At 69.2% G+C, this 46,804-nt stretch carries 51 protein-coding genes and 2 tRNA genes; 34 read left to right on the top strand and 19 right to left on the bottom strand.

The window, feature by feature from the left end; translation table 11 throughout:
* Nucleotides 1-187: 187 nt before the first annotated feature.
* From thrS to B128_RS0105015, 9 genes are all read left to right on the top strand, one after another.
* Complete coding sequence (thrS, locus tag B128_RS0104975; protein WP_018111175.1) at nt 188-2,167, top strand: threonine--tRNA ligase; 1,980 nt, start codon at nt 188-190, stop codon at nt 2,165-2,167.
* Entirely contained in the window at nt 2,167-2,955 is a 789-nt protein-coding gene (locus B128_RS0104980) for a PaaX family transcriptional regulator C-terminal domain-containing protein (protein WP_018111176.1), read from the top strand. The genes thrS and B128_RS0104980 overlap by 1 nt, the downstream gene beginning before the upstream one ends.
* A complete protein-coding gene (locus B128_RS0104985; protein ID WP_018111177.1) occupies nt 2,952-4,142 on the top strand; it encodes an ABC transporter substrate-binding protein in 1,191 nt (396 codons plus the stop codon). The genes B128_RS0104980 and B128_RS0104985 overlap by 4 nt, the downstream gene beginning before the upstream one ends.
* A gap of 48 nt (nt 4,143-4,190) precedes the next feature.
* Nucleotides 4,191-5,408, top strand: coding sequence for an ABC transporter substrate-binding protein (locus B128_RS0104990; RefSeq protein ID WP_018111178.1), 1,218 nt, complete (start codon nt 4,191-4,193; stop codon nt 5,406-5,408).
* A gap of 10 nt (nt 5,409-5,418) precedes the next feature.
* Entirely contained in the window at nt 5,419-6,186 is a 768-nt protein-coding gene (locus tag B128_RS0104995; RefSeq protein WP_026175039.1) for a sugar phosphate isomerase/epimerase family protein, read from the top strand.
* Nucleotides 6,187-6,273: 87 nt separating this feature from the next.
* Entirely contained in the window at nt 6,274-7,002 is a 729-nt protein-coding gene (locus B128_RS0105000) for a c-type cytochrome (protein ID WP_018111180.1), read from the top strand.
* A 9-nt stretch (nt 7,003-7,011) separates the two neighbouring features.
* Complete coding sequence (locus B128_RS0105005; RefSeq protein ID WP_018111181.1) at nt 7,012-7,494, top strand: DUF1129 domain-containing protein; 483 nt, start codon at nt 7,012-7,014, stop codon at nt 7,492-7,494.
* Nucleotides 7,495-7,504: 10 nt separating this feature from the next.
* Nucleotides 7,505-8,134, top strand: a complete 630-nt coding sequence (locus tag B128_RS0105010) for a QcrA and Rieske domain-containing protein (protein WP_018111182.1) — start codon at nt 7,505-7,507, stop codon at nt 8,132-8,134.
* 9 nt (nt 8,135-8,143) lie between these two features.
* Entirely contained in the window at nt 8,144-9,406 is a 1,263-nt protein-coding gene (locus B128_RS0105015) for a cytochrome b (protein ID WP_018111183.1), read from the top strand.
* 49 nt (nt 9,407-9,455) lie between these two features.
* Here B128_RS0105015 and B128_RS0105020 read toward each other — a convergent pair whose 3' ends face one another.
* A complete protein-coding gene (locus B128_RS0105020; protein ID WP_018111184.1) occupies nt 9,456-11,051 on the bottom strand; it encodes a 30S ribosomal protein S1 in 1,596 nt (531 codons plus the stop codon).
* A gap of 201 nt (nt 11,052-11,252) precedes the next feature.
* Here B128_RS0105020 and B128_RS0105025 point away from each other — a divergent pair, with 201 nt between their 5' ends.
* The 5 genes from B128_RS0105025 to B128_RS0105045 are packed head-to-tail and all read left to right on the top strand — an operon-like array spanning nt 11,253 to nt 13,817.
* A complete protein-coding gene (locus B128_RS0105025; protein WP_018111185.1) occupies nt 11,253-12,368 on the top strand; it encodes a M20 family metallopeptidase in 1,116 nt (371 codons plus the stop codon).
* Nucleotides 12,365-12,841, top strand: a complete 477-nt coding sequence (locus tag B128_RS0105030; RefSeq protein ID WP_018111186.1) for a YbaK/EbsC family protein — start codon at nt 12,365-12,367, stop codon at nt 12,839-12,841. The genes B128_RS0105025 and B128_RS0105030 overlap by 4 nt, the downstream gene beginning before the upstream one ends.
* A 1-nt stretch (nt 12,842) precedes the next feature.
* Entirely contained in the window at nt 12,843-13,121 is a 279-nt protein-coding gene (locus B128_RS0105035; protein ID WP_018111187.1) for a hypothetical protein, read from the top strand.
* A gap of 9 nt (nt 13,122-13,130) precedes the next feature.
* A complete protein-coding gene (locus tag B128_RS0105040) occupies nt 13,131-13,415 on the top strand; it encodes a hypothetical protein (RefSeq protein WP_018111188.1) in 285 nt (94 codons plus the stop codon).
* A gap of 3 nt (nt 13,416-13,418) precedes the next feature.
* Entirely contained in the window at nt 13,419-13,817 is a 399-nt protein-coding gene (locus tag B128_RS0105045) for a hypothetical protein (protein WP_018111189.1), read from the top strand.
* 6 nt (nt 13,818-13,823) lie between these two features.
* Here the strand turns inward: B128_RS0105045 and B128_RS0105050 are convergent, their stop codons facing one another.
* Entirely contained in the window at nt 13,824-15,179 is a 1,356-nt protein-coding gene (locus tag B128_RS0105050) for an alanine/glycine:cation symporter family protein (protein ID WP_018111190.1), read from the bottom strand.
* Between the two features lie 2 nt (nt 15,180-15,181).
* Entirely contained in the window at nt 15,182-15,964 is a 783-nt protein-coding gene (locus B128_RS0105055; protein WP_018111191.1) for a DUF4388 domain-containing protein, read from the bottom strand.
* Between the two features lie 55 nt (nt 15,965-16,019).
* On the opposite strand from B128_RS0105055, the gene B128_RS0105060 reads away from it, so the two are divergent.
* Nucleotides 16,020-16,712, top strand: a complete 693-nt coding sequence (locus B128_RS0105060) for an alpha/beta hydrolase (RefSeq protein ID WP_018111192.1) — start codon at nt 16,020-16,022, stop codon at nt 16,710-16,712.
* A gap of 10 nt (nt 16,713-16,722) precedes the next feature.
* Nucleotides 16,723-17,469, top strand: coding sequence for a ZIP family metal transporter (locus tag B128_RS0105065; RefSeq protein WP_018111193.1), 747 nt, complete (start codon nt 16,723-16,725; stop codon nt 17,467-17,469).
* Here B128_RS0105065 and B128_RS0105070 read toward each other — a convergent pair.
* From B128_RS0105070 to B128_RS0105085, 4 genes are all read right to left on the bottom strand, one after another.
* Complete coding sequence (locus B128_RS0105070) at nt 17,435-18,133, bottom strand: DNA/RNA nuclease SfsA (RefSeq protein ID WP_018111194.1); 699 nt, start codon at nt 18,131-18,133, stop codon at nt 17,435-17,437. The genes B128_RS0105065 and B128_RS0105070 overlap by 35 nt on opposite strands.
* 34 nt (nt 18,134-18,167) lie before the next feature.
* Nucleotides 18,168-18,260: transfer RNA gene (locus B128_RS0105075), tRNA-Ser, on the bottom strand.
* 8 nt (nt 18,261-18,268) lie between these two features.
* Nucleotides 18,269-18,359: transfer RNA gene (locus tag B128_RS0105080), tRNA-Ser, on the bottom strand.
* Between the two features lie 71 nt (nt 18,360-18,430).
* Nucleotides 18,431-19,849, bottom strand: a complete 1,419-nt coding sequence (locus B128_RS0105085) for an SWIM zinc finger family protein (RefSeq protein WP_018111195.1) — start codon at nt 19,847-19,849, stop codon at nt 18,431-18,433.
* Between the two features lie 63 nt (nt 19,850-19,912).
* Between B128_RS0105085 and amrS the strand changes: the two genes are divergently transcribed.
* Together amrS and amrB are read left to right on the top strand one after the other, a co-directional pair.
* Complete coding sequence (gene amrS / locus B128_RS0105090) at nt 19,913-20,992, top strand: AmmeMemoRadiSam system radical SAM enzyme (RefSeq protein ID WP_018111196.1); 1,080 nt, start codon at nt 19,913-19,915, stop codon at nt 20,990-20,992.
* Nucleotides 20,980-21,771, top strand: coding sequence for an AmmeMemoRadiSam system protein B (gene amrB, locus B128_RS0105095; RefSeq protein ID WP_018111197.1), 792 nt, complete (start codon nt 20,980-20,982; stop codon nt 21,769-21,771). The genes amrS and amrB overlap by 13 nt, the downstream gene beginning before the upstream one ends.
* Here amrB and B128_RS0105100 read toward each other — a convergent pair.
* The 5 genes from B128_RS0105100 to B128_RS0105120 are packed head-to-tail and all read right to left on the bottom strand — an operon-like array spanning nt 21,760 to nt 24,273.
* Nucleotides 21,760-22,149, bottom strand: coding sequence for a hypothetical protein (locus tag B128_RS0105100; RefSeq protein WP_018111198.1), 390 nt, complete (start codon nt 22,147-22,149; stop codon nt 21,760-21,762). The genes amrB and B128_RS0105100 overlap by 12 nt on opposite strands.
* Before the next feature lie 56 nt (nt 22,150-22,205).
* Nucleotides 22,206-22,955, bottom strand: a complete 750-nt coding sequence (locus tag B128_RS0105105; protein WP_018111199.1) for an HAD family hydrolase — start codon at nt 22,953-22,955, stop codon at nt 22,206-22,208.
* Nucleotides 22,952-23,320, bottom strand: coding sequence for a hypothetical protein (locus tag B128_RS0105110; RefSeq protein WP_018111200.1), 369 nt, complete (start codon nt 23,318-23,320; stop codon nt 22,952-22,954). The genes B128_RS0105105 and B128_RS0105110 overlap by 4 nt, the downstream gene beginning before the upstream one ends.
* The gene (locus tag B128_RS0105115) at nt 23,317-23,832 is read right to left on the bottom strand and encodes an LOG family protein (protein WP_018111201.1); all 516 of its coding nucleotides are present in this window, start codon (nt 23,830-23,832) and stop codon (nt 23,317-23,319) included. Before B128_RS0105115 ends, B128_RS0105110 begins: the two co-directional genes overlap by 4 nt.
* 6 nt (nt 23,833-23,838) lie before the next feature.
* Nucleotides 23,839-24,273: a universal stress protein gene (locus B128_RS0105120; RefSeq protein WP_018111202.1), complete on the bottom strand. Its 435-nt coding sequence runs from the start codon at nt 24,271-24,273 to the stop codon at nt 23,839-23,841.
* A 58-nt stretch (nt 24,274-24,331) separates the two neighbouring features.
* Between B128_RS0105120 and rlmB the strand changes: the two genes are divergently transcribed.
* From rlmB to B128_RS0105145, 5 genes are read left to right on the top strand one after another with little or no spacing between them, the layout of a single operon-like run.
* Nucleotides 24,332-25,048, top strand: coding sequence for a 23S rRNA (guanosine(2251)-2'-O)-methyltransferase RlmB (rlmB, locus tag B128_RS0105125; protein ID WP_018111203.1), 717 nt, complete (start codon nt 24,332-24,334; stop codon nt 25,046-25,048).
* A 4-nt stretch (nt 25,049-25,052) separates the two neighbouring features.
* Nucleotides 25,053-26,126, top strand: a complete 1,074-nt coding sequence (locus B128_RS0105130) for a M20 family metallopeptidase (protein WP_018111204.1) — start codon at nt 25,053-25,055, stop codon at nt 26,124-26,126.
* Complete coding sequence (locus B128_RS0105135; RefSeq protein ID WP_018111205.1) at nt 26,108-26,344, top strand: putative signal transducing protein; 237 nt, start codon at nt 26,108-26,110, stop codon at nt 26,342-26,344. Before B128_RS0105130 ends, B128_RS0105135 begins: the two co-directional genes overlap by 19 nt.
* Entirely contained in the window at nt 26,341-27,249 is a 909-nt protein-coding gene (locus B128_RS0105140; protein WP_018111206.1) for a glucokinase, read from the top strand. The genes B128_RS0105135 and B128_RS0105140 overlap by 4 nt, the downstream gene beginning before the upstream one ends.
* Nucleotides 27,236-27,448 carry a DUF2905 family protein gene (locus B128_RS0105145; protein WP_018111207.1) on the top strand — a complete coding sequence of 71 codons (213 nt, stop codon included), beginning with the start codon at nt 27,236-27,238 and terminating at the stop codon, nt 27,446-27,448. Before B128_RS0105140 ends, B128_RS0105145 begins: the two co-directional genes overlap by 14 nt.
* Here the strand turns inward: B128_RS0105145 and B128_RS0105150 are convergent.
* On the bottom strand, nt 27,422-28,960 hold the full coding sequence (locus B128_RS0105150; protein ID WP_245537223.1) for a DEAD/DEAH box helicase: 1,539 nt from the start codon (nt 28,958-28,960) through the stop codon (nt 27,422-27,424). The genes B128_RS0105145 and B128_RS0105150 overlap by 27 nt on opposite strands.
* A gap of 232 nt (nt 28,961-29,192) precedes the next feature.
* Here B128_RS0105150 and B128_RS0105155 point away from each other — a divergent pair, with 232 nt between their 5' ends.
* From B128_RS0105155 to B128_RS0105180, 6 genes are read left to right on the top strand one after another with little or no spacing between them, the layout of a single operon-like run.
* Nucleotides 29,193-30,026: a hypothetical protein gene (locus B128_RS0105155; RefSeq protein ID WP_018111209.1), complete on the top strand. Its 834-nt coding sequence runs from the start codon at nt 29,193-29,195 to the stop codon at nt 30,024-30,026.
* Nucleotides 30,027-30,077: 51 nt separating this feature from the next.
* Nucleotides 30,078-30,914, top strand: coding sequence for a hypothetical protein (locus tag B128_RS0105160; protein WP_018111210.1), 837 nt, complete (start codon nt 30,078-30,080; stop codon nt 30,912-30,914).
* Entirely contained in the window at nt 30,911-31,399 is a 489-nt protein-coding gene (locus tag B128_RS0105165; RefSeq protein ID WP_018111211.1) for a hypothetical protein, read from the top strand. Before B128_RS0105160 ends, B128_RS0105165 begins: the two co-directional genes overlap by 4 nt.
* Nucleotide 31,400: 1 nt before the next feature.
* Complete coding sequence (locus B128_RS0105170; protein ID WP_018111212.1) at nt 31,401-34,508, top strand: COG1470 family protein; 3,108 nt, start codon at nt 31,401-31,403, stop codon at nt 34,506-34,508.
* 24 nt (nt 34,509-34,532) lie between these two features.
* On the top strand, nt 34,533-35,699 hold the full coding sequence (locus tag B128_RS0105175) for a hypothetical protein (protein ID WP_018111213.1): 1,167 nt from the start codon (nt 34,533-34,535) through the stop codon (nt 35,697-35,699).
* 10 nt (nt 35,700-35,709) lie between these two features.
* Nucleotides 35,710-36,129, top strand: a complete 420-nt coding sequence (locus B128_RS0105180) for a hypothetical protein (protein ID WP_018111214.1) — start codon at nt 35,710-35,712, stop codon at nt 36,127-36,129.
* 41 nt (nt 36,130-36,170) lie between these two features.
* Here B128_RS0105180 and folE read toward each other — a convergent pair whose 3' ends face one another.
* The 4 genes from folE to B128_RS0105200 are packed head-to-tail and all read right to left on the bottom strand — an operon-like array spanning nt 36,171 to nt 38,725.
* Nucleotides 36,171-36,779 (bottom strand): GTP cyclohydrolase I FolE, encoded by a 609-nt coding sequence (gene folE / locus B128_RS0105185; protein ID WP_018111215.1) that lies wholly within the window; start codon nt 36,777-36,779, stop codon nt 36,171-36,173.
* Nucleotides 36,780-36,817: 38 nt separating this feature from the next.
* Nucleotides 36,818-37,510, bottom strand: coding sequence for a gamma carbonic anhydrase family protein (locus tag B128_RS0105190; protein WP_018111216.1), 693 nt, complete (start codon nt 37,508-37,510; stop codon nt 36,818-36,820).
* A complete protein-coding gene (locus tag B128_RS0105195; protein ID WP_018111217.1) occupies nt 37,491-37,871 on the bottom strand; it encodes an NUDIX hydrolase in 381 nt (126 codons plus the stop codon). Before B128_RS0105195 ends, B128_RS0105190 begins: the two co-directional genes overlap by 20 nt.
* Nucleotides 37,862-38,725 carry a DUF1028 domain-containing protein gene (locus tag B128_RS0105200; RefSeq protein WP_018111218.1) on the bottom strand — a complete coding sequence of 288 codons (864 nt, stop codon included), beginning with the start codon at nt 38,723-38,725 and terminating at the stop codon, nt 37,862-37,864. The genes B128_RS0105195 and B128_RS0105200 overlap by 10 nt, the downstream gene beginning before the upstream one ends.
* A 50-nt stretch (nt 38,726-38,775) precedes the next feature.
* Between B128_RS0105200 and typA the strand changes: the two genes are divergently transcribed.
* Genes typA through phnE form a run of 4 tightly spaced genes read left to right on the top strand, consistent with a single transcriptional unit; the run spans nt 38,776 to nt 43,881 of the window.
* Nucleotides 38,776-40,539, top strand: a complete 1,764-nt coding sequence (typA, locus tag B128_RS0105205) for a translational GTPase TypA (protein WP_018111219.1) — start codon at nt 38,776-38,778, stop codon at nt 40,537-40,539.
* A gap of 41 nt (nt 40,540-40,580) precedes the next feature.
* The gene (locus B128_RS0105210; protein WP_026175041.1) at nt 40,581-41,456 is read left to right on the top strand and encodes a phosphate/phosphite/phosphonate ABC transporter substrate-binding protein; all 876 of its coding nucleotides are present in this window, start codon (nt 40,581-40,583) and stop codon (nt 41,454-41,456) included.
* Nucleotides 41,457-41,509: 53 nt separating this feature from the next.
* On the top strand, nt 41,510-42,259 hold the full coding sequence (gene phnC / locus B128_RS0105215) for a phosphonate ABC transporter ATP-binding protein (protein WP_018111221.1): 750 nt from the start codon (nt 41,510-41,512) through the stop codon (nt 42,257-42,259).
* Nucleotides 42,256-43,881: a phosphonate ABC transporter, permease protein PhnE gene (phnE, locus tag B128_RS0105220; protein WP_018111222.1), complete on the top strand. Its 1,626-nt coding sequence runs from the start codon at nt 42,256-42,258 to the stop codon at nt 43,879-43,881. Before phnC ends, phnE begins: the two co-directional genes overlap by 4 nt.
* Before the next feature lie 234 nt (nt 43,882-44,115).
* On the opposite strand, the gene B128_RS0105230 is transcribed toward phnE, so the two are convergent.
* Entirely contained in the window at nt 44,116-44,799 is a 684-nt protein-coding gene (locus B128_RS0105230) for a hypothetical protein (RefSeq protein ID WP_018111224.1), read from the bottom strand.
* A 44-nt stretch (nt 44,800-44,843) separates the two neighbouring features.
* Between B128_RS0105230 and B128_RS0105235 the strand changes: the two genes are divergently transcribed.
* Nucleotides 44,844-46,109 carry a replication-associated recombination protein A gene (locus B128_RS0105235; protein ID WP_026175042.1) on the top strand — a complete coding sequence of 422 codons (1,266 nt, stop codon included), beginning with the start codon at nt 44,844-44,846 and terminating at the stop codon, nt 46,107-46,109.
* Here the strand turns inward: B128_RS0105235 and B128_RS0105240 are convergent.
* On the bottom strand, nt 46,069-46,626 hold the full coding sequence (locus B128_RS0105240) for a hypothetical protein (protein WP_018111226.1): 558 nt from the start codon (nt 46,624-46,626) through the stop codon (nt 46,069-46,071). The genes B128_RS0105235 and B128_RS0105240 overlap by 41 nt on opposite strands.
* Nucleotides 46,627-46,804 lie beyond the last annotated feature (178 nt).

A 46,804-nucleotide genomic window follows, 5' to 3' on the forward strand; every position in this document is an offset into this window, starting at 1 on the left:
TCTTACGCACACCACCCCCTCATGTCAAGCCTGGCCGAGCGTAGCTTAAGGCCCTCTTTCGCTTCTTTTTTCCACGGCATTTCCACAAGCCTTCACCCCCTTTGCCAGGGTGCCGCGCCCCCTTCAGGGCAGGGTCAGGGTAGCACGGGGGGCCTGAACGGGGCATGAACGGGGTATAGTGGGGGGCATGACCGTGTACCTGCCGGATGGGAAGGCCCTGGACCTGCCCGAGGGGGCCACGGCCAAGGACGTGGCCCGGGCTCTAGGGCCCGCCTGGGAGCGGGAGGCGGTGGGGGCCATTGTGGATGGGGAGCTCTACGACCTCCTGAAGCCCCTCCCGGAGGGGGCGAAGGTGCGCCTCCTCACGGAGAAGGACCCCGAGTACCAGCTCCTCTTCCGCCACACCCTGGCCCACGTCCTGGCCCAGGCGGTGAAGGAGTTCTTCGCCGAAAAGGGCTACGACCCGGAAAGCGTGAAGCTCGGGGTGGGTCCGGTGATCGAAAAGGGCTTCTACTACGACATCGATGCCCCCGAGCCCATCTCCGATGAGGACCTGCCCGCCATAGAGGAAAAAATGCGGGCCATCATCGCCAAAGACCTTCCCCTGCGCCGCTTCGTGCTGCCCCGGGAGGTGGCCCTTTCCCGCTACCAGGGCAAGGACCCCTACAAGACCGAGCTCATCCTGGACCTGCCCGAGGACGAGGAAATCAGCTTTTACCAGCAAGGGGACGAGGCCTACGGCTTCACCGACCTCTGCCGCGGGCCCCATGTGCCCTCCACGGGCCGCATTCCCCCCCACTTCAAGCTCACCCACGTGGCCGGAGCCTACTGGCGGGGGGATGAGAAAAGGCCCATGCTTCAGCGGGTCTACGGGGTAGCCTTCCGCACCGCTGAGGAGCTAAAGGAATACCTCTGGCAGCTGGAGGAGGCCAAGAAGCGGGACCACCGCCGCCTGGGGCGGGAGCTGGAGCTATTCCTGATCGATCCCATGGTGGGGAAGGGGCTGGTGCTTTGGCTTCCCAAGGGGAACGTGATCCGGGAGGAGCTCATGGCCTTCATGCGGGAGGAGCAGATCAAGCGGGGCTACCAGCTGGTCACCACCCCCCATATCGGGAGCCTCGAGCTTTACCGCACCAGCGGCCACTACCCCTACTATGCGGAAAGTCAGTTCCCCCCCATCAGCTTCAAGGAAAGGGGCGAGGAGGAGGAGTACCTCTTAAAGCCCATGAACTGCCCCCACCACATCCGCATCTACGCCTTTAAGAAGCGCTCCTACCGGGAGCTTCCCTTGAGGCTTGCCGAGTTCGGCACCGTCTACCGCTACGAGAAGGCGGGGGAGCTTCTGGGCTTGACCCGGGTACGGGGCTTCACCCAGGACGACGCCCACCTCTTCTGTACCCCCGAGCAGGTGAAGGAGGAGTTTTTGGGGGTCTTGGACCTGGTTCTGAAGGTGCTTTCCACCCTGGGCCTTAAGGACTATAGGGCCCGCATCGGCACCCGGGACCCCAAAAGCGACAAGTACGTGGGGGACGAGGCCAAATGGTCCCTGGCGGAAAGACAGATTGAGGAGGCAGCCCTGGAAGCTGGTCTCCACTACACGGTGGAGGAAGGGGATGCCGCCTTCTACGGCCCCAAGCTGGACTTCGTGGTGAAGGACGCCCTGGGAAGGGAGTGGCAGCTCGGCACCATCCAGGTGGACTACAACCTCCCTGAGCGCTTCGGCCTCACCTATGTGGGGCCGGATGGGGCCGAACACCGCCCTGTCATGATCCACCGCGCCCCCTTTGGCTCATTGGAGCGCTTCATCGGCATCCTCATCGAGCACTTCGCCGGGGACTTTCCCCTCTGGCTCTCCCCGGAGCAGGTGGCGGTGATCCCCGTCTCCGAGAAGCAGGAGGACTACGCCAGGGAGGTGGCCGCCAGGCTGAGGGCGGCGGGCCTCAGGGCCGAGGCCGACCTCCGCCCCGAGCGCATGCAGGCCCGTATCCGCGACGCCGAGGTGCAGAAGGTGCCCTATGTCCTGGTGGTGGGGGACAGGGAAAAGGCCGAGGGCACGGTGAGCGTCCGCAGACGGCACCGGGGGAACCTGGGAAGCATGCCCCTGGCGGCTTTCCTCGAGGGCGTCCTTAGGGAATACCGGGAGCGCCGTCTGGAGCCAGTATTCTGATGCGGGCCAGGTCCACCCTTTTCACCCTGTTTCTGGAATATGTCTACCCGGAAAGGCGGGCCCCGGTCCGCGACCTCATCGCCATGATGGAGGTCCTGGGCTTCTCCGAGGCAGCGGTGAGGGCGGCCCTCTCCCGGAGCGCCAAAAGGGGCTGGGTAGTGCCGGAGCGGCGGGGGCGCATCGCCTACTACGCCCTTTCCAACCGGGTCTACTGGCAGGTGCGCCAGGTTCGGCAGCGCCTCTACGAGGCCAGGACCTCCTGGGACGGGCGTTTCCTCCTGGTCCTGCCGGAAGGCCCCAAGGAGAGAGGGGAGAGGGAGCGCTTCCGGCGGGAGATGGCCCTTTTGGGCTACGGCAGCCTGCAAAGCGGGGTCTACCTGGGGGCGGGGGTGGACCTCGCCGCCACCCAGGAGCTCCTCGCCTTTTACGGGCTTTCCGCCACCCTCTTCCGGGCGGAACACCTCGGGCCGAAGGAGGAAGTGCTCCGCGCCTTTTCCCTTAAGGAGGCCTCGGCCCATTACCAAACCCTCTTCTCCAGCGTGCCCCCGGTGCTCGAGGACCCCCTTTTGGCCTTCCGGACCTTGACCCGTCTGGTGCACGAGATGCGCAAGCTCCTTTTCCTGGACCCTCTTCTTCCCCCCGAGCTCCTTCCCCCAGGCTTCCCAGGCCCCTCCGCCCGGGAGCGCTTCCTCACCCTTCGGGAAACCCTTTACCGGCAGGCCGAACCCTTCCTTAAAAGGCTCTCTCTCAGCCCTCTCACCCCGGGCGGGATAACCTTTAGGGGATGAGGCGGTTTCTATCCCTCTCCCTGATCGTCGCCACCCTGGCCCAGGGCCAGGTGGTCATCCCCTTCTGGCACACGGCAGGCCCCCCAGGGAATACCGTCCTGGAGGAGGCCATAAAAAGCTTCAACGAGTCCCAGCGCACCTACCGGATTGAGGCCCGCTACGTGGGGGACTACCGGGAGGCGGGGGTAAAGCTCCTGGCCGCCTTGCGCTCAGGGGGTGCCCCGGTCCTTTTCCACGGGGAGCTTTCCTTCCTCCCCCGCCTGGCCCAGGAAGGGGTGGCCTTGGCCCTGAACCCCTACCTCCAGAACCTGCCCAAGGACCTGTATCCGGAGATGATGCGAACCACCCAGGTCCGGGGGCAGACCTATGGCCTTCCCTTGGGGCTATCCGTGCCCGTCCTCTACTACAACAAGGATGCCTTCCGCGCCCGGGGCCTTAAGCCCCCCAGGACCTGGGCCGAGGTGGAGGAGGCCGCCAGCAGGCTCACCAGCCGCACCGCCAAGGGGCTGGTGGTGGCCAGCGACATCTGGAGCTTCAACGCCCTGGTGATGAGCCTGGGGGGGAGCCTGGTCAAGGATGGCCTCCCCGCCTTCACCTCCAAGGAGGTGGTGGAGGCCCTGGAAATGCTCCACCGTATGGTGCAGAAGGGGCACGCCCAGGCCCGCAACCTGGCCGAGGTCCAGTTCGCCGTGGCCGACTTCCTGCGCACCAAGGCCTTTATGGGCCTGGGCCCCACCACCGCCCTACCCGTGGTCCTCACCCAGACCTCCTTGCCCTTCGCCGTGGGCATGGCCCCCGTGCCCCGGGCCGAGGGGGGAACAGTGCCCCTATCGGGGGCGGTGCTGGCGGTGCTCCGGGGCGCAAGCCCGGAGCAGGCCCGGGGGGCGGTGGCCTTCTGGCGGCACTTCCTGGAGCCCAAGCGGCAAGCGGACTGGGTGCGGGCCACCTGGTACCTGCCCCTGCGCAAGGAGGCCGAACGGGAGCTTGCGGACTTCCTCAAGGACCCCGAGCGCCAGGCGGTCTTCGCCCAGGCGGAGGTGGGCCGCCCCTGGAGCCAGGACCCGGAGCTGGTGGTCTGGTACAGCTACCTGGAGGAAGCCCTGGAACGAAGCCTGAAGCAGGGGGTGAAGCCCCAGATGGCCCTCGAGGAGGCCCAGAGGAAGGCCATGGGGGTGGAGAGGCGCTAAAGAAGCCCCTGACCCAGGCTTGACTTTTGGGATGGTAAAATCCCCCCCATGAAACAGCCCTTAGCTCTGGCCCTAGGGTTTCTCCTCCTTCCCCTGGCCTTGGCCCAGGCCGGCACCCGCACGGAGGTTTCCTTCTGGCACTCCATGGATGGCCCCGCGGGGAGGCTTCTTTCCACCTTCGCCCAGGAGTTCAACGCCCGCCAGGGGCTCTACCGGGTGGTACCCCAGTATGCAGGGGACTACCGGGATGCCGAAACCAAGCTGGTGGCCGCCCTACGCACGGGAAGCCAGCCCGTGCTCTTCCAGGCGGAAATCAGCTTCTTCCCCCGGCTAGTGGGGGAAGGCCGGGCCTTGGCCCTGGATGCCTACTTGAACTTAGACCGGGCCTTTCTGGAGGATCTCTTTGAACCCGCCTGGAACTACGGGGTGATGGACGGTAAGCGCTACGGCCTTCCCTTAAACACCTCCACCCCCGTTCTCTTCTACAACCTGGACGTCTTCCAGGCCAAGGGGCTTAAAGCCCCGAGGAACTGGAAGGAGTTTGAGGAGGTGGCCAAGGCCCTCACCTCCCGCCAGGCCAGGGGCTTCATCTTCGTCACCGACCCCCAGGCCTGGCTCTTTGAGGCCATGGTCACCAGCCGCGGGGGAAGCCTGGTGAGGGAAGGGCGGCCCAACTTCACCGCCAAGGAGGCCCTCGAGGCCCTGGAGATGCTCCAGCGCATGAACCGGGCCGGGCTCCTCTCCGTGCGTAGCATGGCGGAGGCCACCTTCGCCCAGCTGGACTTCGTGCGCACCAAGGGGATGATGGTCATGGCCTCCATCGCCAACTGGCCTGCCGCCGAGAACTTCTCCTTCGCCTTCACCCTGGGGGTGGCCCCCGTGCCCCGGGAGCCTGGGGGCAGGGTGCCCATGGGGGGCGCCCAGCTGGTGGTGCTCCGGGGGGCCTCGGAGGCCCAGGTGCGGGGGGCCTTGGAGTTCTGGAAGTACCTGATGGAACCCGCCAACGTGGCCCGCTGGGTCCAGGCCAGCTACTACGTGCCGGTGCGCAAGTCCGCCATCCCCCTCCTGGAGGGCTTTTACCGGGAAAACCCCTTCCGCAAGGTGGCCTTTGAGCAGATCAGCGTGGCCCAGGAACGCCCCCGCCTGCCCCAGTTCTCCGCCTGGGCCAGCCTCTTGGCCGAGGCCCTGGAGAAGGCCCTAAAAGGAGGGGTACCTGCCCAGCAGGCCCTGGAGGAGGCCCAGCGCAAGGCGGAGGCCCTGCGCTAAAATGCCCGGGATGCGCCTAGGCTTCAGCCCCTTCAACGCGGAGATGGGCTACGAGGAGGCCTTCCGCCTGGCGGCCGAGCTGGGGGTGGACCTCGAGGTGGCCTACGACCTGCACGAGGTCCTCCCCCTCCCTGACCCCAAGGCCCTTAAAGGCACCGGGGACGCCCTAGGGGTGGGCTTCACCCTCCACCTCCCCTTCGTGGAGATGAACCCGGCAAGCCTCATCCAAAGCGTCCGGCAACTCTCCCGGGAGCGCCTCCTGCGGGCCCTGGAGTTTGGCCAGGCCCTGGGGGCCAGGGTGGGGGTCCTGCACACGGGGCAGGTGCCCGTGCGCCACCCCATGGCCCTGGACCTGGCCCGGGAGGCCCTGGAGGAGACCCTTTCGGCCCTCCTCCCCCTTCCCTTCCCCGTGGCCCTGGAAAACCTGGCCCTGGCCCCCGAGGACCTCCTCCGGGGCCCAGAGGAGCTCAAGGCCCTCCTGGACCGCTTCCCCCAGTACGGCTTCTGCCTGGACGTGGGCCACGCCCTGGTGGAGCTGGGCCCCAGGGGGCCCCTCCTCTACCTGGAGGCTTTGGGGGAGAGGCTCATCCACCTCCACCTCCACGACAACCACGGCCAGGGGGACGACCACCTGCCCGTGGGCGCCGGCTCCGTCCCCTGGGAGCGCCTGGCCCCCCACCTGCGGGGCTTTGGGGGCACGGTAGCCCTGGAGGTGGGGGGCGGGGGCGAGGGGGTGCGGCGGAGCGTGCTTCGCCTTCGGACCCTCTGGGGTTTGTAGCCCCTTTTCGGGGACATCTGTCCTTGCCCGGGTACCCTTATAGTGGTGGGGTGGGGGTTTGCACCCCCATTCACAAAGGGAGGCAGAATGGTCGTAGACCGGATTGAGGTGTACCTGGACGGGTCGGCGGAGCCCCTCAAGGTCCTGAGAGAACCGCCCTATCGCTTCCAGCTGGATACCAAGGGCATCCCCGACGGGGAACACGTCCTACGGGTGGTCACCCACTTCCGCGGCGGAGGCCAGGAGGTCCGGGAAATCCCCTTCACCGTGAACAACTACCCCGAGGTCCTGGTCCTGGGCCTGGACGAGGGGGGTGAGGTGGCGGGTACCGTGGAGCTCCGCCTGGCGGTGGGCGAGCCCGAGCTTCCCGTGGAACCCGTGCGCTTCAACCCCATCTGGTATGCCGTGGCCTCGGTGATCGTCCTGGGGGGCATCTGGGCCTACTTCGCCCTCTCCCCCACCAGCGAGAAGATCGTGGCCGAGGTGGCCCCTCCCGCCCAGGAGGCCCAGGCCCACGGGGAAGGGAGTGTGCAGCCCGCGGCCAACGTGGACCCCGCCCTCCTGGAAAAGGGCAAAGGGATCTACGAGGCCAACTGCGTGGCCTGCCATGGGGCAGAGGGCCAGGGCATGCCCCCCGTGATGCCGGCCCTGGCCGGGAATGCCAACCTCAAGGACGCGCAGATGATCCTGAACATCGTCAAGAACGGGCGTGGGGCCATGCCGGCCGTGGGCGCGGCCTTCTCCGAGGAGGACCTCAAGGCGGTGGCCACCTACATCCGCAACAGCTTCGGCAACAGCTTCGGCCCGGTGGAGTAAGGGGGTAGCATGTACCGCAACGACCCCGTCATCCCCACCTTCGCCCTGATCCTGGCCCTAGGCCTCTTCTACGCGGCCTACCTGGACGGCCTGCACATCGCCAGGCTCCTGGGCCACACCCCTGAGGAACTCTCCGTGGGGCAGATCGGCCTCATGGCCTTCGGGGCCGTGCTCCTCCTCTATGGCCTCATGGGCCTAATCTCCTACTGGCTGGAAGGGATTGAGCTCCGCCCCGGGCGCCACTTCCCCACCCCCTCCACCGCCCCCGTGGCCGCGGGGGTCATCCTGGTCCTCCTCCTCACCGCCCTTTCCGGCTTCTTCGTGCGCCTCATCGTCTACGCTGCCCAGACCGGGCACAACCCCACCTGGCTCCAGGGCCTCATCTTCGGGGCCATCAGCTTAGTGGTGGCGGCCCTCTTCGGCATCTACAAGAAGTTCTTCGGCCGGGAAGAGGTCATCACCGAGGAGGAGAAGAGCCAGTTCCCCTGGTAAGAGGTGAAGCATGGATGAACGCGAGATCCGCCTGCGCACGTCCCGGAGGCGGCTTTTCCTGAAGACGGCCATCGGCACCGGGATTGGGCTCTCCCTGGTCTCCGCCTTCTACGTGGGAGCTAGCCTGCGGCCCAAGGCCGAGGTGACCCCGGAGAAGGAGCCCCTGAAGCCCGGAGACCTCCTGGTCTACGCCCAGGGGGGAGGGGAGCCCAAGCCCATCCGCCTCGAGGACCTCAAGCCCGGAAATCCCTTCGTCCTGGCCTACCCCATGGACCCCAAGACCAAGGTGGTCAAGAGCGGAGAGGCCAAGAACACCGTCCTGGTGGCCCGCTACGCCCCCGAGGAGCTCGCCCCCGAGGTGGCCCAGCACGCGGTGGAAGGGGTGGTGGCCTACTCCGCCGTCTGCACCCACCTGGGGTGCATCGTGAGCCAGTGGGTGGCAGAGAAGAAGGCCGCCCTCTGCCCCTGCCACGGGGGCACCTTTGACCTGGCCCAGGGGGCCAAGGTGGTGGCCGGCCCCCCGCCCCGCTCCATCCCCCAGCTTCCCCTCAAGGTGGAGGGGGGTGTGCTGGTGGCCGCAGGGGAGTTTTTGGGGGACGTAGGGGTCAAGGCCGACCGGGGCCACTGCCGCACGGTTTAGGAGGGAAGCATGTACAAGTGGCTGGACGAACGCCTAGACCTCTCGGGCCTCTACCACAAGGTCCTGCGCAAAGCCTTTCCCGTGCACCACTCCTTCTTCCTGGGGGAGATCACCCTCTTCGCCTTCGTGGTCCTGGTGCTCACGGGGATTTTCCTCACCCTCAACTACGAGCCTTCCATCCGCGAGGTGAAGCTCCCCGACGGGCGTACGGTGCCCGCCGCCTACGCCAGCGTCCTCTACATTGACAGCCTCCCCTTCGGGGCGGTGATCCGGAGCCTGCACCACTGGTCGGCCCACGTGATGATCGCCGCCGCCTTTTTGCACATGCTGCGGATCCTCCTCTCGGGGGCTTACAAGAAGCCCCGGGAGCTCAACTACCTGGTGGGGCTTGGGCTTCTGGGCCTGGCGGTGGTGACCGCTTTTACCGGCTATGCCCTCCCCTACGACAACTACGCGGTCACCGCCACCCGCATCGGCTACGGCATCGCCACCTCCATCCCCTGGATCGGCGGGGCCCTGGCCGACGTGATGTTCGGCGGGGAGTTCCCGGGGTCGGCCAAGTCCATCCCCCGGCTCTTTAGCCTCCACGTCCTCTGGCTACCCCTCCTCCTCATGGGCCTCATCGGGCTCCACCTGGCCATCATGGTGAAGCAGAAGCACACCCAGCCCCGCTACGCGGAGCGGGTGGCCCCGGGGAAGATCCTGGGCGTGCCCATGTACCCCCAGCAGATGGTGATGATGGTCATCCTCTTCGCCCTTTACGTGGGCATCATGGCCATCATCGCCGGGGCCTTCCTGGCCCACCCCATTGAGGCCTTCGGGCCCCCCACCCCCCAGACCCCCGCGGTGAAGCCCGACTGGTACTTCCTCTGGCTCTATGGCCTCCTGCAGATCATCCCCTCTACCTGGGAGTTCCACCTCTTCGGCGCCACCATCGGGCCGGAGTTCATCGGCGGGGCGGTGGTGCCGGGGATTCTGGCCATTGTGGGCCTCCTCCTGCCCTTCGTGGACACCCGCAAGGACAAGATGCGCTACATGGAGCTCCCCTCGGAGCATCCCGTGCGCACCAGCGTGATCCTGGCCCTCCTGGTCTTCTTCCTCATGAGCTCCCTGGCGGGCTACAAGATTGACTTCCAGCAGCAGGGCTCCATCCTGGGCAACAACGCCGTCCTCTGGACCCTGGTCCTGGGGGGCCCCCTGGTCACCTACCTGGTCTCCTACACCCTCCTGCGCATCTTCTACGGCAAGAAGCCCGAAAGGGAGGCCCTCTAGCTCCAAAAGGTTCCGCCCCCGCCTTTAGGCGGGGGCGGGGCTTTTAGGCTTACTTCTCCTCTTCCAGGCCCAGGCTTGCCAGGAGGTCGCCGTAGAGGTCGCCCAGCTTGACGCTGGTGCTGGCCGTGGGCACGGCGGAGGCGTCGTAGAGGTTGTACTCCGCCACAGCCCCGTACTCGTACTCCCGGCGCTCCTCACGGCGCGCCCCGGGCTTGCGCTTGCCGCGGGCCTCCTTGCCCTTGGCCCGGCGGGGACGCTCCTCTTCCGCCTTGGGAGGCGGCGGGGGAAGGAGGCGCTTGCGGGAGAGGGAGATGCGCTGCTCCACCGGGTCAATGTGGAGCACCACCACCTCCATCTCCTCTCCCTTCTTGAAGTGGGCCGCGGGGTTGTCCACCCGCACGTGGTCCAGCTCGGAAACGTGGACCAGGCCCTCCATGCCGGGCTCCAGCTCCACGAAGACGCCGAACTCCGTCACCCCGGTGATGCGGCCCTTGACCACGGTGCCCGGGGGGTACTTCTCCACCAGGAGCTGCCAGGGGTCGGGCTGGGTCTGCTTGAGGCCCAGGGAGAGGCGGCGCTCCGCGGGGTCCAACCGTAGGACCACGGCCTCCACCTCGTCCCCCTCCTTGACCACCTCGGAGGGATGCTTGGGCCGCTTGGTCCAGGAAAGCTCGGAGATGTGGATGAGCCCCTCGAGGCCGGGCTCCACCTCCACGAAGGCCCCGAAGGGGGTGAGGCCCACCACCCTCCCCCGGACCCGGGTGCCCACGGGGTACTTCTCCGCCACCGTGGTCCAGGGGTCGGGGATGAGGGCCTTGATGGAGAGGTTGACCCGCTCCTTGGCGGGGTCCACGGAAACCACCTGGGCCCGCACCTTCTGCCCCTTGTGGATGACCTCCTTGGGGTGGCCGAAGCGGCCCCAGGTGATCTCGGAACGGTGCACCAGGCCGTCCACCGGGCCCAGGTTCACGAAGGCCCCGAACTCGGTGACGTCCACCACGGTGCCCTCCACCACCTGGCCGGGCTGTAGGCCTTGGAAGAAGGCCTCTTTGGCCCGCTTCTGCTCCTCCTCCAGCACCGCCCGGCGGGAGAGGAGGACCCGGGCCTTTTTGCGGTTAAATTCAATGATCTTGGCCAGGATCTGCCGGCCCACGTACTCGTCCAGGTTGGGGATGCGCCTGAGGTCCAGCTGCGAGGCGGGGATAAAGGCCTGGACGCCGTCCAGCTCCGCGACCACGCCCCCCTTGACCTTCTCCTTCACGGTGACGGTGACCGGCTCCCCCTTCTCGTAGAGCTCCTGGATGCGGTCCCAGTGCTCCGTGGCCTCCACCTTGCGGCGGGAGAGGAGGATCTGCCCGGTCTCCGGGTCCACCTTGAGGACCTGGACCCGCACCTCATCTCCCGGCTTGAGGAGGGCCTTGAGCTCCTCCTCGGAAAGGGGCTTCTCCGTGAGCTGGTTGAAGGGGATGATGCCTTCCGTCTTCGCGCCGATGTCTACCGCCACACCTTCGGAACCCACCAAGACCACTTTGCCCGTCAGGACCTGGCCGGGGCGCACGCGCTTCTCCAGGCGGGCCTCGGTCTCCTGCAGGGCCTCTTCCATGCTGAAGGTCTTTTCTGGGGTCTGGGTCGCCTTTTCTTCCATGCCGCCTCTTTCCTCCTTACACGCCTCCCTTGGGGGGGCGGGCGCCTTTGGCGCAGGGGTCCACACGAAAAGGAGGGGGAGAACCCTCACTCCCCGCTTCCGCGTGAACCGGCCCCGAAGGGCATACCCTTCCTTTATACCACGGGGGGTGCTCCTTGCCAAGGGGCACCGGGCCTCTGGAGGGCGGGGCATAATGGTCCCATGGAAACCCTGGAGTGGGCCAAGAGCAGGTTGCCCGATTTCTTAAAGGACCTCGAGGCCTTTGTGCGCCGCGAGTCGCCCTCGGGGGACCAAAAGGGTCTGGAGGCGGCAGCCGCCTTCCTGGAAGAGGCCTTCGGTCCCCTCTCCGGCCGCCTCTCCCGCAAGGACACCCCCAGGGGGCCCGTGCTCCTCCTGAAGCGGGAGGGGGAAGGGGCCCCGATCCTCGTCCTCTGCCACTACGACACCGTGCACCCCAAGGGGAGCTTCCCCGAGCCCTTCCAGGTGGCCCGGGACCGGGCGGTGGGCCCCGGGGTCTACGACATGAAGGGGGGGATCATCGCCCTCCTCTACGCCCTGCGCCACGCGGAGGCCACGGGAAGGAGGCTTCCTCCTCTAGAGGTCCTCTTCACCCCCGACGAGGAGGTGGGCTCCCCGGAAAGCCGCCCCCTCATTGAGGCCGCGGCCAAGAAGGCCCGGGCGGCCTTGGTCCTCGAGCCCCCCACCGCCGAGGGGGACCTGAAGGTGGCCCGCAAAGGGGTGGGGCTCTACCGCCTCAAGGCCCTGGGCAAGGCGGCCCACCAGGGGGTGGAGCCGGAGAAGGGGGTGAACGCCATCTTAGAGCTCGCCCACCAGCTCCTGCGGGTGGCGGCCCTGGAGGACCGGGAAAAGGGCACCACCCTGGGCCCCAACGTGGTGCGGGGCGGCACGGTGAGCAACGTGGTGGCCGAGGAGGCCTGGGTGGAGATAGACCTCAGGGCCTGGACCCTGGAGGAGGCCCGGCGGGTGGAGGAGGCCCTGAAGGCCCTCACCCCCGTCCTCCCAGGAGCCCGGCTGGAGCTTTCCGGGGGGCTCAACCGCCCCCCCATGGAGCCCACCCCAGAAAGCCTGGCCCTTTTTGAAAAGGCCCGGACCATCGGCGAGGCCCTGGGGCTCACCCTGCGCCCGGGCCGGGTGGGCGGGGGTTCGGACGGCAACTTCACCGCCGCCTTAGGGGTGCCCACCCTGGACGGCCTGGGGCTTTTCGGGGGGGATGCCCACCAGCGCACGGAGTACGTGGTGGTCTCGGAGATCCCCCGGCGGGTGGCGCTCCTCGCCGAGCTCCTCCATGCCCTATGAGCCTTTCCCCTTCTGCAGCCAAGGTGCAACGGGCCCTGGAGGCCCGGGGATACGGGCACCTGCGGGTGGTGGAGCTGGAGGCCTCCACCCGCACCGCCCCGGAAGCGGCCCGGGCCGTGGGGGCGGAGGTGGGCCAGATTGTGAAGAGCCTGGTGTTCGTGGGAGCCCGGGGGGCCTACCTCTTCCTGGTGAGCGGCAAGAACCGCCTGGACCTGGGCAAGGCGGAAGGCCTGGTGGGGGAGGCCCTGCGCCCGGCCACGCCCGAGGAGGTGCGGGCCCTCACCGGCTTCGCCATCGGCGGGGTGCCCCCCGTGGGCCACGCCACCCCCCTGCGGGCCTTCCTGGACGAGGACCTGCTGGCCTACCCCCGGCTGTTTGCGGCGGCGGGCACCCCGAGAGCCCTCTTCCCCCTGACCCCCGAAGAGCTCCTGGGCCTCACGGGGGCCCAGGTGGCAGACCTGAAGGAGGCCTAGGGTGTGGCCCTTCCGCAAGGACCCCCACGTGAAGCCGGAAGGCCCCATGGCCTTCCGGGTGCGGGTACGCACGAAAAGCGGGGAGGTGGTGGAGCTCAGGCTTTCCAAAAGCATGGAGATCAGCCCCACGGAGGGGGGGTACTACGTGCGCAAGGAGATCGTGGCCCCCAGGAGCCTGGACCGGGCGGTGCTGGAGATCTGGTTTGACCGTGGCTACCGCCCGGTGCGCAAGCAGGTGGAGGGCGGGGAGCTCGTCCCCATCCGGGAGTGGACGGGCTAGAATGAGGCCATGGAAAAGGCGCTTCTCCTCTTGGGCCTCCTGCTCATGCTCTACAACGTCCTCTATGGCTTCCGGCTGAAGCGGGCCATCCCTGGCGGGGTCATGGGGGAAAGGGGCGGGCAGATGCTTTTCCTCATCGTCTTCTTCGCCCTGGGCTACCTGGGGGTGCTCCTCCTCACCTGGCAGGAGCCTTCCAGCCTCCTCCTCCTGCTCCTGGCCCTCATCCTCCTCCTGGGCGCGGTCTTCGTCTACCTGGTCCTGCGCCTGGTGGACGCCATCGTGGCCTCCCTCTAGCCTATGGTCTTCCGCCGCAACCCCAACCCTCCCGAAGGCGACTGGAAGCCCTCCCCGGAGGAGTGGCGGGTCTACAGCCTCTGCGATGGACGGCGCACCGAGGAGGAGGTGGTGCGGGAAAGCGGCCTGGGGGAGGAGGCCTACCGGATCCTGGCCAGCCTGCTCCGGCGGGGCCTGCTCCTGCCGGTGGAAGGGCCCAAGGAGCTCTGCCAGAGGCTGGCTGAACTCCTCAAGGCCCGGCTTGGCCCCCGGGCCGAGCCCTTCGTGCGGCGCCTCGAGGCCTGCGAAAGCCGGGAGAGCCTGGAGGAGGAGGCCCTGCGCGTGGCCCTCAAGGTCAAGCTCACCCTGGACCGCAAGACGGGGGAGGAGCTGGAACGCCGGGTGCGGGAGCTCTTCCGCTAAGGGGCCCTAGCGGGGGGGCACCCAGGGCTCGCCGCGGAAGAAGCCGTAGGTGAGCCGGGCCACCACCGGCCCCAGGAGGACCAGCCCCAGGAGGTTGGGGATGGCCATGAGGCCGTTCAGGGTGTCCGAGATGGCCAAGAAGGCCTCGAGGCCCCCCAGGGGCCCCACGAAGGCCAAGACGGTGAAGGTGAGGCGGTAGGGCCAGCGCATCCCCTCCCCAAAGAGGAAGGCCGCGGCTTCCTCCCCGTAAAACCCCCAGGAGACCATGGTCCCAAGGGCGAACACGGCCACGGTGAGGGCCAGGACCACCGCCCCCAGGGGATGGGCCTGGAAGAGGGCCTGGGCGGCCTCGGCCGCGCTCCCCCCATCACGCCAAAGCCCGGAGGCGATGAAGGTGAGGGCGGTGAGGCTGGTGACCAGAAAGCTCACGAACATCTCCGTGACCCCCCAGAACCCCTGGCGCACCGGGTGGTCCACCTGGGCCTGGGCGTGGGCGATGGGGGCCGAGCCAAGCCCGGCCTCGTTGGCGAAGATGCCCCGGCCCAGGCCGGCGTTGATGGCCGCGTACAGGCTGTAGCCCGCGGCCCCGCCCAGGGCGGCCTCCGGGCTGAAGGCCGCCTGGAAGACCAGGAGGAGGGCCTCGGGGATTTTGGCCCCGTAGAGCACCAGAAGGGGCCCCACCGCCACCAGGAAGAGGAGGAGCTTAAGGGGCACCACCACCTGGGCAAACCGGGCCACCCGCACGATGCCCCCGCCCAGGACCACCCCCACCAGGAGGGCCAGGAAAAGCCCCACCAAAGCCGGGGGAGCCCCCAAGGGAGCCAAGGCCCCGCCCACCGCCCCGGCCTGGGCCAGGTTGCCGATGCCGAAGGCTGCCAGCGCGGCGAAGAAGGCGAAGAGGCAGGCCAGGAAGCGGAAACGGGGTAGCCCCCGGGCCAGGTAGTACATGGGCCCGCCGGACACAGAACCATCGGCGAAGCGGCGGCGGAAGTGGACCGCCAGGGTAGCCTCGGCGAACTTGCTCCCCGTGCCGAAGAAGTAGCCGAGCCACATCCAAAACACCGCCCCCGGCCCTCCCACCAGGACCGCCGCCAGCATGCCCAGGAGGTGGCCGGTGCCCACGGTGGCCGAGAGGGCCACCATGGTGGCCTGGAAGGGGGTAATCTGGCCGCCAAACCCGTAGGCCCGCTCCCGCAGGGCCCCGAAGGTCTCGCTGAAGGAGACCCTGAGCATGCGGAAGGGGGCGCTAAACCAGCGTATTTGGAAAATAACCAGATAAGCCCCCACCAGCAGGAAGACCAGCTTCATGGGGAAGCCGTAGACCACTTGGTTTAGATACTCGTTCAGGGTCAGGATATCCATGGCTATACCTCCGGCACCACCTCCACTTTGTCGCCCCGCCTGAGGCGCAGGCGCCTGAGATCCTCCTCCAGAAGACCCAGCCGCCCCGGGATGTTGGGCCGGGGACGTACCTCCATCCGCGTCCCCGGAGGGGTGAGCCGCAGGCCAAACCCGTGGCGGATGGCCCGGGCCCACTCGGCGTAAAGGGCCTCGTCCACGTAGGCCACCCCAGAACCCGGTCCGTAGATGGGGAGGACCAGAAGGCTCACCGGAGGCACCTGCACCAGGGGAACCGCCTCCAGGGCCCCCACCTGGAGCAGGGTGTGCAGGATGCGGGCCAGGCGCAACACCCCCGGGGCCAGGAGCACCTCGGCGATGCGCCGGCCCTCCACCTGGGCCAAGACCCGGATGGCCTCGGGACCCAGCTCCACCTCTCCCCCCCCAGGGGGAAGGCGCAGGACATACCCCCAGTCCGTGGGCAGGGAGAGGCTTTGCCAGACCGCCTGGGCCTCGGCCAGGCGGGCGGGCACAGCCAACCCCCCGAGGAGGGTGGTGTGGGGCGGCAGGGTTTCGGGCTCAAAGGCGAAGGGGGCCCGCTTAAGCCCCGCCAGGAGGTCCAGGGCCTCCTCCCCCTCCAAGGCCCTGTCCCCCGCGTGCACCCGGGCGTGGACCACCTGGCCCCCCCGCAAAAAGACCTCCCCCTCCAGGTGGGGGGAGCGGATGGAAAGCCGCCCGGTGCGGCCCGCGCTCATCAGGGCGCCCACCAGGGCAGGAAAAGGGAACTCCGCAAGGTTGCCCTCCAGCATTCCCCCCCGTTTTACCATGCCGCCCTCCGGGCGTCCAGGCCGGGTATGCTGGGGCATGCACCTCCTGTTGCTCCACGGCTTCACCTCCCACCCCATCCTCACCCTGGGGCCCCTGCCCGGGGTGCTGCGGGAGGCGGGGTTCTCCGTGCGCCAGCCCGCCCTGCCGGGGCACGGCACCCGGCCGGAAGACCTCCTGGGCGTGCGCTGGCAGGACTGGCTGGAAACCGCCAGAGAGGCCTACCGGGAACTCCCCGAGCCCCGGGGGGTGGTGGGGCTTTCCATGGGGGCCCTCCTGGCCGCCCACCTGGCCGCGGAAAGCCCCACGGCGGCCCTGGTGGCCTTGGCTCCGGCCATGGCCTTAAAAAGCCCCCTCGCCCCCCTGGCCCCCCTTCTTGCTCCCCTCATCCCCCGCTTCCCCGGTCCGGATTCCATCCGCGACCCCTCGCTCAAGCGGCAGAACCCTAACTACCCCTACTTCCCCACCCGGGCGGTGCTGGAGCTTTTGGCCCTCATGCGGCGTACCCCAGGGGTCCTTCCCCGGGTGCAGGCCCCCGCCCTGGTGGTGGCGGCGGGCCAGGACGGGGTGGTCAAGGGGGAAGAGCGCTACCACGCCCTCTTGGGAAGCACCAGGAAGGACTACCTGGTCTTCCCCCAAAGCGGCCACGACCTCCTCCTGGACCGGGACCGCCAGGCGGTGGCTGAAGCCGTGCGCGACTGGCTTATTGATATCAGTAATCACTTGCATTAAGATGGCACCCATGGAGGCCCTCAGCCTATCCCCCTGGACGGTCTTCCTCTACGCCCTGCTCACCGCCATCGCCACGGGCCTGGGCGCTTTGCCCTTCCTCTTCACCCGCAACATCCTGGACCGGCACCTGGGCCTGGCCAACGCCGCCGCCGCCGGGCTCATGGTGGCCGCCAGTTTCGGCCTCATCTACGAGGGGGTACAGGCCCACCTGGGCCGCACCCTGCTCGGGGTGGTCCTGGGGCTTTTCTTCATCCTCCTCTCCCACCGGTACCTGCAGGGGCGGGAGGTAAGCTTCGGCACCCTGAGCCGCCTGGACGCCCGCAAGGCCCTGATGATGGTGGGCATCATGACCCTGCACTCCTTTGCGGAAGGGGTGGGAGTGGGGGTGGCCTTCGGGGGTGGGGAGGCCTTGGGGGTATTCATCACCCTGGCCATCGCGGTACACAACATCCCCGAGGGGCTGGCCATCAGCCTGGTGCTCATCCCCCGGGGGGTGAGCCTGCTGGGGGCAGCCTTCTGGAGCGTCTTCTCCAGCCTGCCCCAGCCCCTCATGGCCGTGCCCGCCTTTCTCTTCGTGGAGGCCTTTAGGCCGGCCCTGCCCATCGGTCTGGGCTTCGCCGCCGGGGCCATGATCTGGATGGCGGTGGCGGAGATTCTGCCCGAGGCCCTGAAGGAGGCCGAGCCCGAGGGAGTGGCCACGGTCCTGACCCTGGCCGTGGCCTTCATGGTAGCCTTCCAGATCCTCCTGGGGGGGTGAGCCAGACCCAGGGAAGAGGGGCCTCGAGGTGGAGGGCCTCGAGGCTAGGCCGCACCCGGTAGGCGAGAAGCCTCACCCCCGCCCTCTCCGCCTCCCGGGCCGCTTCCCAGAGAGGGAGGTCCTCTGGGTCCAAGGCAAAGGCCTGGGCCAGGGGGTGTTGCACCATCCAGACGGCATAGGCCAATACCCCTTGCCGGGCCAAGTCCGCCAGGAGCCTGAGGTGCCGCGCCCCCCGGAGGGTGGGGGCATCAGGGAAGAGGGCCAGGCCCTCCGCCACCCGGTTGCAGTTCTTGGCCTCCAGGAAGGCCTCCTCCTCACCGATCCGCGCCCAGAAGTCCAGCCTTTCCTCCCGGAGGCGCACCTCCTTCCTCAAGGCCCCCAAGGGGCCAAAGGCTCCCTGGCGGAGGAGGAGCTCCAGGAGGCGGCCCGCCAGGGCGGCGTCCACCCCCACCAGGACCCCTTCGGCCTCCACCAGGACCATCCGCCCCTGGGTCCTGGGGGTAGGCCGGGAGTGGTAGTGGCAGGGGGTGCCGGGGCGCAGAAGCTCGGCCATGCGCCCGCTATTGGCCAGGTGCAAAGGCCCCACGTCCGCCTCCACCAGGAAGCGGTTTTTCCGGCGCAGGAAGCGGCAGGGCTTTAAGGGGGGCAGGGGCAGGGCCAACATAAAAGGACATACCCGGCCTTCTGGCCGGGCCCCTTGGCGGAGAGGGCGGGATTCGAACCCGCGGTACCGGTTATCCCGGTACAACACCTTAGCAGGGTGCCGCCTTCGACCACTCGGCCACCTCTCCAGGCGCTTTGGCGGAGGGTGAGGGATTCGAACCCCCGGTGGGCCCAAGGCCCACAGCGGTTTTCAAGACCGCCGCCTTCAACCGCTCGGCCAACCCTCCAAGGCAGGCCGCAAGCCTTACTATGCGGCATCCCCTGGGGCCTGTCAAGGTAGCGGCCAAGGTCCTGGCGTTCAAGGAGCCTCTTGCAAAAGGGAGTGGAGTTCCTCCCTCAGGGCCCGCCGCCTGGGATAGGCCCGCACCAGGTCCAAGGCCGCCTGGTGGGCGGCCTTCGGGTCCAGGTGGGCCGCCCGCGCCAGGAGCTGGGCGGCCTCCCGGTAGCGCGCCCTGCCCCCCATGTCCGCCTTCTGGCGGGCCGCCTCCAGGTAAAGCCTCAGGGCCTCCTGGGGGAGCCTTTCCTCCAGGGCCTCGGCCAGGGTGGGGTAGGCCTCGAGGGGGGCTCCCTTCAGGAGGCGGTCCAGGGCCTTCCAGTCCTCCTCCAGGAGGTGGATGCGGGCGAGGAGGGCCGGGTCCTTTACCTGGCGCAAAAGGGCCTTGCGGACCTCAGGGAAGCCCCGCCCCAGCTTGGCCTTGAGGGCCAGGTAGTCCTCCAGGTTGGGCCGCACCGCGAAGCGGGCCTGGTGGTCCTCCGGGCGGCCGCGGTGGGCCACCAGGAGGTCCAGGAGGGGAAGGAGCCTGGGGTCCTTGCCGAACCAGTCCCGGGCCTCCTCCGCGTACCGGAGGGCCTCCCCCACCCGGCCCAGGGCCAGGAGGCGGGCCACCAGGTGGAGGTAGTCCTCCACCCCCTCAAGCCCCTCCTTCAAGGCGGCCAGGGCCTCCTCCTCCCGCCCCAGCCGGAGGAGAAGCTCGGCCCTAAGCCCCCGCTTGAGGCCCGAGGGGTCTGGGCCCTGGAGGAGGGCTAAGGCCTTCTCCGGCTGCCTCTTCCCCTCCTGCAAAAAGGTCTCCTTTAAGGGCTCCGCCGGCTGGCGCAGGTAGAGGCGGAGGAGGAAGGCAGGCTCGGGCCCCAGCTCCCGGTAGCGCCCGAGGGCGGCCTTCAGGAGGGGCTCCGGGTCAAAGGGGGCCTCGAGGAGGGCCTCCAAAAAGGCCTCCACCTCCTTCCGCCCCGCCTGGCCCAGGCGCAGGACCAGGCCCTGGGCCTCCTCCCTCCCGCCCCCCAGGCGGAAGGCCTGGCGCATCTCCCGAACCCTCTCCAGGAAGGCTGCCCCCGGGGCCAGGGCCTCCGCCAGGAGGAAGGCCACCTCCGGCACCCCCGCCAGGGAGAGGAGAAGCCCTTTGGCCTCCTCGGGGGAAAGGGCCTCCAGAAGGGGCCCAAGGTCCAAGGCCCGCCGCCCGAGGTGGGCGTAGAGGAGGGCGGCCGCGTGCTTGCAGGGGAATGCGGGGTGGGGACAGGTGCACCCCCCCACCCCACCGGGCCCCACGGCCACCCGGTAGGGCTCAGGACGCGAACCCTGCACCTCCCCGAGGAGCCTTTCGCCCACCTGGAAGACCCGCCGCACCCGCCCCTCCCGGAAGTAGGCCAGGCCCCGGCGGAGGACCTCTTCAGGGAAGAAGGGAGCGAAGTCCTCCTCCCGCTCCGGCGGGAAAGCGCCCACGCCCCAAGTCTACGCCCAGGGGCCTTGGGGACGTGGTATTCTAAGGCTGGACCCACCTATGAAATGACCCTTACGGCCACCCTCAGGGAAGCCGATCTGGTCCGCCCCCTGCCCAAGGGCTACGTGCAGTGCCGGGCCTGCGCCCATTACTGCGCCATCCCCCAAGGGGGCGCGGGAAAGTGCGGGGTCCGGCGGAACCTGGGGGGGAGGCTATACCTGGTCACCTACGGCAAGGCGGCCGCGGTGCACCTGGACCCCGTGGAGAAAAAGCCCCTCTACCACTTCCACCCCGGGGAAGCCATCCTCTCCGTGGGCACGGTGGGGTGCAACCTCTTCTGCGCCTTCTGCCAGAACTGGACCATATCCCAGTTCCGCCAGTTCGGGGTGGCCCTGGAGGGCACGGGGGAAGGGAAAACCCTCAAGGGCCGCCTGGACAGGCCCATCGGGGAGGACTGGCCGCCCGAGGCCCTGGTGGCGGAGGCCAGGGCCCTGGGGGTCAGGCTTCTCGCCTACACCTACAACGAGCCTGCGGTCTTCCTGGAGTACGCCCACGACACCGCCCGGCTGGCCAAGGCGGCGGGCATGAAAAACGTCTTCGTCACCAGCGGCTTTGAGACGGAGGAGGCCTGGGACTACATCCGGCCCTATCTGGACGCGGCCAACGTGGACCTCAAGGGCTTCACGGAGAAGTTCTACCGGGAAATCTGCGGTGCCCGCTTGAAGCCCGTCTTGGAAAGCCTGGAGTACCTCCTTGCCGCCGGGGTGTGGCTGGAGGTGACCACCCTCCTCCTGGAGGGCTACAACGACTCCGAGGCGGAGCTTAGGGCCATGGCCCGCTTCCTCAAGGGGCTCTCCCCGGAGATCCCCTGGCACCTCACCGCCGCCCATCCCGACTACCGCATGCCCCACCTCACCCCCACCCGGCGGAGCACCCTGGAAAGGGCCTACGAGATCGCCAAGGAGGAGGGGATGCGGTTCGTCTACCTGGGCAACGTGCGGGACGAGGAAAGGAGCTCCACCTTCTGCCCGGACTGCGGGCGGCTACTGGTCCGCCGGCTGGGCTACCGGGTGGAGGTCCTTTGGGAAACCCCCGGGGTCTGCCCGGGGTGCGGAAGGAGGATACCCGGGGTATGGAGCGGGTGAGGCCCCCGGCGGTGGCCGGCTACTTCTACCCCGCCGAGGCCCTGGGGGAGGAGGTGGAGCGCCTCCTCCGGGAGGCCCGCGCCGCCCCAGACCCCCGGGTCCGGGGGCTTCTCCTCCCCCACGCCGGCTACCGCTACGCGGGGCGGGTGATGGCCGAGGGCTTCCGGGCCCTCTCCGCCTGGCGGGGCCGGGCCCGGCGGGTCCTCCTCCTGGGGCCGAGCCACTTCGTCCCCTTCCTGGGGGTGGCCCTTTTCCCCTACCGGGCCTGGGCCACGCCCCTGGGGGCTGTGGCGGTGGACGGGGAAGGGCAGGGGCGGCTTTTGGCCCAGGGTCCGCCCTTCCTGGCCTACGAAGCGCCCTTCCTGGAGGAGCACAGCCTCGAGGTCCTCCTCCCCTTCCTCCAGGTGGCCCTGCCCCAAACCCCCATCCTCCCCCTCCTCTTCGGGGAGGTGGACCCCCTGGCCGTGGCCCGGGCCCTGGGGGCGGAGCTTGGGGAAGGCGACCTGGTGGTGGCCTCCAGCGACCTCTCCCACTACCATCCCGAGCCCGTGGCCCGGGAGCGGGACAGGGCAACCCTGGCCAAGGCCCTGGCCCTGGAGGCGGAAGGGGTGGCGGGGGCCGAGGCCTGCGGCCGCCTCCCCTGGGCCGCCCTCACCGCCCTGGCCCGGGCACGGGGCTGGCGGCCCAGGCTTCTGGCCTACGCCACCAGCGCCGAGGCCTCGGGGGAGACCCGGCGGGTGGTAGGGTATGCCGCCTTGGCCTACCTGCTAGAGCCGTAGCAGGGGCCGGAACCAGGGGATGGAAAGGAGGAGAACCAGAAGGGCCAAGGCGAAGAGGAGCTGGGCCCGGGGCTTGCCCTTGCGTACCCGGGAGAGCCCGGCGTGGGCCAGGCCTAAGGCGATGAGCCCCCCCACCCAGTGCTCGGCCACGAAGTAACGGGCCTCGCCTGGGGTCTGCATCACCTGGTCCAAGGCGGCCAAGGCCCCCTGGAAGAGGGGGCTCACGAAGGCCAGGACCACCCCCAGGACCACCTGCAGGGTGAGGGTATGGGCGAAGAAGGCCCCCGAGCGGGGCTCGGGACGGAGGAGGGCCCAAAGGCCCGTGGCCAGTACCAGCCAGCGCACCAGGTTGTGGAGGAAGAGCAGCACCTCATGCATGGCCTAAGGGTACCCCGAGAACCCCAAAGGCCCAGGAAAGAGGCCACAAAGCCGGCCTAACCCCCCAGGAGGGCCAGGGCCTGCCGCAGGTCGCGCACCGCCAGGTGGGGGGGGAAGCGGGGGTCGGGGGCACGGTGGCCCCGGTCCACCCAGACGGCCTTCAGGCCGGCCAGGAGGGCCCCCTGTACGTCCCGCTCGGGGTTGTCCCCCACCATCACCGCCTCCTCCGGGGCTACCCCAAAGGCGCAGAGGGCCATGCGGAAGAGCCTTGGGTCGGGCTTGCCGAGGCCCACCTCCCCGGAGACCAGGGTGAGGTCAAAGGCCCCTCCCAACCCCGCTCCAAAGAGCTTCTCCCGCTGAAGGTCGGGAACGCCGTTGGTGAGGAGGACCAGGTGGGCCCCCCGGGCCCGCAGGGCCTCCAGGAACTCGGGCACCTCGGGGAAGAGGGGGTAGCGGCGCCGCTCGCGGAAGAAGGCCTCGGCCAGGGCCCGGGCCTCCCCCACCGGCCCCCCCAGCTCCGCCAGGGCCTCGCGGAAGACCCGCTCCCGGAAGGGCCAGGCCCACTCCGCCAGGCCCTCGAGGCCCGGGGTGGTGTAGGCGGCCCAGAGGGCCTCGAGGGCGGAGTGGCCGATGCGCTCCGCCCAAGGGTAGAAGGGGGCTTCCCGAAAGAGGGCCTCGGCATGCCGCCGCACCGCCCCATAGAGCCCCTCCACCCCCACCCGCTCCCCCAGGTGGGCGAGGACCCCCTCGCTCACCCGGTGGTCCTCCAGCAGGGTATCGTCCAGGTCCAAAAGCCAAAGCTTCATGGCCCTTCCCGCACCAAAACCGGGTTTTCCCCGGGGTCAAAGAGGAGGAGGTGGGTGCCCGCCTCCCGGAAGGGAAGCCCGTACTTGGCCAGGCGCAGCTTCTCGTGGGCCAGGTTTTCCACCAGGAAGACCAGGCGCCCCTCCTCCAGCCTGAGGCGGGCAAACCCCTGCCCCTCGGGCCGGGAGCGTCCCGGCCCCCGCTCCACCCCCCCGGGCCCGGGGCGGAGGAGGAGAAGGGGGCCCTCCAGGGGGGCCAAAAGGGCCTCCCGCTCAGGGACGAGCTCCTCCAGGGCCAGGCCCAGGGCCTGGTAGAAGCTCACCCCCTGGCCCAGGTCGGGCACGTAGACCAAAAGGGTCTCGTTCATAGGCTTCGGAGAAACCGCCTGAGGTCCTCCTCCCCCGCCACCACCTGCAGGAGGGCAAGGTCCTCAGGGGCGATCTCCCCCTGGGCCCTGAGGAAGTCCAGCCAGTAGGGGTCCACCGCCAGGGGCCGCCCCAGGCCCCGCCGCAGGTAGAGGAGGTTCCAGGCCAGGGTGAGCTCCGCCAGGGTGCCCACCCCCCCGGGCAGGGCCAGGTACCCCGCCCCCAGGTCCAGGAGGCGCCCGATGCGCTCGGGCAGGGTGGCGGCGGGTAGCTCCAGGTCCACGTGGGGGTTGGGGCCCCGGCGCTCGGGGAAAAGGGCCGGGGCCGTGACCCCCACCACCACCCCGCCCCGGGCCTTCACCCCCCTGGCCAGGGCCTCCATCCCCCCGCGGTACCCCCCGCAGGCCAGGCCGAACCCCTCCTCGGCCAGCACCTCCCCGTAGCGCACCAGCCTGGAGTAGAGGGGGCTTTCCGGGGTGAGCCGGGAGGAGACGAAGACCGAAAGGAGCCGCATGGAGTCTTAGCGGCAGCGCACCACCAGCACCGGCACCCCCACGCGGTGGAGCACCCCCTCGGTCACCGAACCCAGAAGGAGCTTGTCCAGGCCGGTCCGCCCGTGGGTGCCCATGACGAGAAGGTCAAAGCCCTTGGCCGCCTCCACGATGGTGGGTATCGGCACCCCCTCTTTGACCTCCCCCGTGGCCTCCACCCCCCGTTCCTGGGCCAGGGCCAGGGCCTTGGCGATGGTCTCCTCCCCCGCCTTGCGCAGGTCCTCCAGGAGTTCCAGGCCGTAGGGCACGCTCTCGGGGGCAATCCAGATGGCCTGGGCGGGGTTTTCCAGCACGTAGAGGAAGTGCACCCTGGCCCCCAGGGCCTTGGCCAGGCCCAGGCCGTGCTCCAGGGCCTGGAAGCTGCAGGGGCTCCCGTCCGTGGGCATAAGGATGCTCTTGTACATAGGCGGCCTCCTTCGCCCTCATCATAAGGGAAAGGCCCGCATCCCGTAGACTCGGGGCATGTGGATCTATGGGCGGAACCCGGTCCTCGAGGCCCTCAAGGAAGGCCGGGCGCGCCGGGTCCTGGTGGCCCGGGGGGTGGAGGGGTGGCTGCTGAAGGAACTCCAAAGGCTGGGGGCGGACTACACCCTGGTGCCCCGCATTGAGCTGGACACCCTTTTGCGCACCACCCACCACCAGGGCCTGGCCGCGGAGGTGGAAGAACCCCGGTACGCGGCCTTGGAGGACGCCCTCCGCCTGGCAAAGGCCCGGGGAGAGATGCCCCTTCTGGTGGCCCTGGACGGGGTCACCGACCCCCGGAACTACGGGGCCATGATCCGGAGCGCCCTGGCCCTGGGGGCCCACGGGGTGGTCTCCGAGGAGCGGCGGAGCGCCCCCCTCTCCCCCCTGGCCCTGAAGGCCAGCGCCGGGGCGGCCCTGAAGCTCCCGGTGGTCCGGGTGAAGAACCTGCCCCGCACCCTGAAGGCCCTGAAGGAGGAGGGGCTTTGGGTCTACGGCCTGGACCCGGAAGGGGAGAAGACGCCTAAGGCCCTGGACTTCCGCCGCCCCCTGGTGCTGGTGGTGGGCTCCGAGGGGGAGGGGATGCGCCGGGTGGTGCGGGAGGCCTGCGACGAGCTCTTCCGCATCCCCATGCGGCAGGAGGCGGAGTCCCTGAACGCCTCCGTGGCCCTGGGCATCGCCCTCTACGCCGCCCTCGAGGCCCGGGGTGTAGGATAGGGGCGTGGACTGGGTCAGGCTCCTTTCCCGGCTCCTGCAGGCGGAAAGCCTGCCGGGACAGGAAGGGGAGGCGGCGGGCCTCCTCCTGGAGGCCCTAAAAGGGCTTGGCCTCCCCGCCTGGCTGGACGAGGCGGGGAACGTGGAGGCCCTTCTGGGGGAAGGGGAGCCCGAGGTGGTGCTGGCTGGGCACCTGGACGTGGTGCCCGTGGGGGACCCCAGCCACTGGCCCCACCCCCAGGGGGCAGTGGCCGGGGGGGCGGTCTGGGGCCGGGGGGCGGTGGACATGAAAGGCCCCCTGGTGGCCATGCTCCTGGCCCTGGAAGCGCTTTCTAGGGGGCCGCTTAGGGGCCGGGTGCGCTTTCTGGCCACGGTGCAGGAGGAGGTGGGGGGCCTGGGGAGCCGTTATGCCGCCGCAAGGCTCTCCCCCCTGGCCTTCCTCCTGGGGGAGCCCTCGGGCCGGCGGCTCATGCGGGGGCACCGGGGCCGGGCGGAGGTTTGGGCAGACTTTGAGGGAGAGGAGACCCACGCGGCCATCGCCGGGCCGGAAAACCCCCTCTTTGACCTGGCGGAATACCTCCTGGCCCTGCGCCAGCTCCCTGCCATCCCCGGCATTAAGCCCACCCCCACCAGGGTGGACACCTACCCCGGGGCGCGGAACCAGACCCCGGGGGTGGTGCGCCTCTACCTGGACGTGCGCTACGAGCCCGAGGCCAGCCTGGATGGCTTCATGGAAACCCTGAAGACCCTGGGCCCTGCCTCGGTCTACCTCCCCGAGGAGGAGCGGGCCTCGGGGGAGGTGCGGATGCGCATCCCCGCCCTCTGGCCCCCCTACCGCCTGCCGGAGGGCCACCCCCTCCTGCGGGCCGCCCTAAAGGCCCTGGGGCAGGAAGAGGCCGGGCTTTGGCCCTTCACCACCGACGCCCCCTACCTGGGGGCCAAGGCCCCCGTCCTGGGCTTCGGCCCCGGGGACCCGGCCCTGGCCCACACCCCCAAGGAGCACATCCCCCTGGCCGAGGTGGAGGCCGCCGGCCGGGAGTACGCCCTTTTGGTGGAGGCTCTATGGAACGCCGCGTCCTAGCCGGAACCCCCTACGCCAAGCTCCTCACCGCCCCCCGTCCCGTGGCCGAGGGCATCAAGGCCCGCCTCGAGGCCCGGGGCCTGCCCGTGGTGTTGGAAACCCCCTTTGCCGGCCTGCCCGAGGCCGCCCTGGGCACCTACATGGGGGACGTCTCCCTCTGGGTGCCCGAGGCCCTTTTGGGGGAGGCCGAGGCCGTCCTGGAGGAGGAGATCCCATGACCGTGGTGGGCCTGGACCTGGGGGGCACCAAGATCGCCGCTGGGGTCTTTGATGGGGAAAGGCTTCTTTCCAAGGTGGTCCTCCCCACCCCCAAGGAGGGAGGGATGGCCGTGGTGGCGGCCCTGGCGGAGGCCACCCGGGAGGCGGAAAGGGCCGCGGGGGTGGCAGGGGTGGCCATCGGCCTCGGCACCCCCGGCCCTCTGGACTACAGGGAGGGGGTCATCCGCTTCACCCCCAACATCCGCGGCCTCGAGGCCTTCCCCATCCGCCGCCTCCTGGAGGAGGCCACGGGGAGGCCCGTCCACCTGGAGAACGACGCCAACGCCGCCGCCTTGGCCGAGCACCACCTGGGGGCCGCCAGGGGAGAGGCAAGCTCCCTCTTCCTCACCGTCTCCACGGGGATTGGCGGGGGGGTGGTCCTGGGGGGAAGGGTGCTGCGGGGGGAGCGGGGCCAGGGGGGGGAGCTCGGCCACCTCACCCTCCTCCCCGGGGGGCCGGCCTGCGGCTGCGGCCTTGAGGGCTGCCTCGAGGCCCTGGCCGCAGGCCGGGCCCTGGAGCGGGAGGCCAGCTACGCCTTCAACCGTCCCCTAAGCCCCCAGGAGCTCTTCCAGCTCTTTCGGGCAGGGGAGGCCAAGGCGGAAAGGATCCTCCTCCAGGCGGCCCGCTACGTGGGCCTGGGCCTGGCCAGCCTGGTGAAGGCCTTTGACCCCGGGGTGGTGGTGGTGGGAGGCGGCCTGGCCCTGAACGCCCCCGAGGCCTACTGGCAGGCCCTGGAGGAGAGCTACCGCCGCTACCTGGCGGGCTGGGAGGCCCCCCCCTTGCGCAAGGCCCTCCTGGGGGGGGAGGCAGGGCTTCTGGGCGCGGCCCTCACCGCCTATCTGGAGGTGCGGGATGGAGCTGGCTAAGGTTCTGGTCTACCTGGGGCTTTTCTTCCTGGTCCTGGGCCTCCTTCTCCTCTACTTCCCCAAGCTCTTCGCCTGGTTCGGCCACCTGCCGGGGGACATCCGCATGGAACGGGGTGGGGTGCGCATCTACATCCCCCTCACCTCCGCCCTCCTCCTCTCCCTGCTCCTCACCCTAGTCCTGAACCTCTTCCGCCGCTAGGTCCCAGGCAGCCATGGCCCCCGGCTTGGGCCGGTAGGCCCGCAGGGTGAACTCCGCTAGGCCCAGCCCCTGGAAGCCCAGGCGCAGGGGCCCGGGGTGCAGGAACCAACGGTGCCGGAACTCGCCTTCCAGGCCCAGGCGCATCCCCCCACCCGGGGCCCGGAGGGTTAGCCCCATGCCCTGGGTGTCTTCCAGGCCGTAGGCCCTCCCGGAAAGCTCCAGCACCACCTCCTCCTCGATTTCGCTCAGGGCCAAAAGGGCCGTCTCCTCGGGCTCCAGCAGGGCCACGCCAAACCCCTCCCGCAAGGCCAGGACCCCCTCCCGCTGGTGGGGCAGGAGGACCCGCTCCGGACCCAGTCCCAGGTGCCGCACCCCCCTTCTTCCCTCCCCCGGGGCTAGGGCCTTCCCCCAAAGGCCTCCCAGGTCTTCCCCCAAAGCCCTGCGGTGGACCGCCTCCGCTTCCAGCTTTCCCGAAAGGGCCAAGGCGGTGGCCGCCCGCTCGTGGAGCTCGTGCCGCCGCCCCGGGGGCAAGGCGGCGTAGAGAAGGCGGCGCTCCGCCTCCTTGGCGAACCGGTACCCCCCTCGGTAGAGGAGCCAGCCCTTGCGCTCCAGCTCGTCCAGGTGGGGCAGGGCTCCCAGGGCGTCCAGCACCTCCTCGGGGATGGTCCCCATGGCCACGGAAAGGCGCTCCAGGGCCAGGCGGGCGGGCTCGCTGAGGAGCCTAGCCTGCAGGCGCAACTGGGCCAAAGGCCGCTGGGGGCCTTGGGGACAGGCCAGCCACTCGGGGATCCACTCCGGCTGCCCCCCCGCCCAGAAGTAGGCCCGGGCCGCCTCAAAGAAGTCCAGGCCTGCCAGAACCCCCTCCCGGGCCTCGGGCCAGGAGAGGGGGGGCAGGTCCAGAAGCCGGGTCTGGGCCACCGGGTAGTGGGCGCGCAGCTCCAGAAAGAAGCGGGGCTCCTCCCCTGGCCCGAGGCTGAGCACCAGAAGGCTTTGGGAACGGAGCAACTCCCGCACGGGCACCTGCGGGTAGGGGGGCTCCAGGTATACGAGGCCCTGGGGGCGGAGGGTTTGGTGAAAGGTAAGCCCCAAGGTCCGGGCCAGGGCCTGGGCAAAGGCCCGTTGCCCGGACCCTAGCCGCCCCCGGAGCACCAGGAGGAAGGGGGGGCGGAGGGCGGAGAACTCTTGGAGGAGCTCCCGCCGCTCCAAAAGCCCCGGCGTGGCCTCGTGGCGCTCCCGCACCTCGGCAATCCAGTCCCAGGGCTCCTCCAGCCCCTCCAGGGCCTGGCCCTGTCCGGTGGTGTCCAGGCGGATCCAGGAGGGGAGGACCAGGGGGTCCTGCCCCTGGGGAAACACCCGCCGCCCCAGGGCCTGGCCGAGGCGGTAGAGCTCCACCCGCAGGTTCTGCAGGCCGGTGCCGTGGGCATAGAGGAGCTCCGCCAGCCTGGCCCTGGTGGTGGGGCCCTCGAGGGCCAGGTAGTAGAGGAGGACCAGCCCCTTCTTTGAAAGCCGCACCTCCTTTCCCTGGTGAAGGAGCCGGGCCCGCCCAAAAAGGGGCAAGGCGTAAAGCGGTTCGTTAAGGGGGCGTTTCAAAGCGTTACCTACCTTAACCCCAGGCTAGCACAGGCGGGGCTTCCCCGCCAGGTCAGGCTGCTTTTGGCGGTAACGGCCGTGTAACGCCCCTTTCCGTAGGGTGAGGACGTCCTGAGAGGCCACCACCTCCCGGGGCGGATTTAAAGGAGGCATTATGCGCAAAGGCATTCTGGCGGCAGTACTGGTTTTAGTCCCCCTGGCGCTGGCCCAGGCGCCCACCGTGGCCCCCACCAAGGGCAACGGCCCCGACGCCTACGCCAAGGGCACGGACTCGGCCTCGGTGAACCAGACCATTGAGCTCATCCTGCCCAAGGCCACGGCCCTGCACCTGGACGTGACCACCCTGACCTTTGACCTCACCGGCCTGGATGGGGCCACCTGGCCCAACTCTACCCCGGACTTCGGCGGGAAGATGGTCTGCGTCTATGGGCTCACGGACGAAGACGTTAAGACCCAGCTAGGTGACAACTTCTACAACCAGATCCAGACCCTGCCCCTGGGCACCAGCTACGGCGTGAGCACCTGGCCCAACATCTACATCAACGGCGGCGGCCAGGTCACCGCCTATCCGCCCATCAAGCTGGACAAGAACGGGGAGCTGGTGCCGGGAAGCAAGAACTACTTCGTCTGCTACCGCACCTTCATCCTGCAGAAGTTCTCCAATGGGAAGCAGTGGGACCTGACCGTGACCCGCAACGACCCCCAAGGGGCCCAGAGCATCCAGCACCTCTACATCCAGGACAACCCCTGCGACACCTTTGGCGCGGCCACCGGGCTTTACGAGCTCCCCAACGGGGCCATGCTCCACCTGGTGCCCAAGAACCTGCAGGCGGGGCCCACGGGCTCCCGGTCCAAGGCGAACCCGGCCAACTGCGGCTACAAGAGCTGGTTGGATGACCTGGTGGTGGTGGCCATCAAGGTCAACGCCGACCTCTGGGGCAAGAGCACCGCGAACCTGACCTACACCCTGGCCACGACCGCCTGGTAGCGGACCCCGGGGCCTGGCCCAGGGGGCCAGGCCCCGCCCTTATGGAGGACCATGAAGCGAATCTTCCCCTTTGCCCTAGCCCTAGCCCTCAGCGCCCTGGCGCAAAGCACCCTGGGCGTGGACCCCCCGGTCCTCCTCAAGGAGGCCAAACCGGGGGAGATCCTCACCCATACCCTCCGGGTATACAACGTGGGCACCCGCACGGTACGGGTACGGGTCAGCCTGGGGGACTGGACCTACGACCCCATGGGAAAGATTCAGTTTCTCCCGGTGGGCTCTCTGAAGGAAAGCGCCAGCCCCTGGGCCACCTTTGCTCCCCCCGAGTTCCTGCTGGAGGCCAAGCAAAACCGCGCCCTCACCTACACCCTGACGGTGCCGGCAAACGCCGCCCCGGGAACCCACTGGGGCATCCTCTTCCTGGAAGCCGAGGACCCCAACCCACCTCCCGGGGTGCCCCTGGCCACCTTCCGGGTGCGCATGGCCCACGTCTTCTACGTGAACGTTCCCCCCTTGCGGACCTCAGGGCGCATCACGGGCATCGTGCCCAGCGCCCCCCAAGGCCCCCAGGACCCCTACCGCTTTGCCGTGCAGTACCAGAACACGGGCAACACCGCCCAAAAACTGGCCGGGCGCTTTGAGGTACGGGAGGCCTCCGGGCGCAAGGTGGCCGAGGTGGAGATTGAGGAGGTGGTGGTCCTGCCCGGCCAGGTGCGCATCCTGCCCATCACCCTGGTGGGCCCCCTGCCCGCGGGCACCTACACCGCCTTGGCCATCCTCAACTACGGGGACCCCGCCAAGGACGTGGCCGCGGACCTGCCCTTCGCCCTGCGCACCGCCTTGGCCCCTCCCCCTGCCCCACCCCAGGAAAACAAAGGAGGCAGCCCATGAGAACCCTGCTGGCCGCCCTGCTCCTCTTGGCCGGCATGGCCACAGCCCAGGCCACCTGGATCGTCCAGACCCTGATCCCGGAGACCGTGGCCCTGCGCACCCCCACCACCCAGATCGCCTTTGACCTCAAGGACTACCCCCCCAAGGCCTTCCCCGCCACCTACCCTGCCAGCAACCTGGAGGGGGGAATGCTTCCGGTCCAGGTCTTTTCCAACGCCCCCGGCACCTGGAGCCTCCTCCTACAGATCCCCGACCTGCGGGACACGAACGGGGTGCTCCTCCTCCCCGCCCGCCAGGTGCTCTACCGGGTGAACGGGGGGCTTTGGTTGCGGGCCGACGGCACGCCCCAGATCGTCTACACCCAGACCGGCCCTACCGGGGACTGGCTGGAGATCCGCCTGGAGTTCGCCCTGGAACTCCTGGGCAGCGAAAAGGCCGGCAACTACGTGGTCCAGGCCCTGGTCACCGCCTTGAGGCAGCCCTGAGATGCGGCGTCTGCTGAGCCTCCTCCTCCTCCTCGGCCTGGCCTTGGCCCAGGTGCGCTTTCTCCCCTCGGCGCCCCTTTCCGGGGTCCCCGGAGAGTACCTCACCCTGAGCGTGAGGGTGGAAGGGAAGGGCTCGGTACGCTTCCGCATAGAACCGCCTGAGGGGTGGCAGGCCCTCTCCCAGGAGCGCGTGGCCCTGCTGGAGGACAAAACGGAAACCCTGAGCTTCACCCTACGGGTCCCCACCCTGCCCGCAGGCACCCGGGGCAAGGCCCGGGTTCTGGCCTACCTGGGGGCCGAGGAAGCCGCCCGAACCGAGGTGGAGCTTGAGGTGCTACCCCTGACCCAGATCGCCCTTTCCGCCCCGGCCACCCTCGAGGCCAGCCTGGGCGGGCCCTTTGAGTTTCCCGTGTACGTGAGCAACCGCTCCAACCAGAAGGAGGAGATTCTGCTGGAGGCCGAGGCCGCCATGTTCCAGGTCTTCCTGAACCCCCCAGGGCTCAGCCTGGCCCCCGGGGAGACAGGGGTGGTACGGGTCCTGGTCAGCCCCCAGGGGCAGATCTCCGCCGGCTACCGCTTCTACATGCGGCTGCGGGCCACCCCCAGGGGGCAGCCGGAGGCCCGGAAGGAGGCTGGGGTCATCGTCCTCTTCCAAGACCCCCTGCTCCAAGGGGGCCGCGGCAAGGACCCCGCGCTCACCCTGGGGCTGAACCTGGCCCTCACCCTGGGGGCCACCCTGGAACGGGGACAGCTCAGCGGCCAGGTGGGCTACACCCTGCTCCCCAGCCTGAGCGGGGCCTTATCGGACTACGTGACGGCCACCGCCACCCCAGGCCCCTTGGCCGGGGACCTGCAAACCCCCTGGCGCCCCCCCCAGACCTTTACCCTTGGCCTCAAGGGAGATGGCTGGGAAGCCCGGGCCCAGGGCGGGCAGGGGGGCTACAGCCTGGCGGGCACCTTCCGCCTGGGGGAGGCCCGGATGGGGCTGGAAGGGACTTACCGCCCTCAGGCCCTGGGGTTTAAAACCTCCGCGGTAAGCCTGGACCGGAACCTGGACCTGCAGGGGGCCCTCAGCACCCAGACCACGCCCGCGGGCCGCCAGGACGCCCTGAGCCTGCGCTACCGGCTTCCCCTGGAGGCGGGCCTCACCCTAGGCCTGGGCACCGACCTCACCGGGCAGGCGGGGGAGGGGTACAGCCTGGCCTTCGGCCTCAGCCAAAGCCTCACCTGGCAGACCCAGGACCTGGACCTGGTGCAAAGCTATAGCGGCCTTCCCCTGGCCGGCCTCCACACCCTGGGTTTGGCCGGCGGGACCCGTTCCCTCTACCCCTTGGGGCTTCGGGGCAACACCAGCCTCCAGCTGGGCACCGGGCCCGGGCTTTGGCAGAACCAGCTCACCCTCTACCTCCAGCCGGTGGCAGGGGCCTTCTTGAGCCTCACGGGTAGCTACCGCCAGCAGGGGGAGAACCGGGGGTTTGGCCTGGCCCCGGGCCTGAGCGCTCACTTTGGCGAGCCCGGGAGCTACTCGGGCAGCCTAAGCCTGGGGTACGGGGTCCAGCGGCCCCTTACGGGATCCGCTCCCACCGGCGAGGCCTACTCGGGAGGCCTGGTGCTGGGAACCCGTGACCTCAGCCTCTCGGGGTTTTTCCGCTACCTGTCGCAAGAAAACCCCCTCCTGGAGGGAAGCCTCATCCTCCGCTTCGCCCTGGCGGGGGGGAGCCTCGAGGGCCAGTACCTGGTCAAGCAGACCCCGGAGCAGAACCTCACCCTCTACGGCGCCGCCTGGAACCAGCTCTGGCCAGGAAGCCTGCAAAGCCGCCTCTCCTACGAGTACCGGCTGGAGCAAAACCCCAGCCAGCGCTTCGGCCTCAGCCTCTTTCAGCGGAACTTCCTGGAGCCGGGTCTGGCCCTGGGGGCCTCCTACACCCTCATCCTCCAGGGGGGAGAGACCCGCCACAACTTCGGCCTCAGCCTGGCCTACGCCCAGACCCTCACCTTTCCCACCCCCAAGGAGGTGGTGGACCTCTTTGGGGGGCGCAAGGGGGGTGAGGTGGTGGGCCGGGCCTTCCGCGACCCCAACCTGAACGGACGCCTGGACCCCGGGGAGGAGCCCCTGCCGGGCCTTCGGGTATGTCTGGGCTCGGTCTGTGAGAGCACGGACGCCGAGGGGCGCTACCGCCTCCTGGCCCCCCCGGGGGAAGGGGTCCTCCTCTTCGGCAACCTCCCCGCCACCCTGGCCCTGGTGGGGGCGGAGCGGGTCCAGGTGGTCCTAAACGGCCGGCTGGAGAAGGACCTCCCCTTCGCCCCCGCCACCACCCTGGCGGTTCAGGTGCTGGAAGATGGGGGGGAAAAGGGCCTGGCCTTCGCCGGGGTCTGCGCCAGCGGGCCCGTGACCCGGTGCACCCGGGCGGATGTTAATGGCCGCGCCCTCCTGGGGGGTCTCTTCCTGGGGGCCTACCAGGTCTACCCCGACCCCCAGTACCTGCCGGAGGGCTACCGCGGGGAAAAAAGCCTCCAGGTGCAGGTGGACCCCAGCACCCCCCCGAAGGAGGTCCAGGTGGTGGTCAGCCCCCCTAGGCGAGCGGTGGAGGTCACCTACACCGCAGAACGCCTCAGCCTGGTAGCCACCGCCGACCCCAGCACCCCCATCGCCGGGGCGGAGGTGGAGGTCAGGGCCCTCCTGCAAGGGGAAGCCCAAGCGGTCTGGCTGGAGTTGCCCTCGGCCCGGGTGCCCCTGTTGCCCCAGGGGGGGAACCTGTACGCCGCCCGGGTGCGCCTGCCCTTGGGGCCAGGGTTCCACACCCTACAGGTGCGGGCCCAGGGGCAGGAGGAGGTGGCAACCCCCCTCTTCCTCCAGGTGGTGCCGGGGACCCTCTACAGCCCCCGGGCCCTGGAAGGACCCAAGATCCGCCTGGTCCTCCGCTTCCGGGCCAGCCAGGTGACCCTGGGAGGCGGCGGGCAGAGCTTCGCCCTGAAGAGCGAGGACGGCTACACCTGGGCCGGGGAAGTTCCCCTGAACCCCGGCCAGTACACCCTGTGGGTGCTGGCCGACGGGGAGACGCTGGGGGCGGTGGACCTCAGCATCCCCTCGGAAAGCGCAGGTCACTAAGGATTCGGGAAGGAGGTATTCGGTATGCGGCATTGGAAGAGCATTTTTCTTGTGGTGGGGCTTCTGGCGGCTTGTTCCCAGAGCCCGCAAGGGGTCACCCCCCAGGTGGTGGTCACCCCGGAGCCCTCGGTGGCGGTGGAGAAGACCGCGGTACCCAAGTTCAAGCGGGTCTACCACTGGACCATCCAGAAGGAGGTCACCGATCCGGCCAGCCAGCCCCTCACCCTCTCCGCCGGCCAGTCCTACACGGTGAAGTACAAGGTCAGCCTGGTGGGCACCCCCAAAGACCAGGACTTCCAGGTAGAGGGCACCGTGGTCATCAAGAACACGGGTGCAGGCGCCGTGGTCCTCCAGGCCCCCACGGACACCCTTTCCACCGGGGAGAACGTGGCCCTGAGCTGCGGGGTGAGCTTCCCCTACACCCTGCCCGAGGGAGGGAGCCTGAGCTGTACCTACAGCCAGGCCCTGCCCAACGGCCAGAGCCGGACCAACACCGCCTCCGTGAGCTGGAGCGCAGGGGACAAAAGCGGCACCGCCTCCGGCCAGGCCAGCTTCAGCTTCACCACCCCCACCGAGGTGGTGGACGGAAGCGTGACCGTGGCCGACCCCTCGGCCACCCTGGTCAGCGCCATCAGCAGCATCAACCCCCAGGGGGTGATCTCCCAGGCCTATTTCTTTGAGCGGACGGTGCGCTTTGACGCCTGCGGGGACTACGAGGTGCAAAACACCGCCACCTTCACCACCAACACCACCGGCACCCAGGGGAGCGCCTCGGCCTCCCTCCAGGTGCGGGTACCCTGCGCAGGCGGGTGCACCCTGACCCAGGGCTACTGGAAGACCCACTCCAGGTACGGCCCGGCCCCCTACGACGACACCTGGGCCCTGATCGGGGAGGATACCGCCTTCTACCTCTCGGGCCAGACCTACTACCAGGTGCTCTGGACCCCGCCCGCAGGGGGGAACGCCTACTACATCCTGGCCCACCAGTTCATCGCCGCCAGGCTGAACAAGCTGAACGGGGCCAGCACCACCTCTGCCGTGGACACCGCCATGAACTGGGCCCACACCTTCTTCAGCACCTATACCCCGGGCAACGTGCCCAAGGCCCAGGCCAGCCTGGCCAAGGCCTACGCTGCTACCCTGGACAGCTACAACAACGGCCTCATCGGCCCTGGCCACTGCTCAGAGTAAGGAGGTAAGCGTGAGGCAAACCCTTTGGCTCCTCCTGCTGGTCCTTGCCGCCTGCACCGCCCCCCAGGGCATCAGGACCACGGGGAAGCTGCGCATCCAGTCGGTCCAGCCGGATGTGGTGGCGGGGTGCGTGGTGCGGGCCGGGGACTGGATGGCCCTCAAGGGCAACACCTTTGGCACCCAGGAGGCATGGGACAGCGGGGTGAACTACGCCCTCTTTCCCCCTGAGCTCCCTGCCGAGGCGCCGGAGATCACCCAGGCCCAGGATCCCGCCACCCTGATGTTCCGGGTGCCCCAAGGGGCGGAAAGCGGTATCCTCCGCCTCCACGTGGAGGGCGTGGGGGATGCGGAAATCCCGGTGAGGGTGCAGGGGATGGCGCCGCAGATGGCCATTCCCCAGTGTGAGGTACCCACCCCTCCCCCTGAGTGAGGGCGGACAGCCACCCCTCCCCCTACCCCAGGGGGAGGGGTTTACTTGAGGTGGCTCAGGAACTCCTCCCGGGTCTTCTGGCTCTCCCGGAAGACTCCCAGCATGGCGCTGGTGATGGTGCGGGAGTGTTGCTTCTCCACCCCCCGCATCATCATGCACAGGTGGACGCCCTCCACCACCACGCCCACCCCCTGGGGCTCGAGGACCTCCTGGATGGCCTCGGCCACCTGCACCGCCAGGCGCTCCTGCACCTGGAGCCTTCGGGCGAACATGTCCACGATGCGGGCGAACTTGGAAAGCCCGAGAATCTTTCGGCCCGGAATATAGCCGATGTGCACCTGGCCGAAGAAGGGCAGGAGGTGGTGCTCGCACATGGAGTAGAACTCAATCCCCTTCACCACCACCATCTCGCTCCCCTCCGCGGGGAAGACGGCCCCGTTGACGATCTCCGCCAGGTCCTGGCGGTAGCCCCGGGTGAGGAAGGCCCAGGCCTTGGCCACCCGCTCCGGGGTCCTGAGGAGGCCTTCCCGTTCGGGGTTTTCCCCGATGAGGGTGAGCCACTCCGCCGCCAGGGCCTTGAGGCGGTCCAGGTCCACTTCGGTTTCAAAGGTCAGGCCGGTTTCTTCAACTTCTATCATCTTGCGTTCCATGGTGCCCCCTTTTCCCAAGCCCCTGTGTGGCCCCGGGCTCACTCGGGGGCCAGAAGCCCCTCCTCCAGAAGGGGAAGGGCTTCCTCCGGGGATAGGGGAAAACCCTGGGCCACCCGCCTCAGGCCTTCCAGGGCCTCCTTGCGGGTGCGCTTCAGGGTGAGGTGGAGCTCGCTAAAAGGGTTCAGGGCGTCCTGGCCCCGCAGGGTGAGGCGGTAGCGCCTGGGGGGCTCCACGGGGAAAAGCCCCTTGCGGTAGCGCTCCGCCAGGGCCTGGTAGCGGGGAGCGTTGCCCGGGGGGTCGGTGGGGCGCACCACCCGGGCGGGCACCCCCAGGGCCAGCATCCCCTCGGGCACCTCCATCCCCGGGGGGACCACCGCCCCCGCCCCCACCACCGCCCCCCTGCCGATACGGGCCCCGTTGAGGACCACCGCCCCCATGCCGATCAGGGCCCCCTCCTCCACCACCGCCCCGTGGACCACCGCCCGGTGGCCCACCGTCACCCCGGGGCCCAAAAGGCAGGGGAAGCCGGGGTCGGCATGGAGGATAGCCCCGTCCTGCACGTTGCTTCCGGGGCCGATCACCACCCTCTCCAGGTCCCCCCGCACCACCGCGCCGAACCAGACCGAGGCCCCCTCCCCCACCTCCACCGCCCCCACCACGTAGGCCCCCGGGGCCAGGAAGGCGCTGGGGTGGACCCGGGGGGTTTTGTCCTCAAAGCGGTAGGCGCTCAAGGGCCACCTCCAGGAGCCTGAGGTCCTCGGGGAAGGCCAGGAGGGCGCGGGCCTCCTCCGGGCTGAACCAACCCGCCCCGGTCATCCCCTTTTCCAGCCTGGGCTCCCCTTCCCCCCGCATGAGGAACCAGTGCACCTCCCGCGCCACCCCCTTGGGGTTGACGTAGCGGGTGGGGAAAAGGGGCTCCAGGACCACGGCCACCACCCCGGTCTCCTCCGCCACCTCCCGCACGGCCGCGGCCTCGAGGCCCTCCCCCTCCTCCGGGTGCCCCTTGGGAAACACCCAGAAGCCCATACGGTCCCGGAGGAGGAGGACCTCCCGCCGGGCGTTGAAGACCACGCCCCCCGCCCCTAGCTCCATCCGTACCTCCCCTTGAGGTAGGCCAGGGTGGCCTCGTCCATCTCTGGCCCGCCCCCGTAGCGCTCCTCCAGGTTCTCCATGCCCACCAGGGCCAAGAGGGCCGCCTCCGTAGCCGGGTCAAAGACCCCGGTGGGCTCCCCGGCATAGAGGCCCTGGGCCCGCAACACCCCCTGGAGCCAGCGCACCTCCTCGGGGGTCAGGGGGCGGCGCTCCTTGGGCCTCTGGAAGAGGAGGCGATGAAGACCTAAGAGGCGGAAGAGTTCCCCGATGGGCTCCGGGTGGTCGTCGGCCCGCAGGTCTATGTAGCGGTCCCAGAGGCCCCCATACCCCTTCCCCTCCCCCACCACCAAGAGGGCGGCGGACTGCCTGCCCCGCTTATCCCCCCCGGCCTCCTCCCCCGCCTTGAGGGCCAGGAGGAGCCGCTCCGGGAAGGGCGCCTGTTCCCGCAGGAAGGTCTCGGCCATGGCCTCCACCACCTGGGGGCCCGCCAGGAGGTTCCCCTGGGCGGCAAAGCCCTCCCCGGCCACCCCCCCGGCCCAGGGATGGCATTCCGAGCCGGTGAAGGTAAGGCTTTCCCCCCGGGCGCTCACCAGGCCGAACTGGCGCTTTTCCAGATGGGGGTCGGTGCGGCGGAAGGCCTCCAGGACCCCTTGGGGGCTCGCCCCCTGGGCCAGAAGGGCCAGGCCCTGGGGGCCGAAGCGGGGGTTGGCGTAGGACTGGGTGGCCAGGGCCCCCACCCCCGCCTGGGCAAAGGGGACCACCGCCCCCACCGCCAGGAACTTGCTGGCCACGGCCACGCCCAGGTCCCCGGTCTCCGGGTCCCGGGCCACCAGGGAGAAGGTGGCCACCACCATGCCCTTATCCTACGCGCCCACATGGTAGAGTGGGGGGATTGGGTGCGCCCATGGAGATCAGAAACATTGCCATTATCGCCCACGTGGACCACGGAAAGACCACCCTGGTGGACGCCATGCTCCGCCAGGCCAAGGCCCTGGCCAAGGAGGAGGGAGAGCGGATCCTGGACTCCCACGAGCTGGAACGGGAGCGGGGCATCACCATCCTGGCCAAGAACACGGCCATCGCCTGGCAGGGGGTGAAGGTGAACATCGTGGACACCCCCGGCCACGCGGACTTCGGCGGCGAGGTGGAGCGGGCCCTCTCCCTGGTGGACGGGGTGCTCCTCCTGGTGGACGCGGCCGAAGGCCCCATGCCCCAGACCCGCTTCGTACTCCGCAAGGCCCTCGAGGCCGGCCTCCGGCCCATCGTGGTGCTGAACAAGGTGGACAAGAAGGAGGCCCGCCCCGACGAGGTCCTGAGCCTCACCTTTGACCTGATGGTGGAGCTGGGGGCCACGGAGGAACAGCTGGACTTCCCCTACCTCTACGCCATCGGCCGCGAGGGCCGGGCCTGGCGGGAAACCCCCCGGGAGGACCTCTCCGAGCTCTTCCAGACCATCCTGGCCCACGTGCCCCCGCCCCGCTGGCAGGAAGGCCCCTTCCAGCTCCTGGTGGCCAACCTGGACCACTCCCCCTACCTGGGCCGGGTGGCCATCGGCAAGGTGGCCCGGGGCCGGGTGCGCAAGGGGGAGACGGTGGCCATCGTGAAGGAGGGAAGGGTCCTGGAGGCCAAGGTGGCCGCGGTCTACACCCACCAGGGCCTGGAACGGGTGGAGGTGGAGGAGAGCCTCCCGGGGGACATCGTGGCCCTGGCCGGGGTGGAGGGGGCGGAGATCGGGGACACCCTGGCGGCCAGGGAGGCCCCGGAAGCCCTCCCCCGCCTCAGCGTGGACGAGCCCACCGTGGCCCTTACCCTCACCCCCAACACCTCCCCCTTCGCCGGCCGGGAGGGGCGGTACGTGACGGGGCAGAAGCTCAAGGAGCGCCTGGAGAAGGAGCTCCGCACCAACGTGGCCCTGCAGGTGGCCGAGGTGGCCCCCGAGGTCTTTGAGCTCCGGGGCCGGGGGGAGCTCCACCTGGCCATCCTCCTGGAGACCATGCGCCGCGAGGGGTACGAGTTCAGCGTGGGCCAGCCCCGGGTGCTCCTCAAGGAGGGGCTGGAGCCCTACGAGCTCCTGGTGGTGGAGGTGCCCCAGGAGCGCTTTGGAGGGGTGATGGAGGCCCTGGGCACCCGGCGGGCGGAGATGGTGCACATGGAGGCGGGAGAAAGGGTGCGGGCGGAGTTCGTGGTCCCGGCGCGGGCCCTCTTTGGCTTCCGCAGCCTCTTCCTCTCCCTCACCGGCGGGGAAGGGGTCCTGAGCCACACCTTCCACGGCTACGGCCCCCAGGCCGGGCCCATCCCCACCCGCACCACGGGGAGCGCCGTGGCCATGGAGGCCGGGGTGGCCACCGCCTACAGCCTGAACCGCCTGCAGGAAAGGGTGCAGTTCTTCATTGAGCCGGGCACCGAGGTCTACGTGGGCATGATCGTGGGGGAGCACGTGCGGGAAAACGACCTGGAGGTGAACGTCACCACCGCCAAGAAGCTCACCAACATCCGCGCCGCCGGCTCCGACGAGAACATCCGCCTCATCCCCCCCAGGCGGCTTTCCCTGGAGGAGGCCCTGGAGTTTCTGGCCGAGGACGAGCTTCTGGAGGTGACGCCCAAGAGCCTCCGCCTGCGCAAGAAGGTCCTGGACCCCTCCCAGCGCAAGCGGCTGGTGGGGAAGTAGGCCCCCCTTGTGCCGAGGGTGGGGCGGTGTAAAATCCCCCCGTGAAGCGTTTCGCCGTTCTCCTAATGGCCCTTTTGGGCCTCGGCATGGGTCTGGCCCAAGCCCCAGTTAAGGTGCGGATCGGCTTCAACCCCACCCAGAACTCCGACCAGCTCAAGGCGGCGGCCCAGGCCATCGCTGACTACATTGAGAAGGAGTTCAAGGGTACGGTGGAGGTGGAGATCTTCGTTCCCACCGAGTACCGCGGCCTCATTGAGGCCATGAAGGCGGGCAAGCTGGAGTTTGCCTTCTTCCCCCCGGACGGGTACGTGCTGGCCCACCGGGAAGCGGGGGCGGAGGTACTCCTGAAGTCGGTGCGCAACGGGAACCCCTACTACTGGTCGGCCATCATTGTGCGCAAGGACTCGGGGATCCGGAGGGTGGAGGACCTCGAGGGCAAGACCATCGCCTGGGTAGACCCCCTCTCCGCCGCAGGCTACATCTTCCCCCGGGCCGCCCTGGTGAGCCGGGGCATCAACCCTGACACCTTCTTCGCCAAGCAGGTCTTCGCCGGCAAGCACGACGCCGCCGTCCTGGCCGTCCTCAACAAGTCTGTGGACGCCGCCGCCACCTTCGCCAACGACGACCGGAACAAGTCGGGGGCCTGGACCCAGTTCCTGAAGCCGGAAGAGGCCCAGAAGCTCACTGCCATCTTCTACTCCCGGCCCATCCCCGGGGACACCTTCTCCGTGTCCAAGGACTTCTTGACCAAGCACCCCAACCTGGCCAAGGGCATCGCCGCCGCCATTCAGCGCTGCAAGGCCCCCCAGTGCAAGCTTCTCCAGAACCTCTACCGCATCGACTACATGACCCCCGCCAAGGACGCCGACTACGATGTGGTTCGGGAAGCCCGGCGCATCTCCGGTCAGGACAAGTGAACCCCTAGCCCTCGAGGCCCCCAGGACCCCCTGGGGGCCTTTTTTGGGGAAGCATGATTGAGGTCCGCAATCTCAGCAAGATTTTTCCAGATGGCACCCAGGCCCTCTCGGAGGTAAGCGTTTCCATCCCCGAGGGGGACTTCGTGGCCATCATCGGCCTTTCGGGGGCGGGAAAGAGCACCTTCTTGCGCACCCTGAACCGCCTCATTGAGCCCACCTCGGGCCAGGTAGTGGTGAAGGGTGTGGAGGTAACCCGCCTCTCCCGGCGCGAGCTCCAGGCCTTCCGCCGTAAGGTGGGCTTCATCTTCCAGCAGTTCAACCTGGTGCAGCGGCTCACCGTGCTGGAAAACGTCTTGCACGGCCGTCTTGGCTACCTGCCTGCCTGGAAGGGCCTTTTGGGCCTGTACCGGGAAGAGGACACCGCCATCGCCCTGGAGCAGATCCGCCGCGTGGGCCTCCAGGGAAAGGAAAAAGCTCGGGCCGACCAGCTTTCCGGCGGCCAGCAGCAGCGGGTGGCCATCGCCCGGGCCCTAGCCCAGGAGCCCGAGCTCATCCTGGCGGACGAGCCCATGGCTAGCCTGGACCCCCGGCTTTCCGACGTGATCCTGGGCATCCTCAAGGAATACAACGAGGAGCGTGGGGTAACCGTCCTGGTCAACATCCACGTCCTGGAGTTGGCCCGGCGCTATGCCCGCCGCATCCTGGCCTTTAATCGGGGACGGTTGGTCTTTGACGGCCCGGTGGAGGCGCTTACCCCGGAGGTTGAACGCATGGTCTACGCGGGCAACTTGGAGGCCTTATGAGCTGGGTGCTGTTTTTGAGCGGAATGCTCCTGGCGGGCATCCTCGGTCTAAGCCGGGGTTCGGTGCGCCGCTATGTGGTGGCCGGGGCCCTAGGCCTTCTGGGGGCCATCCCGGCCTTCCCCCTGGTGCACGCCGTGGGGTACCTGTCCCGGGAGAGCCTGGGCCCCACCCTGCTTGCCCTCATCCCCTTTGCCCCCCATCTGGTCCTGGTCCCCCTGGGAGGGGTGCTGGCCTTGGGGCTGGCCCACTGGGGGGGGCGGGCCGCCGGGTTTGGGGGCGTACTGGGCGGAGGGATGGGCTTCCTAAGCCTCATGGCCTTCCTGCAGGGACCGGGACACCTGGTAGCGCTCAGGCCGCTACTGGGCCTCATGGAAGGCCTGGTGGGCCTAGCCCTCCTCCTGCCCTTCCTGGCCCTAGCCTGGCTCCGGAGGCGTCAGGCCTGGTTATGGCTACCCTTGGGGGTGGCTTTGGGTCTTGGCGCCTTTTCCTGGCTCAACAGCCCCCAAGGGCACACCTACTTCCCGCGGATGGCCGGATACTACAAGCTGGTCCTCCCCGCGGAACCGGGGGCTGAGGAGGCCCTGGTGGCGCGTTTTAACCAGGGCCTCGAGGAGCTTAACCAGGTCCGCAAGGAGATTGGCCTACCACCCCTAAAGCCCATACAGAACCTTTCCGACCTAAAGGAAGGGCGGCTTCCCCAGGAGGTGGCCCAGGCCGGCTACCGGCTCCTTCGGCCCGAAGCCCTCTCCTATGGGGCGGTGGCCCTTCTCCTCTTCCTCGGGTTCATGGTGGGCTCCGGACTTTGGCTTCTGCGCCACCCGGACCTGGCCGAGGCCAGCGACCTGCGCAGCGGCCTAGTGCTGGCGGGGGTAGCGCTCAGCGTCTTCCCCGCCTTTGACGCCACGGAGTTTGACCTGGGCAAGTTGGTGGAGGGCTGGCCCTTTTTGGTCAACTTCCTGGACCGGGCCTGGCCCCCCAACCTAGCCCAGCCCCAAAGCGGCATCTATCCCCTGCAAAGCGTGGCCAGCGAGATGCTCCTCACGGTGGAGATCGCCCTGGTGGGCACCCTGCTGGCCGCCCTCTTTGCCCTGCCCACCAGCTTTCTGGCCGCCCGCAACCTCACCTTCCGAAACCCTGTGCTCCGGGTGTTCTTCTACCTGATGCGCACCTTCTACAACGTGGACCGGGGGGTGGACACCCTGATCCTGGCCCTGATCCTGGTAGCGGCGGTGGGGCTCGGCCCCTTTGCCGGGGTGCTGGCCATGGCCATCCACTCCATCGCCGATCTGGGCAAACTCTACTCCGAGGCCATAGAGAACGTGGACAAAGGCCCCATTGAAGCCCTGGAAAGCGTGGGAGCCAGCGGCAGCAACGTGCTGCGCTGGGCCATTCTGCCCCAGGTGTTGCCCCTTTTTGTCTCCTACACCCTGTACCGCTTTGAGATCAACTTCCGGGTGTCCATCGTACTGGGACTGGTGGGTGCCGGGGGCATCGGCTTCTTCATCAAGGGCGCCATGGACGCCGGCCACTACGACCAGATGGTGATCGGCATCATCGCCATCGTGCTGGTGGTCAACCTCATAGACTTCGCCTCCAGCTGGCTGCGAAGCCGTTTGGTGTGAGGCCAAACCAAGGGGGCCGGGCCCAAGGGCCCGGCCCCCCCTCTTCGCCTTTACTCCTCTTCCCGCTCCCCGTAGGTCTCCAGGGCCTCCTGCCACGCCCGGCTGATCTCCTTGGCCTGCTCCATGGTCTCCCTCCTTGTTTTCAAGGGTAGCGCCGGGGAAAAGGCCCTGGGGCAAGGTAGCCCCCGGTCTCCTACACCCTGAGGCGGTGTAGCCCCAAAGGACCTACACCACCTAGGTCTGGAGCAGGGTCTCGGCCTCGAGGCGGGCCAGCACCCGCTCCAGGCTCCCCCCCCGCCAGCGCTCCACCGCGTAGGCGGAAAGGGGGAAACGCTCCCTAAGCCGTCGCAGGAGCCCCGCCGCGTCCTCGGGACGCCCCCCCTGCAGGACCAGGAGGTACCCCCCGTTGAGCTGGAAGGCCAGGTCCCCGCGGCGCAACTCCTCCGCCAGCCTCTCGGGGGGGACCCTGGCCTGCAGGTAGACCAGCACCAGGGGCCGCCTCAGGGCCAGGCCCTCGAGGGCCCCCGCCAGGCGGAAAAGCTCCTCCCGGCTTCCCACCCCTTCCCGGGCTGGGAGCAGGGGTGCCTCCCGCCCCGTGCCCAGGAAGAAGGCCACTCCCAGGGCCAAGGCCCCCAGAACCCCCCCAAAGACCGTGTAGGCCTGGGCCTCCGCCCCGGTGAGGGCCAAAGCCCCCTCCAGGGCCAGCTGGAAGGCCAGGAGGCCCAGGCCCAAAACCAGGGAGACCTGCACGGAAAAGGCCACGGGGAACCGGGAAAAGAGGCTACCCACCCCCGCCAGGAAAAGCCCCCCCAGAAGAAGCCCAAGCCCCCGCTCCCCCTGGCCCGTGGGCTCCGCGAGGGCCAGGGGGTAGAGCCCCAGGAGGAAGAGTCCCCAGGGAAGGAGGAAAAGGCCACGCATGCTCCCCCTAAGCCTACCACCCCTGGCCCTAACCGGGGCTTACCATGAGGGGGATGGAACCCCTGGCAGAGCGCCTCCGCCCTAGGAGCCTGGAGGAGGTGCTGGGCCAGCCCCACCTCACCGGCCCCCAGGGGCTTTTGCGGCGGATGCTGCAGGCCAAGCGGCTGGCCTCCATGGTCCTCTTCGGCCCCCCGGGCACAGGGAAGACCACCCTGGCCCGCCTGCTGGCCGAAGGGGTGGGAAGGCCTTTTCTCCACCTCTCCGCCGTGGAGGCCGGGCTCAAGGAGGTGCGCCAGGCGGTGGAACGGGCCCGGCAGGAGAGGGGGCTGGTGCTTTTCCTGGACGAGGTGCACCGCTTCAACCGCGCCCAGCAGGACGCCCTCCTGCCCCACCTGGAGACCGGCCTCCTCACCCTCATCGGGGCCACCGCGGAAAACCCCGCCTTTGAGCTCACCCCCGCCCTGCGCTCCCGCCTGCGCTTCCTCCCCGTCAAGCCCCTCTCGGAGGAGGACCTCTTTACCCTCCTGCGCAGGGCCCTCACCGACCCCCGGGGCCTCCCCGGCGTGCCCTTCGCGGAAGAGGCCCTGCGTCTCCTGGCCCAGGCGGCGGAAGGGGACGCCCGCTTCGCCCTGAACACCCTGGAGCTGGCCGCCTCCTTGGGGGAGGTGAGCCCCAAGACGGTGCGGGAAGCCCTGGGGGCCGAGCGGCTGGGCATGGACCGGGCAGGGGACCAGTTCTACGACCTGGTCTCCGCCCTGCACAAGAGCCTGCGGGGCAACCACGTGGACGCCGCCCTCTACTACCTGGCCCGCCTCCTGGAGGGCGGGGCCGACCCCCGCTACCTGGCCCGCCGCCTCATCCGGGTGGCGGCGGAGGACGTGGGCCTGGCCGACCCCCTGGCCCTGCGGCTGGCCGTGGCCGCCAAGGAGGCCTACGAGGCCCTGGGGAGCCCCGAGGGGGAGCTGGCCCTGGTGGAGGCCACGGTCTACCTGGCCCTGGCGCCCAAGTCCAACAGCCTCTACGCCGCCTGGAAAAGGGCCCAGGAGGCGGCCAGGGCCCACCCCCAGGCCCCGGTGCCCCTCCACCTGCGCAACGCCCCCACCGCCCTGCAAAAGGCCCTGGGCCACGGCAAGGGGTATGCCTACTACCACGAGGACAAGGCGGGAAGCTTCGCCCAGGCCTACCTGCCGGAGGGCCTCGAGGCCCTCACCCTCTTTGAGGCCACGGGGGAGGGCTGGGAGGAGCGGGTGCGGGAACGGCTCAAGGCCCTCAGGGAGCGCTTCCAAACCGCCAGGCGGCAGAAAGGCTGAAGAGGGGCCCCTGCATATCGGGAGCGTACAGGACCCCCACCTCCGCCACCCACCCGGGACCGTAGGCCCCGGCGGAAACCTGGTACGTGAGGCCCCAACCCTCCCCCGGCACCCCCAGGAGGTGGAGCCGGGGGGAGAAGTAGGCCCCTCCCCCACCCAGGATCAGCCCCGCGTCCAGGACCACGGGAACCCCCTGGCTCCAGTCCGCCCCTTGCCCCAGTGCCAGGGGAAGCGTCAGCCCCCCGTCCAGGCTGACCCCGGGCAGGAGGCCCGCCTTCACCCCGCCCCGGAGGCCCCACTGCAGGGAGAGATTGGCCTCGAGGCGCCCATCCCCCGAGGCCCAGGCCAGGTAGGGCAGAGGAAGCACCGGGTACTGGTCCCGGTTGGCAAAGGGGTTGGGCATCAGGGTGGCCCCCACGCTGAAAACCTCCCCCACCTGGGGCTCCGGAGGGCGGAGCATGGCCACGGGCAGGCATCCAGAGAGGAAAACCCACAGGGCAAGCCCCAGGGCCCGCATAGGCTTTACCCTCCTCTTAAACCACCCCCTTTTCGGATATTCACCTGCGTACTCACCTCACGCCACCGCCCGCAACACCCGGGTGATGGGCAGACCCGCCTGCCCAAGAAGCTGGGCCACCACGCTCCAGGCCATCACCCAAGCTTCCACTTGCAGGGCCACCGCCTTCAGCCCCCGT

Source organism: Thermus igniterrae ATCC 700962 (assembly GCF_000376265.1).
Taxonomy (GTDB): domain Bacteria; phylum Deinococcota; class Deinococci; order Deinococcales; family Thermaceae; genus Thermus; species Thermus igniterrae.

Coding starts and splice junctions, on each gene's coding strand:
- thrS (WP_018111175.1), top strand. CDS start 188: ATGACCGTGTACCTGCCGGATGGGAAGGCCCTGGACCTGCCCGAGGGG.
- B128_RS0104980 (WP_018111176.1), top strand. CDS start 2,167: ATGCGGGCCAGGTCCACCCTTTTCACCCTGTTTCTGGAATATGTCTAC.
- B128_RS0104985 (WP_018111177.1), top strand. CDS start 2,952: ATGAGGCGGTTTCTATCCCTCTCCCTGATCGTCGCCACCCTGGCCCAG.
- B128_RS0104990 (WP_018111178.1), top strand. CDS start 4,191: ATGAAACAGCCCTTAGCTCTGGCCCTAGGGTTTCTCCTCCTTCCCCTG.
- B128_RS0104995 (WP_026175039.1), top strand. CDS start 5,419: ATGCGCCTAGGCTTCAGCCCCTTCAACGCGGAGATGGGCTACGAGGAG.
- B128_RS0105000 (WP_018111180.1), top strand. CDS start 6,274: ATGGTCGTAGACCGGATTGAGGTGTACCTGGACGGGTCGGCGGAGCCC.
- B128_RS0105005 (WP_018111181.1), top strand. CDS start 7,012: ATGTACCGCAACGACCCCGTCATCCCCACCTTCGCCCTGATCCTGGCC.
- B128_RS0105010 (WP_018111182.1), top strand. CDS start 7,505: ATGGATGAACGCGAGATCCGCCTGCGCACGTCCCGGAGGCGGCTTTTC.
- B128_RS0105015 (WP_018111183.1), top strand. CDS start 8,144: ATGTACAAGTGGCTGGACGAACGCCTAGACCTCTCGGGCCTCTACCAC.
- B128_RS0105020 (WP_018111184.1), bottom strand. CDS start 11,051: ATGGAAGAAAAGGCGACCCAGACCCCAGAAAAGACCTTCAGCATGGAA.
- B128_RS0105025 (WP_018111185.1), top strand. CDS start 11,253: ATGGAAACCCTGGAGTGGGCCAAGAGCAGGTTGCCCGATTTCTTAAAG.
- B128_RS0105030 (WP_018111186.1), top strand. CDS start 12,365: ATGAGCCTTTCCCCTTCTGCAGCCAAGGTGCAACGGGCCCTGGAGGCC.
- B128_RS0105040 (WP_018111188.1), top strand. CDS start 13,131: ATGGAAAAGGCGCTTCTCCTCTTGGGCCTCCTGCTCATGCTCTACAAC.
- B128_RS0105045 (WP_018111189.1), top strand. CDS start 13,419: ATGGTCTTCCGCCGCAACCCCAACCCTCCCGAAGGCGACTGGAAGCCC.
- B128_RS0105050 (WP_018111190.1), bottom strand. CDS start 15,179: ATGGATATCCTGACCCTGAACGAGTATCTAAACCAAGTGGTCTACGGC.
- B128_RS0105055 (WP_018111191.1), bottom strand. CDS start 15,964: ATGCTGGAGGGCAACCTTGCGGAGTTCCCTTTTCCTGCCCTGGTGGGC.
- B128_RS0105060 (WP_018111192.1), top strand. CDS start 16,020: ATGCACCTCCTGTTGCTCCACGGCTTCACCTCCCACCCCATCCTCACC.
- B128_RS0105065 (WP_018111193.1), top strand. CDS start 16,723: ATGGAGGCCCTCAGCCTATCCCCCTGGACGGTCTTCCTCTACGCCCTG.
- B128_RS0105070 (WP_018111194.1), bottom strand. CDS start 18,133: ATGTTGGCCCTGCCCCTGCCCCCCTTAAAGCCCTGCCGCTTCCTGCGC.
- amrS (WP_018111196.1), top strand. CDS start 19,913: ATGACCCTTACGGCCACCCTCAGGGAAGCCGATCTGGTCCGCCCCCTG.
- amrB (WP_018111197.1), top strand. CDS start 20,980: ATGGAGCGGGTGAGGCCCCCGGCGGTGGCCGGCTACTTCTACCCCGCC.
- B128_RS0105100 (WP_018111198.1), bottom strand. CDS start 22,149: ATGCATGAGGTGCTGCTCTTCCTCCACAACCTGGTGCGCTGGCTGGTA.
- B128_RS0105105 (WP_018111199.1), bottom strand. CDS start 22,955: ATGAAGCTTTGGCTTTTGGACCTGGACGATACCCTGCTGGAGGACCAC.
- B128_RS0105110 (WP_018111200.1), bottom strand. CDS start 23,320: ATGAACGAGACCCTTTTGGTCTACGTGCCCGACCTGGGCCAGGGGGTG.
- B128_RS0105115 (WP_018111201.1), bottom strand. CDS start 23,832: ATGCGGCTCCTTTCGGTCTTCGTCTCCTCCCGGCTCACCCCGGAAAGC.
- B128_RS0105120 (WP_018111202.1), bottom strand. CDS start 24,273: ATGTACAAGAGCATCCTTATGCCCACGGACGGGAGCCCCTGCAGCTTC.
- rlmB (WP_018111203.1), top strand. CDS start 24,332: ATGTGGATCTATGGGCGGAACCCGGTCCTCGAGGCCCTCAAGGAAGGC.
- B128_RS0105135 (WP_018111205.1), top strand. CDS start 26,108: ATGGAACGCCGCGTCCTAGCCGGAACCCCCTACGCCAAGCTCCTCACC.
- B128_RS0105140 (WP_018111206.1), top strand. CDS start 26,341: ATGACCGTGGTGGGCCTGGACCTGGGGGGCACCAAGATCGCCGCTGGG.
- B128_RS0105145 (WP_018111207.1), top strand. CDS start 27,236: ATGGAGCTGGCTAAGGTTCTGGTCTACCTGGGGCTTTTCTTCCTGGTC.
- B128_RS0105155 (WP_018111209.1), top strand. CDS start 29,193: ATGCGCAAAGGCATTCTGGCGGCAGTACTGGTTTTAGTCCCCCTGGCG.
- B128_RS0105160 (WP_018111210.1), top strand. CDS start 30,078: ATGAAGCGAATCTTCCCCTTTGCCCTAGCCCTAGCCCTCAGCGCCCTG.
- B128_RS0105165 (WP_018111211.1), top strand. CDS start 30,911: ATGAGAACCCTGCTGGCCGCCCTGCTCCTCTTGGCCGGCATGGCCACA.
- B128_RS0105170 (WP_018111212.1), top strand. CDS start 31,401: ATGCGGCGTCTGCTGAGCCTCCTCCTCCTCCTCGGCCTGGCCTTGGCC.
- B128_RS0105175 (WP_018111213.1), top strand. CDS start 34,533: ATGCGGCATTGGAAGAGCATTTTTCTTGTGGTGGGGCTTCTGGCGGCT.
- folE (WP_018111215.1), bottom strand. CDS start 36,779: ATGGAACGCAAGATGATAGAAGTTGAAGAAACCGGCCTGACCTTTGAA.
- B128_RS0105195 (WP_018111217.1), bottom strand. CDS start 37,871: ATGGAGCTAGGGGCGGGGGGCGTGGTCTTCAACGCCCGGCGGGAGGTC.
- B128_RS0105200 (WP_018111218.1), bottom strand. CDS start 38,725: ATGGTGGTGGCCACCTTCTCCCTGGTGGCCCGGGACCCGGAGACCGGG.
- typA (WP_018111219.1), top strand. CDS start 38,776: ATGGAGATCAGAAACATTGCCATTATCGCCCACGTGGACCACGGAAAG.
- phnC (WP_018111221.1), top strand. CDS start 41,510: ATGATTGAGGTCCGCAATCTCAGCAAGATTTTTCCAGATGGCACCCAG.
- phnE (WP_018111222.1), top strand. CDS start 42,256: ATGAGCTGGGTGCTGTTTTTGAGCGGAATGCTCCTGGCGGGCATCCTC.
- B128_RS0105230 (WP_018111224.1), bottom strand. CDS start 44,799: ATGCGTGGCCTTTTCCTCCTTCCCTGGGGACTCTTCCTCCTGGGGCTC.
- B128_RS0105235 (WP_026175042.1), top strand. CDS start 44,844: ATGAGGGGGATGGAACCCCTGGCAGAGCGCCTCCGCCCTAGGAGCCTG.
- B128_RS0105240 (WP_018111226.1), bottom strand. CDS start 46,626: ATGCGGGCCCTGGGGCTTGCCCTGTGGGTTTTCCTCTCTGGATGCCTG.